Annotated in this window: 42 protein-coding genes and 1 pseudogene; 12 read left to right on the top strand and 31 right to left on the bottom strand. The window is 59.8% G+C overall.

What is annotated here, in order from left to right:
• The 3 genes from nirB to CYJ07_RS18820 form a co-directional block, all read left to right on the top strand.
• Positions 1 to 1,454: nitrite reductase large subunit NirB (gene nirB, locus CYJ07_RS18810; protein ID WP_197038431.1), on the top strand; the 1,454-nt coding region annotated here is incomplete at its 5' end.
• An 83-nt stretch (positions 1,455 to 1,537) separates the two neighbouring features.
• A complete protein-coding gene (gene nirD, locus CYJ07_RS18815; RefSeq protein WP_104205237.1) occupies positions 1,538 to 1,909 on the top strand; it encodes a nitrite reductase small subunit NirD in 372 nt (123 codons plus the stop codon).
• Positions 1,910 to 2,130: 221 nt separating this feature from the next.
• Positions 2,131 to 4,011 (top strand): monovalent cation:proton antiporter-2 (CPA2) family protein, encoded by a 1,881-nt coding sequence (locus CYJ07_RS18820; protein ID WP_104205238.1) that lies wholly within the window; start codon positions 2,131 to 2,133, stop codon positions 4,009 to 4,011.
• Between the two features lie 54 nt (positions 4,012 to 4,065).
• Here CYJ07_RS18820 and CYJ07_RS18825 read toward each other — a convergent pair whose 3' ends face one another.
• From CYJ07_RS18825 to CYJ07_RS20930, 7 genes and pseudogenes are all read right to left on the bottom strand, one after another.
• A complete protein-coding gene (locus tag CYJ07_RS18825; protein WP_104205239.1) occupies positions 4,066 to 4,551 on the bottom strand; it encodes a VOC family protein in 486 nt (161 codons plus the stop codon).
• An 85-nt stretch (positions 4,552 to 4,636) separates the two neighbouring features.
• On the bottom strand, positions 4,637 to 5,143 hold the full coding sequence (locus CYJ07_RS20920) for an AAC(3) family N-acetyltransferase (RefSeq protein WP_104205240.1): 507 nt from the start codon (positions 5,141 to 5,143) through the stop codon (positions 4,637 to 4,639).
• Positions 5,029 to 5,448 carry an AAC(3) family N-acetyltransferase gene (locus tag CYJ07_RS20925; protein WP_104205241.1) on the bottom strand — a complete coding sequence of 140 codons (420 nt, stop codon included), beginning with the start codon at positions 5,446 to 5,448 and terminating at the stop codon, positions 5,029 to 5,031. The genes CYJ07_RS20920 and CYJ07_RS20925 overlap by 115 nt, the downstream gene beginning before the upstream one ends.
• Before the next feature lie 18 nt (positions 5,449 to 5,466).
• Positions 5,467 to 7,479, bottom strand: a complete 2,013-nt coding sequence (locus tag CYJ07_RS18840; protein WP_104205242.1) for a DUF3732 domain-containing protein — start codon at positions 7,477 to 7,479, stop codon at positions 5,467 to 5,469.
• Positions 7,476 to 7,928 carry a three component ABC system middle component gene (locus tag CYJ07_RS18845; RefSeq protein WP_104205243.1) on the bottom strand — a complete coding sequence of 151 codons (453 nt, stop codon included), beginning with the start codon at positions 7,926 to 7,928 and terminating at the stop codon, positions 7,476 to 7,478. The genes CYJ07_RS18840 and CYJ07_RS18845 overlap by 4 nt, the downstream gene beginning before the upstream one ends.
• Positions 7,925 to 9,061: an adenylate cyclase gene (locus CYJ07_RS18850; protein WP_104205244.1), complete on the bottom strand. Its 1,137-nt coding sequence runs from the start codon at positions 9,059 to 9,061 to the stop codon at positions 7,925 to 7,927. Before CYJ07_RS18850 ends, CYJ07_RS18845 begins: the two co-directional genes overlap by 4 nt.
• A 161-nt stretch (positions 9,062 to 9,222) precedes the next feature.
• Positions 9,223 to 10,217, bottom strand: a pseudogene (locus CYJ07_RS20930) (DUF4917 family protein).
• A gap of 202 nt (positions 10,218 to 10,419) precedes the next feature.
• On the opposite strand from CYJ07_RS20930, the gene CYJ07_RS20380 reads away from it, so the two are divergent.
• The 3 genes from CYJ07_RS20380 (at position 10,420) to CYJ07_RS20860 (ending at position 11,483) form a co-directional block, all read left to right on the top strand.
• Positions 10,420 to 10,767 (top strand): site-specific integrase, encoded by a 348-nt coding sequence (locus tag CYJ07_RS20380; protein ID WP_156085526.1) that lies wholly within the window; start codon positions 10,420 to 10,422, stop codon positions 10,765 to 10,767.
• Positions 10,767 to 11,090: a tyrosine-type recombinase/integrase gene (locus CYJ07_RS20855; RefSeq protein WP_156085527.1), complete on the top strand. Its 324-nt coding sequence runs from the start codon at positions 10,767 to 10,769 to the stop codon at positions 11,088 to 11,090. The genes CYJ07_RS20380 and CYJ07_RS20855 overlap by 1 nt, the downstream gene beginning before the upstream one ends.
• A 99-nt stretch (positions 11,091 to 11,189) precedes the next feature.
• A complete protein-coding gene (locus CYJ07_RS20860; RefSeq protein ID WP_331280943.1) occupies positions 11,190 to 11,483 on the top strand; it encodes a tyrosine-type recombinase/integrase in 294 nt (97 codons plus the stop codon).
• Positions 11,484 to 11,588: 105 nt separating this feature from the next.
• On the opposite strand, the gene CYJ07_RS18870 is transcribed toward CYJ07_RS20860, so the two are convergent.
• The 6 genes from CYJ07_RS18870 to CYJ07_RS18895 all read right to left on the bottom strand — a co-directional run bounded on the left by CYJ07_RS18870 (position 11,589) and on the right by CYJ07_RS18895 (position 15,744).
• Positions 11,589 to 12,362 (bottom strand): nuclease-related domain-containing protein, encoded by a 774-nt coding sequence (locus tag CYJ07_RS18870; protein ID WP_197038434.1) that lies wholly within the window; start codon positions 12,360 to 12,362, stop codon positions 11,589 to 11,591.
• Positions 12,363 to 12,861: 499 nt separating this feature from the next.
• A complete protein-coding gene (locus tag CYJ07_RS18875; RefSeq protein WP_104205272.1) occupies positions 12,862 to 13,401 on the bottom strand; it encodes an MOSC domain-containing protein in 540 nt (179 codons plus the stop codon).
• A gap of 154 nt (positions 13,402 to 13,555) precedes the next feature.
• A complete protein-coding gene (locus tag CYJ07_RS18880; protein ID WP_104205246.1) occupies positions 13,556 to 14,041 on the bottom strand; it encodes a VOC family protein in 486 nt (161 codons plus the stop codon).
• Positions 14,042 to 14,073: 32 nt separating this feature from the next.
• Positions 14,074 to 14,487: an SRPBCC family protein gene (locus tag CYJ07_RS18885; RefSeq protein WP_104205247.1), complete on the bottom strand. Its 414-nt coding sequence runs from the start codon at positions 14,485 to 14,487 to the stop codon at positions 14,074 to 14,076.
• 82 nt (positions 14,488 to 14,569) lie between these two features.
• On the bottom strand, positions 14,570 to 15,028 hold the full coding sequence (locus CYJ07_RS18890) for a GNAT family N-acetyltransferase (RefSeq protein WP_104205248.1): 459 nt from the start codon (positions 15,026 to 15,028) through the stop codon (positions 14,570 to 14,572).
• 95 nt (positions 15,029 to 15,123) lie between these two features.
• Positions 15,124 to 15,744, bottom strand: coding sequence for a class I SAM-dependent methyltransferase (locus tag CYJ07_RS18895; protein WP_104205249.1), 621 nt, complete (start codon positions 15,742 to 15,744; stop codon positions 15,124 to 15,126).
• Positions 15,745 to 16,337: 593 nt separating this feature from the next.
• Here CYJ07_RS18895 and CYJ07_RS18905 point away from each other — a divergent pair.
• The gene (locus CYJ07_RS18905) at positions 16,338 to 16,775 is read left to right on the top strand and encodes a nuclear transport factor 2 family protein (RefSeq protein WP_197038435.1); all 438 of its coding nucleotides are present in this window, start codon (positions 16,338 to 16,340) and stop codon (positions 16,773 to 16,775) included.
• Between the two features lie 34 nt (positions 16,776 to 16,809).
• On the opposite strand, the gene CYJ07_RS18910 is transcribed toward CYJ07_RS18905, so the two are convergent.
• Positions 16,810 to 17,967, bottom strand: coding sequence for an MFS transporter (locus tag CYJ07_RS18910; RefSeq protein WP_104205251.1), 1,158 nt, complete (start codon positions 17,965 to 17,967; stop codon positions 16,810 to 16,812).
• 159 nt (positions 17,968 to 18,126) lie between these two features.
• Here CYJ07_RS18910 and CYJ07_RS18915 point away from each other — a divergent pair, with 159 nt between their 5' ends.
• Entirely contained in the window at positions 18,127 to 19,587 is a 1,461-nt protein-coding gene (locus tag CYJ07_RS18915) for an aminotransferase-like domain-containing protein (protein ID WP_104205252.1), read from the top strand.
• 43 nt (positions 19,588 to 19,630) lie between these two features.
• Here CYJ07_RS18915 and CYJ07_RS18920 read toward each other — a convergent pair whose 3' ends face one another.
• From CYJ07_RS18920 to CYJ07_RS18955, 8 genes are all read right to left on the bottom strand, one after another.
• Positions 19,631 to 22,987: a cellulose binding domain-containing protein gene (locus tag CYJ07_RS18920; RefSeq protein WP_104205253.1), complete on the bottom strand. Its 3,357-nt coding sequence runs from the start codon at positions 22,985 to 22,987 to the stop codon at positions 19,631 to 19,633.
• Positions 22,988 to 23,156: 169 nt separating this feature from the next.
• Positions 23,157 to 23,714 (bottom strand): dihydrofolate reductase family protein, encoded by a 558-nt coding sequence (locus tag CYJ07_RS18925; protein WP_104205254.1) that lies wholly within the window; start codon positions 23,712 to 23,714, stop codon positions 23,157 to 23,159.
• Between the two features lie 40 nt (positions 23,715 to 23,754).
• The gene (locus CYJ07_RS18930) at positions 23,755 to 24,309 is read right to left on the bottom strand and encodes a YdeI/OmpD-associated family protein (RefSeq protein WP_231489695.1); all 555 of its coding nucleotides are present in this window, start codon (positions 24,307 to 24,309) and stop codon (positions 23,755 to 23,757) included.
• A 103-nt stretch (positions 24,310 to 24,412) separates the two neighbouring features.
• Complete coding sequence (locus CYJ07_RS18935) at positions 24,413 to 24,823, bottom strand: fosfomycin resistance glutathione transferase (RefSeq protein ID WP_104205256.1); 411 nt, start codon at positions 24,821 to 24,823, stop codon at positions 24,413 to 24,415.
• A 13-nt stretch (positions 24,824 to 24,836) separates the two neighbouring features.
• A complete protein-coding gene (locus CYJ07_RS18940) occupies positions 24,837 to 25,409 on the bottom strand; it encodes a sugar O-acetyltransferase (protein ID WP_104205257.1) in 573 nt (190 codons plus the stop codon).
• 127 nt (positions 25,410 to 25,536) lie between these two features.
• Positions 25,537 to 26,247, bottom strand: a complete 711-nt coding sequence (locus CYJ07_RS18945; protein ID WP_104205258.1) for an LrgB family protein — start codon at positions 26,245 to 26,247, stop codon at positions 25,537 to 25,539.
• Positions 26,244 to 26,621, bottom strand: a complete 378-nt coding sequence (locus CYJ07_RS18950; protein ID WP_104205259.1) for a CidA/LrgA family protein — start codon at positions 26,619 to 26,621, stop codon at positions 26,244 to 26,246. Before CYJ07_RS18950 ends, CYJ07_RS18945 begins: the two co-directional genes overlap by 4 nt.
• Before the next feature lie 241 nt (positions 26,622 to 26,862).
• On the bottom strand, positions 26,863 to 27,678 hold the full coding sequence (locus CYJ07_RS18955) for an aminotransferase class IV family protein (RefSeq protein WP_104205260.1): 816 nt from the start codon (positions 27,676 to 27,678) through the stop codon (positions 26,863 to 26,865).
• 103 nt (positions 27,679 to 27,781) lie between these two features.
• On the opposite strand from CYJ07_RS18955, the gene gcvA reads away from it, so the two are divergent.
• Entirely contained in the window at positions 27,782 to 28,759 is a 978-nt protein-coding gene (gcvA, locus tag CYJ07_RS18960; RefSeq protein WP_104205261.1) for a transcriptional regulator GcvA, read from the top strand.
• On the opposite strand, the gene CYJ07_RS18965 is transcribed toward gcvA, so the two are convergent.
• Both CYJ07_RS18965 and CYJ07_RS18970 read right to left on the bottom strand, forming a co-directional pair.
• Complete coding sequence (locus tag CYJ07_RS18965) at positions 28,702 to 29,112, bottom strand: VOC family protein (RefSeq protein WP_104205262.1); 411 nt, start codon at positions 29,110 to 29,112, stop codon at positions 28,702 to 28,704. The two genes, gcvA and CYJ07_RS18965, sit on opposite strands and share 58 nt — an antisense overlap.
• Positions 29,113 to 29,215: 103 nt before the next feature.
• Positions 29,216 to 30,214, bottom strand: a complete 999-nt coding sequence (locus CYJ07_RS18970) for a nucleoside recognition domain-containing protein (protein ID WP_156085528.1) — start codon at positions 30,212 to 30,214, stop codon at positions 29,216 to 29,218.
• Between the two features lie 128 nt (positions 30,215 to 30,342).
• Here CYJ07_RS18970 and CYJ07_RS18975 point away from each other — a divergent pair, with 128 nt between their 5' ends.
• A complete protein-coding gene (locus CYJ07_RS18975; protein ID WP_104205263.1) occupies positions 30,343 to 30,801 on the top strand; it encodes an Lrp/AsnC family transcriptional regulator in 459 nt (152 codons plus the stop codon).
• A 61-nt stretch (positions 30,802 to 30,862) separates the two neighbouring features.
• Here the strand turns inward: CYJ07_RS18975 and CYJ07_RS18980 are convergent, their stop codons facing one another.
• Positions 30,863 to 32,563, bottom strand: coding sequence for a methyl-accepting chemotaxis protein (locus tag CYJ07_RS18980; RefSeq protein WP_104205264.1), 1,701 nt, complete (start codon positions 32,561 to 32,563; stop codon positions 30,863 to 30,865).
• 304 nt (positions 32,564 to 32,867) lie between these two features.
• On the opposite strand from CYJ07_RS18980, the gene CYJ07_RS18985 reads away from it, so the two are divergent.
• Complete coding sequence (locus CYJ07_RS18985) at positions 32,868 to 33,458, top strand: YqaA family protein (protein ID WP_104205265.1); 591 nt, start codon at positions 32,868 to 32,870, stop codon at positions 33,456 to 33,458.
• A 64-nt stretch (positions 33,459 to 33,522) separates the two neighbouring features.
• Here the strand turns inward: CYJ07_RS18985 and CYJ07_RS18990 are convergent, their stop codons facing one another.
• The 3 genes from CYJ07_RS18990 to CYJ07_RS20390 form a co-directional block, all read right to left on the bottom strand.
• Positions 33,523 to 33,987, bottom strand: coding sequence for an AAC(3)-I family aminoglycoside N-acetyltransferase (locus tag CYJ07_RS18990; protein WP_104205266.1), 465 nt, complete (start codon positions 33,985 to 33,987; stop codon positions 33,523 to 33,525).
• A gap of 78 nt (positions 33,988 to 34,065) precedes the next feature.
• Positions 34,066 to 35,082, bottom strand: coding sequence for a phosphotransferase enzyme family protein (locus tag CYJ07_RS18995; RefSeq protein ID WP_104205267.1), 1,017 nt, complete (start codon positions 35,080 to 35,082; stop codon positions 34,066 to 34,068).
• A 39-nt stretch (positions 35,083 to 35,121) separates the two neighbouring features.
• Positions 35,122 to 35,784: a cell division protein ZipA C-terminal FtsZ-binding domain-containing protein gene (locus tag CYJ07_RS20390; RefSeq protein ID WP_156085529.1), complete on the bottom strand. Its 663-nt coding sequence runs from the start codon at positions 35,782 to 35,784 to the stop codon at positions 35,122 to 35,124.
• 475 nt (positions 35,785 to 36,259) lie between these two features.
• Between CYJ07_RS20390 and CYJ07_RS19005 the strand changes: the two genes are divergently transcribed.
• Complete coding sequence (locus tag CYJ07_RS19005; RefSeq protein ID WP_104205268.1) at positions 36,260 to 37,675, top strand: PhoH family protein; 1,416 nt, start codon at positions 36,260 to 36,262, stop codon at positions 37,673 to 37,675.
• 22 nt (positions 37,676 to 37,697) lie between these two features.
• Here the strand turns inward: CYJ07_RS19005 and CYJ07_RS19010 are convergent, their stop codons facing one another.
• From CYJ07_RS19010 to CYJ07_RS19020, 3 genes are all read right to left on the bottom strand, one after another.
• Positions 37,698 to 39,524 carry a complex I subunit 5 family protein gene (locus tag CYJ07_RS19010; protein WP_104205269.1) on the bottom strand — a complete coding sequence of 609 codons (1,827 nt, stop codon included), beginning with the start codon at positions 39,522 to 39,524 and terminating at the stop codon, positions 37,698 to 37,700.
• The gene (locus CYJ07_RS19015; protein WP_104205270.1) at positions 39,521 to 41,026 is read right to left on the bottom strand and encodes a proton-conducting transporter transmembrane domain-containing protein; all 1,506 of its coding nucleotides are present in this window, start codon (positions 41,024 to 41,026) and stop codon (positions 39,521 to 39,523) included. Before CYJ07_RS19015 ends, CYJ07_RS19010 begins: the two co-directional genes overlap by 4 nt.
• Positions 41,023 to 42,187: complex I subunit 5 family protein (locus CYJ07_RS19020; protein ID WP_104205271.1), on the bottom strand; the 1,165-nt coding region annotated here is incomplete at its 5' end. The genes CYJ07_RS19020 and CYJ07_RS19015, both read right to left, overlap by 4 nt.

The raw sequence follows: 42,187 nt of genomic DNA on the forward strand, positions 1-42,187 counted from the left end.
TCCTCGATCCCATCAAGCAGCAGTACCGCAAGCTGGTGGTCTCCAGCGACGGCAAGCGCGTGGTGGGCGCCATGCTGGTGGGCGACAACAGCTACTACGACACCCTGCACCAGTACTACGCCAACCGCATCGACCTGCCCGAGGACCCGGCCGCGCTGATCCTGCCCGCCGGTGGCGAAGCCGCCCCCGCGCTGGGGCCGGACGCCCTGCCGGAAACCGCCACCATCTGCTCGTGCCACAACGTCACTAAAGGCGACGTGTGCGCCTCGATCGACGCCGGCGCCGTGGACCTCGGCGCGGTGAAAGGCGCCACCAAGGCCAGCACCGGCTGCGGCGGTTGCGCCGCCCTACTCAAGAACCTGGTGGACTTTGAGCTCGAGAGCCGTGGCGTGGAGGTCGACAAGTCGATCTGCGAGCACTTCCACTACACCCGCCAGGAGCTCTACGACATCGTGCGGGTGGAGGGCATCAAGACCTTCAGCGAGCTGATGGAGAAGCATGGATCGGGATTGGGTTGCGACATCTGCAAGCCGGCGGTGGCCTCGATCCTCGCCTCCTGCTTCAACGAGCCGATCACCGACGCGGCCCACATCCCGCTGCAGGACACCAACGACACCTTCATGGCCAACATGCAGAAGAACGGCACCTACTCCGTCGTTCCCCGCGTGCCGGGCGGCGAGATCACCCCCGACAAGCTGGTGGTGCTGGGCCAGGTGGCGCAGAAGTACCAGCTCTACACCAAGGTGACCGGCGGCCAACGCATCGACCTGTTCGGCGCCCGCCTGGAAGACCTGCCAGCGATCTGGGGCGAACTGATCGAAGCCGGTTTCGAGACCGGCCACGCCTACGGCAAATCGCTGCGTACGGTGAAGTCCTGCGTGGGCAGCACCTGGTGCCGCTACGGCGTGCAGGACAGCGTGGGCATGGCGATCCAGCTGGAGCACCGCTACAAGGGCCTGCGCGCCCCGCATAAGATCAAGTTCGGCGTTTCCGGCTGCACTCGCGAGTGCGCCGAGGCCCAGAGCAAGGACATCGGCGTGATCGCCACCGAGAACGGATGGAACTTATATGTCTGCGGCAACGGCGGCATGCGCCCGCGCCACGCCGAACTGTTCGCCACCGACCTCGACGACGAACAGCTCTATCGCATCATCGACCGCTTCCTGATGTTCTACATCCGCACCGCCGACCGCCTGCAGCGCACCTCGGTGTGGCGCGAGAACCTGGAAGGCGGCCTGGACTACCTCAAGCAGGTGATCCTCGAGGACAGCCTCGGCATCGGCGAAGAACTCGACCGGCAGATGCAGGCCGTAATCGACACCTACGAGTGCGAATGGGCCAACGCCATCAGCGACCCGGAGAAGCTCAAGCGCTTCCGCAGCTTCGTCAACGACGCGCGCCCCGATCCGGACATCATCTACACCACCGAGCGCGGGCAATTAAGGCCTGCGTGATGGAAATCGCTGCGCGTGCGAATCGCATTGTTGCGCGATACCCGCTCGCCGATTTCCCGAAACGTATCTGGAGATTAAAAGAAATGAGTTCAGCAATTGCGGCCAAGACCATGACCCAGACCTGGCAAACCCTCTGCACCCGCGCCGATCTGGTGCCCTACTCCGGCGTCGCCGCCTGGGTGGAAACCCCGGAAGGCCCGGCCCAAGTGGCAGTCTTCTACCTGCCCGGCCAGGCGCAGGAACTCTACGCCCTGGACCACCACGACCCCTTCTCCAACGCCAACGTCATCGCCCGCGGCATCGTCGGCGATCTCAAGGGCCAGCTCGTGGTCGCCTCGCCGATCTACAAGCAGCACTTCCGCCTGGAAGACGGCCAGTGCCTGGAAGACGACAGCGTAGTGCTACGCACCTGGAAGATGAGCTTCAAGGGCGATGAGGTGTGGATCGAGGCCTGAGGTTTCCGCCATTGGAAAAGAAAAAGCCGCCGACGCTGGGGAAGCGTCGGCGGCTTTTGCTCATGTCAGTGGCGGACCCACGCCAGGGAGAATTGTTAGCGGAGCCAAACCAGGGGGAGGGTCACCCCGTTTTCGGAACCGGAAGCGGAAAACAGCCGTAGGGCTAAGGTTGGATGAACGAATATCTTATATTCGGCCCACGGACATGATTGACTACTCTGATGACAGACTACTTTGTTCAGGCGTTTATTTACCTGGTGGCGGCGGTGATCGCGGTGCCACTGGCCAAGCGGTTCGGGCTGGGGTCGGTACTCGGTTACCTGGTGGCCGGTGTGGTCATAGGGCCAGTGACCGGACTGGTGGGCCAGGAGACCACCACCGTTCAGCATTTTGCCGAGTTCGGCGTGGTAATGATGCTGTTCCTGGTGGGGATGGAGCTTGACCCCAAATCCCTCTGGGCCATGCGGGTCCGCCTGCTCGGTCTCGGCGGCCTGCAGGTCACACTGACCGCAGCCGCCGCCACCGGTTTTGCCTGGTCCCTGGGCCTCCCCTGGCAAACAGCCGTGGCGGTGGGGTTTCTCTTCTCCCTCTCCTCAACCGCGATCGTCCTGCAAACATTGAACGAAAAGGGTCTGGTCAAGACCGAAGGCGGCCGAAGTGCCTTCTCAGTGCTGCTGTTCCAGGACATCGCGGTGATTCCCATGCTGGCCATCATCCCGCTGCTGGCCGTGCCGGGAATTTCCGGCACCGACGCAGAACATGGACACAGCAGCCTCAGCCTGGTTGAGAACCTGCCGGGCTGGGCGCATGGGCTAGTGGTTGTCGGTGTGATCGTGCTGGTGATTGTCTGCGGCCATTACCTGAGCCGGCCGCTGTTCCGCTACGTGGTGCAGTCCGGCATGCGGGAGGTGTTCACCGCCACGTCCCTGATGCTGATTATCGGCATCGCGGCACTGATGAGCCTGGTGAACCTGTCGCCGGCACTCGGCGCCTTCCTGGCCGGTGTGGTACTGGCCAACAGCGAATTCCGGCACGAGCTGGAAGCCAATATCGAACCGTTCAAGGGGCTGCTGCTGGGGCTGTTCTTCATTACCGTGGGCGCGGGGATCAATTTCGGGGTGCTGGCGGATGCCTGGGATACGGTCCTTCTTCTCGCCCTGGCGGTTATCGTGGGCAAGGCGCTGATTCTGGTTGGCCTGGCCTTCGCATTCGGCATCCGCGACAGCGAAGGCTGGCTGTTCACCCTCGGGCTGGCCCAGGCCGGTGAGTTCGGGTTTGTCCTGCTGACCTACAGCACCCAGAGCCGGGTGATTCCGGCGGACACCGCCCAGGTGCTGTCATTGGTAGTGGCCCTGTCCATGTTCCTGACGCCGCTGTTGTTCATTGTCTATGACCGGGTGGTGCTGCCGCGCTATCAAAAGGCAACCAATGAAGAAGCGGAGCCGGATCAGATAGAAGAGCGGGCCCCGGTGATCGTGGCTGGGGTCGGCCGCTTCGGGCAGATCGTCTGTCGTTTGCTTCGAGCCAACAACATTCCCAGCGTCGCCCTGGACCATGCCCTGGATCAGATCGAAAATCTGCGCCGCATCCAACTGAAAAGCTACTTTGGCGACGCCACCCGCGTCGAACTGCTGGAAACCGCCGGCATTGCCGAGGCGCGCCTGCTGGTCGTCGCCATCGACGACCGCGACCGGGCCGTGAGCCTGGTGCGCCATGTCAAACAGCTTTACCCGGAGGTCTGGATACTGGCCCGCGCCTTCGACCGCGGCCATGGTTATGAATTGCGCGAAGCCGGTGCCGACGACGTGGTGAGCGAAACCTATTACTCCGCCCTGGAACTCGGTGGCGAGGCCCTCACCGCCCTGGGGGTCCACCCACAACGCGCCCGCCGGATGACCGACTCCTTTATTGCCAGTGAAAAAGCCCACGAAGACCAACTGTTCGACGCCTGGCGCAATATCGAAGAAGGCATCCACTTCAGCCCGCGCTACGGGGAGTTGTTCATGAAGCTCGAAGAGTCGTTGGGGCACGCCATGCGGGAGGACGCACGGCGAACCGTGGACGAAGCACCGGCTTGGACACCACCGAGAGACAATGACTGATCACCCCCCGACGCTGGGGTAGCGTCGGCGGCTTTGGCTAAGCCCTTTCTCATCTCAACCGCGAAAGGCAGCCTCGATCTTGGCGATGTCGATTTTCCTCATCGTCATCATGGCATCGAACGCCCGCTTGGCAGCGGCGCGGTCAGGGCTAGTGAACGCTTTCGTCAGCGCGATCGGCGTAATCTGCCAAGAGATGCCCCACTTGTCCTTGCACCACCCGCATTCGCTCTCCTCGCCGCCATTGCCGACGATGGCATTCCAGTAGCGATCCGTCTCCTCCTGGTCTTCGGTCGCCACCTGGAAGGAGAACGCCTCGCTGTGCTTGAACATAGGCCCGCCGTTCAGCCCGAGGCACGCCACGCCCAACACGGTGAACTCGACCGTCAACACGCTTCCCTCCTTGCCCGCTGGGTAATCCCCAGGGGCCCGGTGCACCGCATCGAGCGATGAGTCGGGGAAGGTCTCGGCATAAAATCGGGCGGCTTCCTCAGCGGCGCCATCGTACCAAAGGCAGATCGTATTCTTCGCCATGTGCTTCATGATCAGCTCCGTTCAGTGGGTGATTGCTGTGGGTGGCTATCTAGTGTCGAACGGAGCTGACCGAAATCGACAGTGGTGGTGTCCATCAGAACCTGGTTTCCAGCCACTCAACTGCAAACGTCACGAATGAAGCTGCTGGAAAGAGCTCAGCGGTGCAATGGCCGACACGCCCCGTGCGCACCTGGCCGCTTCGGAGAAAATCCCACCAGATCTGAGAGAAGTAGTCCCCTTCGTCCCAGTCAACAATGCCCTCCGAGTCGTCCAGGCTTTCGATCCACTGTTCCCCGCTATCGCAGCGGACGTAGCGCCGCCGCACACGGCGCTTGCCCGGGACCTTTGCCAAGTACTCTGCCCAATGAGTCAGGGTAACGGTGTCAGCGTCGGCGCCTAGCCTTAATACCGTTCCTATATCGGTAAATCTCGCCAACACAGATCCGGGGCCGTAGTAGTCGTGAAGTGGAACCGGTTCGAGCAGCTCTATCGCTCGGGCGCCGCACTCTCCGAAGCGAGCTGCTGCATGGTCGTTGACTCGGGTGGCAGTGCGGCGGCGGAACACTTCGGCAAGTACGCCATGCCCGCTTCCGCGGGAGATTCTTGCGCATCGAACGGGACGTCGGCATCTGCCCCAAGGACCATTAACAAGGTCCCCTCAGAACCCACTACTTCAAGCAGTGCGTCGAGAAGCGCATCCGCGCCACCCTCTACTGGCCCAACTTTCCGCAGGCCCGCATGCACCATGAGCGTCTCATTCGTCTGTACGCCAAGGCTTTTCAGTTCGTGGGTAAGGGTTGCTCGGGTGATCACGGCTGTTGTCCGCCTAACGCCGCGCTCTGCGGCAAATTTGGAGCAAAGCGGAAAATTTGTCCGACAGCAGCGCCTTGTTATAAGCAGCACCATCCCATTCTTAGCCTCTATTTATTCTTGAATAGGATGAATCAAGCCGCGCGTTCGCCACCTATTACCATTTACCAAAGACTCGAACAACACTCCATTGGACAGTTTCAAATTATCCGCATGGTCTGTCACGATAATTTGTGGGCTAAATCCGTTATCCAACTCAAGTTCATTACAGTAGATCGAAAGCCTGCTAAATAAATTTTCAACAGCTTTTATATCTTCATCGATGGGTCTTTCTATCTTTGTTCGCTGCTTTTCTTCCTGACTCTTTTGCTCATCAAAGCTCTCAGCAGTATCACGGTTAAAGTTGGGGAAATACACTTGCGTCGGCTGATCTAAAAACAGTATCGATGGAATGGCACATTCATCAGCGTGCTCAGCAAAATACTTATGCAATGCTAAAAACAACGTAATATGGCAGTATAGCCAATTTGCGCCGCTGCCCATTGACCTCAGAAAGATTTTCTCTTCTCCCTGCAAGTGATATAAATCAAATGTTTCAAAAGAGAAACGTAGATTAATAGGCAGATAGCTTTTTTCAAATTCAAAGTGCTTGCCAATCTCAGCCATATATTCATTTACTTTAGCCGATGCCTCTTCTAAGCCTTTTTGTACATTGTATGCTTTAAGGTCTTTACTAATGCCATTGAGTTGTTTTTTTGTGTCTTTAATATTCTTCTCAAGCTCCGCATCGTCAGCCATATTAAGGGTATCAAGAAGCGCAAACAGTTTTGCCTTCTGCATAACAATGCTTTCATACAGGCTCTTTTGTTCTGTTAGGTGCTTCTCTGTTTTTTCAATCTCTGCTATTTGCTGGTTTAGCTCTGTAAGTTCTTTACTTACAACCTCAACAGAACGCTTTACATCGACTAAAGACGACTCAAACCTTGCTTTCATCGGGCGAGCTTGAGCAAGATTTCCAGATACTTTAGTGATAGCTTGGTGAAGGTTTTCAGCGCTTTGGCGCAAACTGTCTTTTTCAGTATGACAAAAGGGGCAAACAGCAGCAGAGATACGCACATCCTTTGGTGATTTAAACTGCTTTACGTTATCAACGAACCGTTCTTCTTCCTGAATATGATTTTTAATCGACGAAGCTTGCCGCTGCAGCTTCCTTAACTCTGCCGCTTGTTGATTACGCGCCAGTTTCAACTGATCGTAGCGGCGTGTCATAGCATCAGAATTATAGTCAATTTTCTCAGAAACTATGATGCCATCGAGTTGCTCTTTAGCATCTTGAGGATGGCGAAGCACCTTATCCAGTGATAACGGGTCATCTTTAAACCCCATCAAGGCGTAGAGTTGGCTTAAAACTGGGCCCACTTTTTGTTTGTAACTTTCGGATGTACGTTTGTTAGTTTCCTTTTGGCGCTCTAAGCGTCGCATTTCTGCATTAAGTCGTTCTTGATCTTGTTTTAGATGAAAAAACTTTTGATCCACAAGCCCTAAAAAGATCTTAGTATGCTCAATAGCCTGGTCTCGCTTCTCTTTCTCGTCAAACCGATAAAATAATGCATGCTTATTGGCCACAAGATTTTGATGTTGAAGCATAAACGATGAAAAGCTACGGACAGAGGGTGTAGGTGCTTTCTGGTTAAATCTACGATTGGCTCTCGCTGCCAAAGATTCATCAACATCATCTATATCTAAGAAAAAGCCCCGTAAGTGCTTTTTAAATTCGTCCAATGGACGAAAATAGCTGGAATTGAAGTAGTCGCGGTCAATTTCTGAAGTGTTGAATGCCTCAACACGACGAAAAAAAGCTTTTGTCGCAATATCAGGATCACGAGCAATCACCATATCTTGCTCATTAACAGCAAGCGCCACATAGTAAATGGCGGCACTGTTGGTAATAACGCCTTTAGGGATGGTGTTTTCACCACTACCAAAGCAATAATCAAAAATTTCAATTAAGGCACTTTTACCTGTCGATGACTTACCGGTAACAACATTAAGTCCAGCCTTAAAATTAACAGGGTGCTTATTCCCTTTTTTATCAATCACACCAATTTCATGTATAAGTGTTTTCATCGTGGCTTCACTCCTAAAAACGCATATATCTCAACCACTGAGTGACCACTAAATAATCGACCTAATTTTTCTGCGCTTTTTTTATGGACAAAGACAGAATCAGCCCCATCACGTTTACCAAGGGATAGCTGTTGCTCATTAACCGATAGCCAGTCATTGATTAAGCAATATTGAATACATTGCTCTGTTAAGGCTTGAAACCCGTCAATTCGCTCTTGAAGATCATAAAGTTTTGCACGGTCGTCAAAAACTGTCCAAATTGAGCTTCGCTTGTTTGAGTTCAAGAGCTTATGACTGTAAACAGGGTGACTACACAGCGGGATTACCAACTGAGCTAGCAACAAGCTATTTTCAGAATCATCCAAATGTGTATAAAACGAGGCCAGATATGGACCATACTCAAACGGGTTGTACTTTAATTCGTATAGGGCGTCGACAATACTGCTCATGGCTCTACCTTCCACTTCAAATCTTGCTCGTCATCGTCCATAGCGTCGTGAATCAAGCCATTTCTAAAAACAGGATCTGGGTTTGGGTAACCTTCAATTCCGAATGGTGTTTCGCTGGTTACTTGGTCATATAAATCTTGCGCTAGCGCCACTGGGCTACCTGTTTTCCGGCAAGCGCTACGGTATTTTGCGGAAAATATTCTAATCCACCTTTCTCGATATTGGCCAACCGCTTCCCTGAATTGCGGGTAGCCATTCAATTCTTCGATTAACGCATTTCTTAACTCTAACCAGTTACCTGTTGCCTCGGGCAGCACATTCTCATACTCAATTTCAAGAATTTTTTGAGCGAATAGCTCGGTAATATATGCATCAATTTCGTCTTCAGTTGCATCTCTTGCGTCGAAATCTGGAATAGTAAATAACGTAGGCCCCCATTTTGCTGTTAGGGCTTCTCGCTTTTGGTCAAAAGCTGTCTTATCGATAACCCATCTTGCGTAATTTGCTTGCTCGTAGATAAAGCCAATTAAACCTTCAGCAAAAGCCTGTCTATTTGAATGCGGAATATAACCACTGAGCTTATTGAAGTAAGATTTTTTCAATTCATCTAAATCTTCCGATTCAACATGCAGTACAGTTTTTTCCAGTACAGCTATCAAATTTTCATCATCAGCGTTTAACATCACGGCTTTCTGAAGTTTTATGATTTCCGATGGTGGTTCTGCGTTAAGCTGCGTATCACTACGATCGGAAAAAATATCCTTAAGCACTGCCAAACGTTGCTCGGCTGTTTGTGTGTTCCATTCCTTTAGCCGGGTGGTTGCCCCAAAAGGCTGAGTTGTATGCAGCACTAGAACGCCATATTGAGTATGATCAAACTCTGGAGCCAACCAGTTTTTGAGTGTTTTCCAAAGATTCTCGTGGTGGTCGGTAAGCGGTGCGGCATAATCTTTCACTTCAGTTTGAGTCGATGCCAAAGCATCTGGCGAAATCAGACTAACGTCACCGTCTTTTTCAAACCAAACCGACTGGCCTTCGTCAAGCGAGAAGCATTTATCCAAGCCGATTAGCACCTGGTAATGAAAGGCTAAGGCAGTTGTTAGCGCGGCATTTTTGCTTTTTCCTCCGCTCATACCTTTCAGCTCCTTATATCCTTTTATGAAAACTCATGGGTGATAAAACCATCATAATTCGTTTCGACACATATTTGTACAATAGGCTCATCGACTTATAACGCCTTGGGTAAGCTGCCGGTACGGAGCGCAGCGCAGTGCCGGTCAGCTTCACCCACTTGTTACGCATTATTCCAACAGCCTGCACTCTCACTGTCGTAGAAGAAAATGTTACAGCCTTCGCCACAAACTTGTTTAACCAGTTCATTAATTCGGTTGCAGTACCCTTGGTCGTTATCGCGAACCGAAAACGCCAACTTTTGCGGCTTTGACCGAGCAATCTGATCTAAGATGTGGTGGTCTTGGTCGCCGGCTCCCCATCCATAAAAAACAACGGTGCTTGAGAAAGATGGCAGAACTTCTCTGTAGACTGTATTCAAGTAGAAACTAGTTTTGATGGATTTCTTTTTTTGATCCATTGTCCCTTCACTTACAAAAAGCGGCACATAGCTACCGGCCGCCCATTTCTCTAATATGCTCTCCAACAAGCCATTCCCAGCAGACGCGATTTTCCTCTCGTTCTCTAGCTTGTCCCTCGCCAGGATTAAGTTTCCGTGGGGATAGAAAACTAGTGAGCTATCTTTATCGTCCCCAAACGGCTCTCTGAATCTACTCCAGTCATCATCAAAGCTTCGGCCAGGGAACAGTCCTTAAAGCGGTGTCGGTTTTTTAACTCATTGCCGTGCATCATCGCCCAATAAACGATTAGGTCATAATTTAACGAAACGACAGTTTTAAACCCTTTCATAAACTTGGCTACAGTTGGAAAATGATCTTCCACTTCTCCGTACTCAGGATGAATATCTCGCACTGCATCAATCAGACAATCTCGAACATGGCGGTAGGCTTGCTCCGTCTTATCATCTTCTATATCAAGCGCTGCGTTGACATTCGTTGATTGCCAAACGATTCTCAAAACCAATTCGAAATCATCGGTGCGAAAAAAATCAAAGAGACTTCGTACATCCTTGGTGAAAAGACCATTTTCGATTGCGTGCTCCTTTAAAGACCGATATCTGAATCGATCATCGACCGCAATACTTGCACCGTTTCCCAGCAAAAGGTTATCGGTGAACTGATCAGCAATTTCTGACCAAGGCTGGATCTCAAACGACAAACCATGAACTCCTTGCTTTTATGCGTAACAGTGATTGGACTGCGCGTTCAACAATATTATCTGGCGCACTTCCTTTCTCCTAACGCATTGATTTTCTTCAACCTAAGTATAGCTAGGCCACCTATGCAGAATTCGCGCGCTTGCGCGTTTTGCCAGAACCAATAACACTGTATGCATATCCATATAATGAGGGAGCTGCTCTATGGATACACACATCAGACCGCCGAAGCTGATGGACCGGGTGAAGGCTACCATGCGAGTGAAGCGCTACAGCCCGCGTACCGAGAAAACCTACTGCTATTGGATACGCTACTTCATTCGCTTCCATGGCGTGCGCCACCCTGCCAGCATGGGTGGTTCCGAGGTGCGTGCCTTTCTGGAGCACCTTGCGGTGGAACGCCAAGTGGCAGCTGCCACTCAGAACCAGGCTCTGAATGCTATCGTCTTCCTCTATCGCCATGTTCTTGAGCAGCCCTTGGAGAGATCGGTGAATTCTCACGCGCCAAGCGCCCACGGCGGTTGCCAGTGGTGCTATCCCACGAGGAAGTGATGCGCGTACTGGGCCATCTTTGTGGCGCCATGTATCTGATGGGGACTTTGATGTACGGCTCAGGGCTGCGGCTTATCGAAGCCTGTCGCCTACGTGTTCGAGATATCGATTTCGAGCGCCAGGTTGTAACAGTGAGAGCTGGCAAGGGCGACAAGGACAGAACCACTTTGCTGCCTGCGGCCTGTATTCCTGCCTTGCAGCATCAAATCTCCACAGCCAAACAGCAACTTGACTATCGCCTGCATCATGGCCGCGTACCGGTGACGCTACCTCACAAGCTGGATCGCAAGTATCCAAATGCGGGCATCTCGTTGGCTTGGTAGTGGCTTTTTCCTGCCACCCGGCCCTGCTGCGATATGGATGGCAAGGTGGTTCTCCACCATATTCACCCATCGGCAGTGCAAAGAGCCGTCAGACACGCCATGCGAGCCGCATCGCTACCACGCCCCGGCTCCTGCCATACTCTGCGGCATAGCTTTGCCACTCAGTTGCTGAGCCAGGGAACCGATATCCGCACCGTTCAGGAATTGCTGGGGCACAAGAGCGTGGAAAACCACTCAGATCTATACGCATGTACTGGGCAAGGGCTTTGCCGGCGTGCGCAGCCCTCTGGGATAAGAGATACCGAGTCATTCAACCACGCTACCGCCAGGGGATGCTGCTCACCAGCCCCCGCCCTGGCGGTTATAGGCCGCCGTCATGCTTTCATCGGATGACATTGGAATCCGATTTGAGCCATTTATTTACTTTGGCTTGCTATATGAGTCATCGGCTTGCGTAGCCGAATCTTGAGCAACAACCGCACGATGCAGTTACTCATCCTACGCCACATCCTGCACCTCCCGGCACTGGGGATAGGCCGAGCATCCCCAGAATCGGTTGCCGGCGTTTGCGCCTCTTTTGGATGTGCGCAGCACCATGAAGCTTCCGCACTTCGAGCAGGTTCGGTCGGAGCTGGATTCGAAGCGGGCCTTAAGCTGCTTGACGTGCTGACGGTGCGTTTCCCGGTTGGGTGCAAGCCGGCCGGTTTCGATTCTTTCCAGCGCTTCCCGGACCTGAAAATCGTTCAATACGGGCTCGCGGAACGACTTAATGTAGCGCACATAGCCGCCACCGATGGTGACGTTGTCCGGCATCTTGGTCTTGAACACGGCACTGCCCGAGAAGACCACCACTGAGTGGATGGCTTCCATGGGCACGTCTAGCAGGGCTTCCAGCGCTTTCACGTGCTTGTAGTTCTGGCGCAGCGGGTTCTGGAATTTGAAGGTCTTGCGGTAGAGCTTCTGGGTCCACTGCGCCTGCTTCTCGCTGCCGAAGATCCAGCCCGTCATGTGCTTGGTCTCGATGACGAAGATGCCGTAGCGGGAGACCAGGATATGATCGATCTGGGTGGTGCCGTCGGGCGAGGCAAGCGTGACGTTGTGAATGCCACGGTACTCATCCGCGGGCAGCCGCACCCAGGCGATCAGCTTGACGAAGGCTTCGCCGAACAGGCCCTTGACCCAGCGAGACTTGAGGATGCCGAGCGCCAGCGCGACGAGGAGGAGCCACCACAGCGGGCGTACGGCTTCAAATATGGTCGAAGAATAATCCAAGACTACATCTCGCTCAGAAGATCCGGCTAACGCTCTTTGCTTCATCCCGCTTAGTCCAACGCTAACGTTTTTGTGTGTGTAAATCTACGTAACTATACTAAATTTTGACTTTGGCCATGTCTGTGTGGAAAAAAGCTTACGTTATGTCAGCGATATCTTACGCGAAGCGGGCTAAGAGGCAGTGCTCCAAAACGGCCGGTGCCTGGAAAACGAATCACAACGCTGCGCACCTGAAGGTGGGCTTCAAGGACGATGAGGTGTGGATCGAGGCGTGAGGGGTACTGGCGAGGGATGAGGAAGCGGCCGGTGCTTTGTGGCCCGGCGGTTTCTCATGTAGGTGGCGGACCTAAGCCAGGGGGGAGGACAACTGTACAGATGGGGCGAAGAAATGATTCGACGACAGCTATCGCGAAACGTTTTAGTTCAATACCGCACTCTGCAGCGATTTGGAGGCGCAGAATGAGTCGGAAAAATCGTCCGCAGCAGTGCTTCGTTAGCCCTATACAGGCAGAAGCGGACGATGCGGCTCTTTAGGGTACTGGATCTTAACCTGATCGCCCGGCCGGACAACACCACTGCTAATCACGATGCACATTATGCCAGCACGCCGCACTAAGTTTCCCTCTTCGTCTCGACCAAGGACTGCAGCCGTGAGACCCTGCTGATAATTGTCCAGTTGAGCGCAGGGATTGCGTAGCCCCGTTACTTCAAGTTTTGCCTCATTTCCCATAGAGAGAATAGTGCCGGTCGGCAAGGACAGCACGTCAATGCCAGACGTTGTGATGTTTTCTCCCATCGTGGCTGGCCCGACCCTGAAACCGGCCTCTTGCAGCTCTTCGATTAGTTCAAGATGGATGATATGGATCTGCCTGAGGTTTGGCTGGCTTGGGTCCTTCTTTACTCTAGACCGATGCTTCACCGTTTTACCTTTGTGAGCATCCCCATCAACACCTTCACCTTCTATGAGCATGATTTTGTCAACAGGCTCCTTCGAGAAATGATGGCATGATGATCTGCTTACCGATACAACTTTAGCCATAGCTAGGGCCCTCCCGGCTAACGCTGTGAACAATGCGAGCGACTCAGGAGCGAGTCCGGCGAAGGCCGCTGATTGGATGTCTTTTGCCGGGCCCGAGGCGGAATGAAGGCGGACGAAGCGCCATCGCTGCATGTTGTTGCTCGACCCCTGGCTTCTAACCACGAACAGCCGTTTCGATCGCGGCGACGTCTATTTTTTTCATCGTCATCATGGCATCAAACGCCCGCTTGGCGGCGGAACGGTCGGAGCTGGTATACGCCTTGGTCAACGCGATTGGCGTAATTTGCCAAGAGATGCCCCACTTATCTTTGCACCAACCGCACTCGCTTTCCTGGCCGCCGTTACCGACGATCGCATCCCAATACCGATCAGTCTCGGCCTGGTCTTCCGTGGCGACTTGAAAAGAGAACGCTTCATTGTGCTTGAACGCGGGCCCACCGTTCAGCCCCAAGCAGGGAATACCCATCACTGTAAACTCGACCGTCAATACGTCCCCTTGCTTGCCCGACGGGTAATCGCCCGGTGCGCGATGCACCGCTCCAACGGACGAATCGGGAAAGGTCTTGGCGTAAAAACGCGCCGCCTCTTCTGCGTCGTCATCGTACCAAAGGCAAATCGTGTTCTTTGCTTTTTTCATCATGTCACTTCTCCATCTCGCCTGCGGATAGCGAATCACGAATCCATCCAAGAACGACCTTCGAGAACTTCTTTTAGCGTTCTCAAGTCCTTCTCAACCGCTCCCGCATCTTCTGCGAATTGCTCCTCAGGCATGCCGGGTTGCCGCACTAGGGTAAATATGAATTCGCTTCCATTCCCGTTGGACACAACACGCATGGGATTGTGAACGACCACACCTGAATCAAGTTCAACATCATGATCCATGACACCAAACGTATTTTTTTCCGCAAATCTAATCTTTACTTTTCCAAATGGGGCTTCAGCCACCCACAAACCTCCTTCTCTCTTAACCGCGGAACTGGCTAACCCCGCTGCCCAGCGTGGCAGGTTTTCGGGATTGGAAGCGAATTCATAAACGTCGCTTGGGACGCAATCGATATAGATGCTTAAATGTTTCACCTCGTGCATCGGTAAAGTTTCCCTTTCTGTGATGAGAGCTGGATAGCCTGCCAGTCGTCAAAATGATTTTTCAGTATAAATTGACTATCACTTATATTTGCTTTCGGAAGAACACACGGTTGAAGCCTGCTTCGCGCCTACGGCCGACCTCGACGTACCCCATCTTCAGGTACATGGCTAAATTTTCCGTCATTGCTTCATTCGTATAGAGCTCAACGGCCTCATACCCGGCCTCACTGGAGGTGCGTTCAACGTGCTCGATCAAGCGCTTCCCAATACCACGACCGCTGTACTCCGGCAGTACTGCAACGTTCTCAAGATGAATGTAGTCGCCCTCGGGATAGAACACCACGTAGCCAGCGATCCGCGACTCGCAGATTGCTACATCTATCCGACCACTTTCGATCTGGCTTGCGAAGTCGGCATGCATCGGAGCAGGTTCTCTGCCAATACGCATGACGTACTTGGCATAGGCCTTGTATGCACAGGACCGAATAGCGGCCAAGTCGGTCTCGAGCGCGGTGCGAATATGGGCCTCGAGGGTTTTCATGGGCGTACGCTCACTTTTCACAGCAACTCGTGGAAGTAGCGCTTGATGTCCTCTTCGCCAGACACGAGGTCTGCATCAGAATAGCCCCCTCGCGGTCAAGCGCTCTTCCTGGAAACGATGAATACTGTCGCTTTTCCAGGTTGCCACTCCCGCTCAATGGAGAAGCCCGCCCCGATCAGCTTATCGACCAGGGCCTGCTTGCCGAAGCGATTCACATAGGGAGCGAGCCCCAGCATCTGCATCGGCGGAATCACTAGGCGCAACAGCAAGTTGATATCGCCGATCAGGACGGTGCTGGAAACGAACACGCCACCTGGCTTAAGCAAGCCTTGCACCCTGGCCAACGTCGCGTCCAGATCTTCGAGCAGGTGCAGGATATTGAGCCCCAGGACGGCATCGAAACTCGCCTCCGCCAGCTCCACCTCTTCCAAGGTGCCTCGTCGGAAGGAGATGTTCTCGATGGCGGCATCCCGTGCCTTCTGCTCGGCGATCTCCAGCATCTTGTCGGAGATATCGATAGCGACCATCTCCCTGACATGGGGGGCATGGAGGATTGCGGTACTCCCCGTACCGCAGCCGAACTCCAGCACGCTGCTATCCGGCCGCAGGTACTCCTGGGTGATGGCCAGCTTCTTCTGGTACGCGCTCTCGTTGCGAATGGGGCTCTTGGCATAGCGCTCAGCACTCTTGTTCCAGAACGCTCTGGCGTTTTTCATCGATTCCATCCTAGGTCAGCGAATCCGGAAACAGGAGAGCATCGGTCCATCACGAGACGACTTGTCCAGCATGATGCGCTGGAAAGCACTCCCGTCGCACCGGTTCGGGGAGCCCGAGTGCACGCGCCGCTGGTAAAAGCGTTCCATCCACAAACCTGTCGTAACGACTGCCATGCGCTGCCCCGTTGAATTTAGCCTTCGATAGTTGTTAGCGCTTACGTGCGAAGTCTGTTGGAATCGGTAGCCAGTGACGTGCAGCACGATGAAGAGCAGGAATACCCAGCGCGGTGTGTTTCTTATTATCTCGATCAACATGGCCGATTCCCTGGCGTCGATTTCGCCTCAGCATAGCGAAGCGAGCCCAACCCCTCCAGTCAGTGCTTACTAACCTGCCGCGGGCTGGATAGCGCCGCTTGGCTCAGGCTCGGAACACGAGAGGCCACCTGAGCGTCATGATCGCAGCCCAAAACAGTAACCAGCCAATATTACCAAGCCGTGCTGCCCGATTAACAATTTGGGGACAATAAACGGATAGTCGCCCCTCGGCAGGGCCAGTATCTTCTTACCGTCATCCATATACAGCCGAGGGCGCTATGAAAACCAGCCAAGAAGAGTCGCTTTCTACAATGCAGATGCTCGAAAGAATGTTCCAGGCGGAGATGGCTTTTATGGAATCGGAGTCAAAAGACATTCGCCTATTAGCGGATGCTTTTCACCCCGATGTTGTCGTCCACGAGCCGACATCACTCCCGTACTCAGGCGACTGGATAGGTTTGGAAGGTATCGCCGGGTTGATGCAACGAATGAGCAGAGCATTCAGCAAGGTGGCAGTGGAGGATCTGAACCACGCCGGTTCCCCAGCCAAGCTGTACGTCTCATGCACTTTGCATATGACAGCCCGAGCGACCGGAATATCAGTCACACAGCCATTTTCACAGATATTGAGATTTGAGAACGGATTACTGGTTGAAGGCACGCCCTTCTATTTCGATACAGCGGAAATCGACGCCATTTTGAATCAGCGTCCTTGAGAGTGGAAGTCTGTGCTTACTTACTTGGTGCACGCTACTGGAGCGTCCGGTGGCTAAAGATTCTTCCGCGCTGGAGAATGCCGAGCGTCACGGCTACACCGCAAAGTAGCGCCAAGCCAAAGATCCCCAGCGCAGCGGCGTGTCCGAAAGCATCGACCAGGATTCCTGTCGTGATAACGGGAATGCTGAAGCCGAGGTAAGCCATCAGGAAGTAGCCGGCGCTCGCTCGCGAGGGGTGCTCCGCCGCCAAGTCGAGTACGCCACTCAGCCCACCCAGGTAGATAAAACCATAACAGGCGCTACTTGCCGCGACGGTACCCAGCAGTACGGCCAGCAGATCGCCCTGCAAGGCGCCCCAGGCGATCAAAGCGTATGCCAAAGGCAAGATGATCAGACCCACTTGAGTGGCCATCTGCGGTGCCAGCTTCCTTGCCCATGGCTGGAAGAGCACGCCACAGCTGCAGACACCGAAAGTGGCGAAGCCGGCCCAGCCCGATAGGCCATGCTGGGCCAGGGTGGAAGGCAGAATCGCGATGACCAGCCCTACGGTTGCCCATGCCAACATAATGGCGAGCCCATAGCCGAGGGCTCCGGGGGGAAAGGTTGGCAAACGCAACATCTCGGCCCCAGCCCGCCGTGGGCAATCGTCCTTGAGTGTCAGCACCAGCAGAAGGGCCAACGTAGCGGCTACTAGATAGAGCCACAGGCTAGGTGGCGTCAGGCTCGGCGTGTGAAGCACGAACAAGCTGGTGAGGGCCGCACCGAGCCCGAATCCCAGCGCCGTACTGGCCGTCACCCAGTTGGCCGGAGCCCGACTATCCTTTCCCTCGAACAGCATGGCCATGTAGGCGGGTGCCACTGCCGATGTCAGCGCTGTGCCGATACCCATCATGAAGCGGGCGATACCCAGGGTAACCAACCCAGGCATAGCGAGCGTCAATACCGTGGCAGCCAGGCACAGCATCAGCGCGGCATTTATCAAGGGCTTACGCCCTACCCGCTCGGCAAGCCCATTGAGCCCCAGCAGCACTGGCAGGATGCCGACTACATAGCAGGCAAAGGCCACGGTCGTGGCCCCCGCGCCAGCACCGCTACGCGCTGCCAAGGCATCGTAAAGGGGCGCTTGCAGATTGACCGCCGTAGTAATCATGCAGAGTGCGAAGGCGAGTCGAATGGGTTGGGTTCGGCGCATGGACAAGGGCTCGTGATACATGTGTAAAAAGTGCGGGCTTCGAGGTCGTCCGCGTGAAAGACAATTGCATCTTCGGGACACGCATGGAAAGGTACGATCTCGCTGCTTTTCGAGAAGCTGTTCCAGGATTTTCTTGTACGGTTACCGTAGGGCGTACCGATGACGAAGTTGGAATTGGACAAACAGTCGAGCAAGCCCCTTGTAGAACAGCTGGTCGAAAGCTTGACGGGATGGATCGGACGCAACGGCGGCGGTGGAGGAAGCCGCTTACCTTCGATAAGACGCTTGGCCGCGGAGCATGGCATCAGTCGAAATGTCGTCATCGAAGCTTATGAACGTCTGGTGGCGCATGGGCTGGTACGTTCAAGGCCGGGATCGGGGTTTTATGTAGCAGCTACGGCGCCGACGGCCCTGGCCAAGATGGATTCGGCACCGAGCCAACTGGAAGATTTCACGAACGATATGTGGAATCTCTTCCAGGCTGACGAAGGTCACCTGAAACTTGGCTGCGGCTGGTTACCCAACCACTGGCGTGAAGGCGATGATCTCACCTATGCCATTCGTCAAGTGGCGCGACAAAGCCGCTCGGGTATCTTCGATTACAGTACGCCACTGGGCCCGCTGGATCTGCGCGGCTTGATCCAGGAGCGCGTACGGCTGTTGGGCATCGGGGCCGACGCCAATCAAATATTAATGACAGGCGGTGGTAGCCACTCGCTGGATCTTCTGGTGCGTTTTCTACTAGAACCCGGCGATGTGGTATTCGTCGAATCGCCGGGTTATTACAATCTCATCGGCTTACTACGCTTGCAGCGTATTCATGTCATCGGCGTGCCACGTCTGGCCAATGGCCCCAATATCGAGCGCATGGAAGCATTGCTGACCCAGCACAAGCCGAAGCTGTTTTTCATCAATAGCGTATACCATAACCCCACAGGCTCTACTCTGGCGCCTGCCATCGCCCACCGCATCCTGCAACTGGCCGAAGCCCATGATTTTCAGATCATGGAAGACGACATTTACGCCGATTTCCAGCAGGAACCCAGCACCCGCCTTGCAGCATTGGATGGCCTGGATCGGGTCATTTATCTGGGCAGTTTTTCCAAAAGCCTTTCCTCATCGTTGCGAGTCGGCTTCATCATTGCCAAGCAGCCTCTGCTCAAGCCTCTTGTCGATATCAAGATGCTGACCAGCATTTCCGCCTCACGCTTTGCCGAACAGGTCGTAACTACCATGCTCCAGAACGGCAGCTACAGAAAATTGACGGAACGCCTCAGGACCAAACTCTCGGAGCAGATGGCCGCGGCAATCACCATGTTGAAGCGCGCCGGCTGGGAGATCTTTGTCGAGCCGGCAGGCGGTATGTTCGTCTGGGCACGCCACCCATCAGCCGCCTCCTCGGCCCAGCTCGTCCACCAAGCCCGCCGAATGGGCATTACGCTGTCGCCAGGGCACTTGTTCCTGCCTGAGGATGGTGACTCACCCTGGATCCGGCTCAATGTGGCCCACATGAATGATGCAAGAGCACGGTCGTTCATCGGTGAGCCTGTCGGGGGGCGGCCTGCGCCGCCCTGTCCTTCGAAACTTTCTTCCTTGCCTTCATCCTGGCGGCCCGCATGAAGGCTCTCCGGGCGGTACGGGTCAGATTCTGCATGGCGCTTCTTCAGCTCTGAAAAACGACATCGCTCTGCTCGAGCGAATTTACGCCCAGCACGGCAAGCTGCAGGTCGACGACGCCGTCGCCGTTGACGTCCGCTTGCAGGTGACTACCGGAGGTACGTAGCTCGCCGCCATTACCGCTGAAGCCTTCGTCGCCCAGCCAAGCGAACTCCTGCAGGCCATCCAGTTCGCTATTGGCATCGATAGCGGAGAGATCGATCCGGTCGTCCTCGAGGCGGTTGAAATCTAGCAAGGTGTCCTGGCGCTGCGGCGTCGAATCCCTCGTGGAGTGGTACGCGAAGGTGTCGGCGCCCGTCCCGCCGGTCAGCGTATCGGCGCCGCTGCCGCCCACCAGGCGGTCGTTGCCCGTGCCGCCGGTGAGGTAGTCGTCGCCGCGCAGGCCGTTCAGGGTGTCGTCACCGTCGGTGCCGGTCAGGGTGCTGCCGGGTTCGCCTGTGACGGGGTTGCCGTCGCTATCCACCACTTGCTCGATCTCCGATGGGTCGAGCTTGGCCGGCTCGGCCTGGCCTTCTACCACGAGATCGTCCGGCAGGTGCTGCTGGTCGTCATAGACACGGTAGCTGAAGCGCCACACCTCGCCGGGCTGGAGCACGGTGGCATCGTCATTGGAGACGCGGTAGCGCTCGCCGTCCCGCTCCAGCACGCCGTTCCACAGCGTGTCGATGTCGGCAGGCAGCGCGAAATCGACGGTGGGATCGGCGATGGCATCGGTAGATGTGTTCTCGACCAGAACCTCCGTGGTATAGCCGCCCGACCACTCACTGATGATGTTGCTGGTCACTGCGGTCGGCTCGTTCGCCGGCACTTGCGGCGTGCCCTCCACCACGGCATCCGCCGGCAGCGCCTGGCTGGTGTCATAGGCCTTGTAGGAAAAGCGCCAGCTCTCGCCGGGCTGCAGTGTGGTCGGGTTGTCGTCGGTGACGGTGTAGCGATTGCCGTCGCGTGTCGCTGTGCCGTTCCATAGCGTGTCGATCTCGCCCGGCAGGTCGAAGCTGACCGAAGGATTATCGATGGCCAGGTTGGATGTGTTCTCGACGATCACCTCGGCGGTGTAGCCGTTAGACCAGGTACTGGTGAGGTTGCTGGTGATACTGGTCTGAGTTCCGAGTTCGGACTCGCTCTCGCTGCCGGCGACGAGCTGATCCATGTCCACCTCGAGTTCGTGCCCGTCGAGGCGCAGCCCCTGGGGCAGGTGGCTCTCGGGTGCATAGGCCTTGAAGGAGAAGCGCTGGGTCTCGCCCGGCGTCAGCGTATCGTCGCCGGCCAGCGCCAGGGAGTAAGTGTCGCCCTCCCGCGCGAGCAGGTTTGCCCCATAGAACTGGGTGATCTCGGCGGGCAGTTCGAAGTCGATGCGCGGGTCCTCGATGTTCGAGTCGGTTTCGTTGGTGATCTCGACGGCCATCACGTAGCCGCTCGCCCAGCGGCTGACGCTCTCGAAGCGAACCGCTGCGGCGACGTCGTCCGCCGGCGGTTCGTCCGGCGCTTCCGGCGGCGCCTCGTCGTCGGGAAAACGAATGATATCGTCGGCGAGGATTTCATCGGCGGTGGGTATCTCCGGCGCCGCTCCGGTCATGACTGTGCGCGATTCGACGTCAAGCACAGTGCCGTCGGCGAACACTGCACGCTCGACGTCGAGCAGTAGGTCATCGTCGCCCCAGCCATCCAGGAACAGGCCGCCGCCCGGCATGGGCTGCAGGCCGTAGGTCGCGTAGTCGCCCATCAACAGCGCCGTGTCGTTGCCTGGCCCGCCCTCTAGCCGGTCGTTGCCCGGGCCGCCGCGCAGTATGTCGTCGTCGGCGCCGCCGAGCAGGGTGTCGTGGCCCCTGGCCCCGTCCAGGTAGACCCCATCGTCGGAGCCCGGTACCACGTCGTTGCGCCGAGACCCGACCACGTAGTCGAACATTACCTGGTTGGCGGTGGGATCGGTCGGCGCACCGAAGCTCTCCCCGCCCTGGTTGATCCACAGCGTGGGCGAGAGGTTGTCGGTCGCCGGGTCGCGCTCGGATTGTGAAACGCGCACCGTGTTGTCATGATCCTGGCCGCCGTGGAAGTTGATGTCGCGATCGGTGAACTCGACGTGGATGTCGTTGCCCACGGAAGAGCGCCAGGAGGCGAATAGCACGCTGTGGCGCATGCCGCTGTCGTTGAGGTCGGTGAAGGTGCCGTCGTAGCTTTCGAACAGCTCGTAGGCATAGCCATTGCCGCCGCTACCCTTGTTGAAGGCACCCTCGGCATGGAGGTTCTCGGCCTGAATGTCGACGGAGCGATTGGCGACGAAAGCGACCGAGGGTCCGTCATTCACCTCGACGTCGGCGACACGCGCCCCGACCGTGCCGTTGAACTCGACGGCGTGATAGCCCAGGTGCGACGACAGCGTGTTGTTGAAGGAGCCCGAATCGGGCGTGCCGAGCTGATAGCCGATGGAGACGCCCTCCAGAGCGACATTCTCCAAGGCATCGACGCGCTGGATCCTGGCCTCGCCGCCTTTGAAATCGAAGTGCACGCCCCGGTCGAGGGTGACCGTACTGCCGTCGCGCTCGACGACTCGCGCCATGCTGGTGCGCAGCGGCGCGTACTGGCTCCCTTGCCAGGAGGTGTTGCCGATCTCGTCGAAGTACTCGGCATCGTTGTCCTGCCAGATGCGCACCATGTCGCCGGTGGCCAGGCCATGGCCGCTCTCAAGGGACAGCGTGTCGTTGCCCTCCGCGGCATCTGCCTGCAGCCGGCCGGCGCTGGCCGTGCCCCTCCCCTCGAACAGCAGGCCATGAGCGTTGTCGCGCTCCAGCGCCGTGTCGCTGAAGGTGATGGTCGTCTTGCCGCTGCCGGCACCGATCAGCGAGATATCCGAGCGTGTGACGCTCACTGAGTCGTCGAAGACGTACTCGCCCTCGGTCAGGCGCACGGTGGCCCCCTTCGGGGCACCATTGAGCAGGGTTTCCAGCTCCTCCGCGGAGACGCCGGGCTCGACCTTGGCCACACCGTCGACGAACGCCTCGTCGACGCTGTCGGGCTCGCCGACGTCAGGCGATTCGACGATCACCGGCTGATCGTTGACGCTGAAGCGGGTCGGCATCTGCGAACTGCCGTCGACGTTCTTGACCTTGAAGCTGACCGTTTGCCCCGGCGCGATGTCGTTGTCTGCGTCATCGTCCATGATCTCGTAGCGCTGGCCTTCGTGAGCGCTCATACGGCCGCCCCAGACATCCGTCACCGAGCCCGGCAGGTCGAACCCCACCCGATAATCGTCGATGGGCAGCGTACCCTCGTTGGTAACCGCAACTTCAAAGACAAAACCTGAGTCCCACTGACTCGTGACTTGGTAAGCAATACGCGCTGACATGGACACGCTCCCTGTGCGCAAGGATGAGCTCTAATGTAGAAGTACTAGATGTACTCATACTCCAGGCTAGACACGGAACAAAGCCCCTCGCAAGCGAGACGAGACGGCTAAAGAAAAGCCAAGTAGGAGGGCGAGCAAGAGGAGCCTGGATCAGACGCTCGGCGGCCGGTTAACGGTTTCCCGGTATTTGGTAGCGCAGCTCCGCGAAGCCCGTCCCCACTTGGCGGACGGAGACCAGCTCCAGCGGCGGGTTGGTGATGCGGCGTGGAAACAGCGGCTTGCCGTTGCCCAGGGTGACCGAGCCCACTTGCACGAGGATTTCATCCAGCAAGCCAGTGTCATGGAATTGGCCCGCCAGATCGCCACCGCCCACGACCCAGATATTCTTTCCGCCTGCCGCTCTCGCCATCTCGGCATGGGCGGGTTTGACGTCTCCTTGCACGAAGCGGATGTCCGCGCCTTCGATGCCCGGCAGCTTACGGGTCGAAAAGACCCAGGTGGGCTGTGTGTACGGCCATGCCGAGCCAGTTTCCTCGGCGACTTTCTCCAAATGGCGCAGCATCCACTCATAGGTAGTGGAGCCCATGGCCAGCGCCCCGACCTCCGCAAAGAAGGCGGAATAGCTCGTATCGTTGATGTCCCCCAGCGGGAAGAGCCAGTCCAGGGAATCGTCTTCGGTGGCGATGAATCCATCTAGGCTCGTGGCAGTGTAGTACTGCGTTTTCATAACCCCTCCAGTCAGCGCTTACTTACCTACCATGCCATGCTCAGCGGTCGTTAAAGCCCTTGCCCTGGAGAATGCCCGGCACGCACTTTTCGATTCGCGAGGTCCGTGTACTGGATTGCTTGGCCCCGGAGAAGTGCAGGATGTAGCCTCGCTGCCGCCCCGGCGTGAGCGCTTCAAAGGCGGCCTTCAAGGCGGCGTTTCCCTCCAGCGCCTGCTGGAATTCTTCGGGATATTGGAGTTCGTGCTTCTCCTTGAAATCCACGACCAGGCCGGCCTTCTCCACTTCTATAGCTTTATGGAGATAGGCTTTCAGAGTTTCCTGCATCGCATCGATCTCGTGCGCCCCGGTGAAGCGAATCTGACGCATCGCCTGCGAGTGTTCACCCGGTGCCACGAGAATGCCTTCGGGGTCCTTCAATAGGCTGCCCTTGAAAAAGCCGAGCGCGCAGTACGCTTTCATTCCGAAGATCAGAGCGACGTTGTTATTCTGGAACGAATAGCAGAGCTTTCCCCATTTCACTTCTTCATCGAGTCGGCAATCGAGAAGTAACGCTCGCAGCTTCTTCCTTTCTTCCTGCCACTCGGGCTTGCTCAAGAGTGCATCCACCTTGGGATTTATTCTTTTCATTGTGAGTACTCTTCTTGGCTGGTTGAAATGGTGGACTCCACCCGTCAGTGCTTACTTACTTGCCGTCCCGCTAGGCGAACCATTCCAGTTCTTCATAGGGTTTTTTTCGCAGTTCCGCTAGCCGACTTTCGAGGTTGCCGGAGTGGACCTCCAACTTGTGGTTGTCCGGATCGAGAAAATAGAGCGAATCGCCTTCGCTGCGGTTCTCCTTCCAGATCGTGACGCCCTGCTCGCGGATGGCTTGAGCACACGACCCAAAGGCCTCCGAGTCGACACCGAAAGCGATGTGGGTATATTCAGGCAGCGGACTGGAGCGCGTCTCGTCATCGAGCGATAGGCAGATCCAGTCGCCACCTGCCAGGAGGTAGGCGCCCCGAGCCCATTTCACGACCGGCTCGAGGCCCACCACTTGGGTATAAAAGGTGAACGAGCGATCGAGATCGCTGACCGCAAGCGTCAGGTGGTTGATGCCGGTGACCATGGCTCTCCCCTTTTCAACGTGATGCTTCGTTCTCGAGCGAACGTACCACCCGGCAAGGATTGCCCGCGGCGAACACACCCTCGGGAATATTCTTGGTGACCACGCTGCCGGCGCCGATAACGGAGCGGGCACCGATAGTGACACCGGGGCTGAGGATCGCCCCGCCACCGATCCAGACATCATCGCCGATGGTGATGGGCTTGGCGGCTTCCAGGCCGCTGCGGCGCTGCTCGGCGTCGAGCGGATGGGTGGCGGTATAGACCTGTACGCTGGGGCCGAACATCACGTGGTTGCCGATGGTGACGGCGGCCACGTCGAGGATCACGCAGTTGAAGTTGAAGAAGACACGCTCGCCCAGGGTGATATTGCCGCCGTAGTCGCAGTAGAAAGGGGGCTCGATGAAGGTGCCCTTGCCCATGGCGCCGAACAGTTCGATCAACAGCCGCTTGCGCTCCTTCCCCTGGTCGTCGCTGGAGTCGTTGAACGCCTTGGCCAGCAGGCGAGCGCGATGCCGCTCTTCGGCCAACTGCGGATCGAGCGGGTTGTAGAGCTCTCCGCTCAGCATCTTCTCTTTTTCCGTGCGCATCGTTCCCTCGTTCCTATCGCGGTAGGCAGCCCAGCCGCCCCTGCAGCTCGAACTTACTCACTCTAGACCAAGCGATGGCAACGCTCCTGCACTCGGGCCGAACAATTCCCGCTATGGCAGCGCCCCCTCAAAGTCCCAGCAGCCGCCACACCAACGGCAGGAATATTGCGGTAAACACGCCCGTCAGGCTCATGCCGAGCGAGGCGAAGGCACCGGCCGTGGGGCCGAGCTCGAAGGCGCGAACGATGCCGATGGCATGGCCGTTCACGCCGAGGGCGAAGCCGAGAATGCGTTTGTCGGTAATCTTGAGCAGGCGGGCGAAGAGCGAGACGAAGATGGTGGTCAGCACACCGGTGATCAGCAGGCCACCCAGCATCAGCGACAGCGAGCCCCCGATCTGTTCGTATATGCCGATGGCGATGGGCGCGGTAACCGACTTGGGTGCCAGCGACGCCAGCACGACGGGCGACGCCCCCAGCAACCAGGCGATCACAACCGAATAGAAGGCTGCCAGCACGGCAGCAAGCGGCAGGCAGCACAGGATGGGCTTCCATAGCGTGTAGATGTGCTGCCGCTGCTGGTAGAGCGGCACCGCCAGCGCCACGGTGGCGGGGCCCAGCAACAGCGTTATCCAGGCGACGTTGCGCCGATAGTCGGCATACTCATAGCCCAGCAGCCACAGGCTGGCCGCCGTCATCAACGCGCCGATCAGCACCGCCGGGCACCAGCTCGGCCGGCCGAGCTTTTCGAACAGGGCCACGCCGCCGAGGTAGGCGGCGAGAGTCAGGGCGATGGCGAGAATCGGGGAGCCCAGCAGCGAGGCGTGGAGTTCGCTCATGCCTGACGCCCCCGCTCGTCGCAGCTCGAGGTTTCCCTGGGCATGAAGCGCCGCATCAGCCAGAGCGTAGTCAGCACGCTGAGACAGGTACCCACGGCCAGCGCGACCATCACTGCCGTCCAATGGCCGGCGAACTCCTCGATGATAAAGAACACCCCCACCACCCCGGGCATGATCAGCATGGCGAGCAGCGGGATCAGCGCCTGGCTCGCCGTGGCCACGCTCTCGTTCAGGCGCCTGGCCGCCACCAGCCAGGCCAGCAGCAGCAAGAGCCCGGCCATGGCATGGGAGATCGGAAGCGAGAGCAGCTCGACCACGGCATGGCCGAGCAGTTGGAAGCCGAGCAGCCACAGGAACCCACGCAACAGCTTCATGCCATCTCCATGCAGGCCGGGAAAGTGTCCGCTTGCGGCTGCGCGAAACGAACGGCAGCCGGCGAGGCCGGGAACGGGTACAGCGTGAGAAAGATTATCACGCTACCGTTCGTGCGTGGATGGCCTCGGCTCCGTTCCTGCGCTCCCGCCGCCCCAGTAAGCGTTCACCCACCCGCAAACACCCATGGCATGGTGCGCTCGGCTCGAGCGGCTGCCCGACGCATGGAGACGGTCACGCCGCTCACAGCGTTTCGAGTGGCTCGGCCCGGTAGGCCTTATGCAGCAGTTCGACAAACGCAGCCGCCTGAGGCACCGGCACGTCGCCGATCCGACTGACGGCGATGCCCGGCGTCCAGGAATTCATCACGACGGCTCCCGCCAGGGTCGGGAGGTCGGCCGACGTCACGATTCGATCGCGCTGCGGGATACCGAGGCGATCCAACTGCCGGCGCAGGATGCCCATGGTGGTGCCGTACAGCATCTCCGCCTTTGGCCATATCACCGCATCGCCGTCCCAGAAGGCGAGATTCCAGATCGTTCCTTCACTGAACCGGCCCATACGGTCGACGAAGGCCGCATCATCGAAGCCCTGCTCCGCAGCACGGCGAAGAAAGTAGGTCTTGGCCACCTCGCCGACATGCTTCACCGCGGGCAGCGTTCGCTCGTACTCGTACGTCGCGAGCCTCAGCGGGCCCTGCGGACCGGACGAAGGAGGGCTTGTTCGTACCAGCACCTCAGGCGTTACCTCGGGGCCGGCCACCGTGAATTCCCCCGCAGGCGAGTACACCGTGGCCACCAGGGAAAGATCGTCGGGGCCCGCCGCTATCGCCGTGCGCAGGTAGCGCCGGATCTCATCATCGGGCAGTGCCTGGCCAAACATTTTCTGCGACGCCAGGCGAAGCCGCTCCAGGTGGAGGTCCAGCCCACGCACCCGGCCTCCGCGTACCTGCATGGCCGTGAAGTGGGCATAGCCGGCGAACGCCAGCGGTGAGAGCCGTTCCACCGTCGCTTCCCGACCGTTGCACTGCGTGACATGGGCTTCCGGACTTGCGGTCATTTCGTTGACTCCTGGGTTCAAGGTTCGGCCCATGGTCTTGCGTTGACGCCTCCTTGAGAAACGAGTATTTCTCGATACATCGTCAAACTTGGCTTGAAGATCGATGAGCAGTCGACTTTTACCCGGTACCCGCGCATTGAGAACGTTCGAAGCCGCCGGCCGGCACTTGAACTTCACCCGTGCGGCCGAAGAGTTGGGATTGACGCCGGCGGCGGTCAGTTACCAGATAAAGGAGATGGAAGAGCAGCTGGGCATCACGCTGTTCACCCGCACCAGCCGGAGTATTCGACTCACGCCGGCCGGGGCGGTGGTCTTCGAGGCGGCAAGCGAGGCCCTGGAAAGCCTGCGGCACGCCGTCGGCCGCGCGAGGCGCATGACGCGGGAATCGGCGCCTCTACGCCTGACGCTAGGAGCCCGCTTCGCGACGAACTGGCTGCTGCCCCGACTTGCCCGGCTGCGAGAAACGGTCCCTTCTCTCGAATTGTCGTTCGACACCACTGACGAAGTGCGCGACTTCGATCTCGACGAAGTGGACGTCGCCATTCGATTCGGCACCGGCCACTACGCGAAAACCCGGTCGGATCGCCTGTTCGAAACGTTTGTGGTGCCGGTCTGCAGCCCGACGCTACTCGCAGCCGACCCCGACCTGAAGACACCACGGGACTTGCTGCGTCATACGCTCTGCTACGTGGACTGTCGCGTGGGAGGCAAGGCTTGGCCGAACTGGCCGATGTGGATGGCGGCCGCGGGAATCGATGATTTCGACGGCAGCCGCTGCGTGGGCTTCTCCGACGCCAGCCATGTCGTGCAGGCGGTGCTCGACGGCGGTGCCGTGGGGCTCGCCGAGCCGGCCATGATCGCCGGCGAACTCTCCCAAGGTCGGCTGGTTCGGCTATTCGATGTCAGTCTCGAGGTGGCGCCGGAGTACGCCTATTACTTGGTCTACCCCGAAAGTAGCGCCCAGGACCCTCGCATCCAGGCGTTTCGCGAATGGTTGCTCGAGGAGACGGGCCATACGGCCCCCTACTCGTCCTTCGGCCCGATCCAGACGAAGGGGTTGTGCGCCACCTCCCAGAGATAGCCGTCCGGGTCGGCGAAGTAGCCGGAGTAACCGCCCCAGAAGACCTTCTGGCCGGACTTGATCAGCGTGGCGCCGGCGGCCACGGCCTGATCCAGCAGCTCGTCGACTTCTTCATCGGAGGCCAGGTTGTGCGCCAGGGCGATGCCGGCGAATCCGCTCCCTTCGGCGGGAATTCCCGCATCCTCCGCCAGCGAGTCACGGCCGTAGAGCGCCAGCCAGGTGCCGTTCAGGGTGAAGAAGGCCACTTCCGGCGGCGACTCCATCCTGGGAAGCCCCAGCCCCTGTTCATAGAACCGGATCGATGCCTGCAGATCGCGGACGCCGAGCGTGATCATGCTGATCCTGGGCTTCATGTCCCCTCCCCTTGCTGAGTTGGATAACTGGAATCGCCTTGCCGCTTCATCGCTAACCGTAATGCGCCCTGCCGGTTTCCGCCATGCCAATCCACGGGTTTTGTCACGGGCGAGGCGTCGCGTCGGGCAAGGCCCGCGCGGCGAACATCCAGGCCGGCAACTGGGTCCGTTGCAGCCAGGGCAGCCTGGCCAGCAGCGCGATGACCACCAGCGCGAAGCCGAGCCGCGCCCACAGCAGGCCGGAAAGATCGGCGCCCAGCAGCATGATCAGCAGGGTATCCTCGATCAGGCTGTGGCAGAGCCCGAGGAAACTCAGCGTGAGCAGAATGTCGCGGGGCGTGAGCCGGCCGGAATGCGCCTCGCGCAGCAGCAGGCCGGCACCGAAGCTCAAGCCCAGCGTAATGCCGATGACGGTGATGTTCGCTCCCGCCGGGCCGATCCCCAGCAGGCGCAGCAGCGGAAACAGCAGCTTGTGGATCAGCCGCTCGACCCTGAGCCAGCGCAGCAGTTGAAGGAATGCCATCAGCCCCAGGATCACCACGAAGATGGTGGCCAGGGTGATAGCCTGATCCTGTAGCCAGGCCACCAGCGAGGCGTCCCGCGGCGCCGGTTCCCAGGCCACGCGGTTGGCGTGCTGCAGCCAGCCCCTCAGCGAATAGCTCAGGTGCAGCAGCCAGCCCAGCAGCCAGGCGCCGCCCACCCGCAGCAGCAGCGTCAGCCACCAGGGCACGCCGGCCTTGCGTGCGACGGCCCCTTCCACCGGCAGCGAGTGGCCCACCGCCATCAGCGCTCCCAGTACCGTTACCTGCGCGACCGTCAGCGGCGTGTCCCGCGTGACTTCGAAAAAGATGACCAGCCCGGTATAGATGTTGGTCAACAGCGTGGCGGCCCACACCATGCTGAGCGGCTCGGGCAGGCCGAGGGGCGACATCAGCGGCGAGAGCCAGTGCCCCAGTCGCTCGGTCATGCCCAGCATCTCAAGCGCCTTCACGATCACCAACGCCGGCACCATGACCTTGAGCAATGTCAGGTAGACCGCCCAGGACTCGCGGAGCAGTTGCCGAGCCGAGTGCACGCAGAGGGAGAGTCGTCGCTGTGTCATGGTCCTGATTCCGAAAGTGAGCGCCAGGTGGCTTACTTTACGCATGTACCGAACAAGGCGATGGCTTTTTCGGACGCGAGCGAGAAGAATGTGCTTTTTTGAGCGAGGCGGGGGACATTTTCTGCACCATGGACAGACTCGACCTGAGAATCCTCGACCAGTTGCAGCAGGACGCCAGCCTGACCAACCAGGCATTGGCGGAACGCGTCGGGCTTTCGCCTTCGGCGTGTCTCAAGCGCGTGCGACGCCTGCGTGAGAGCGGGGTCATTCAGCGCGAGGTGGCGATTCTCGCCCCCGAAGCGCTCGGCGCCAGCCTGCACATGGTGGTGGAGGTCACCATGGTGCGAGACGACAGGACGCTCTACCGCCGGTTCACACAGCGGATGGAAGCGGCCCCCGAAGTGATGCAGTGCTACCAGGTGACGGGCGAGGTGGATTTCGTTCTGATCGTCAGCGTGGCCGATATGGAGAGCTACGACCGGTTCTGCGATAACGTGCTCGATGCCGGCCAGGACGTGCACAAGTTCCGCACGTTGATCTCGCGCAAACGGACCAAGTTCCAGACTCGGCTGCCGCTGGGAATCTAGCCTCACTGCATGAAAAAGCCGGGGCACCATGCCCCGGCCAGCGGTAGAGAACGAAAGAGCCTCAGAACGCGGCCCACTCCTCTTCGACTTGCCTGGCGGGTGCCGCCAGTTTCCTGACCAGCTTGGTCACGTCGTTCGATGCCGTGGCGGCGCCCGGCAGGGCCGGGACGTGGGAAGGCGCCAGTGCCCGAGCCGCTTCGCCTTCCGCGAGACGGAAGATGGCAACAGCCGACTCCAGCTGGGCGGCCTGCGCCTCGAGCGATGCCGCCGCCGCCGAGGCCTGCTCGACCAGCGCGGCGTTCTGCTGGGTCACCTCGTCCATCTGCGATACGGCCATGTTGACCTGCTCGATGCCGGAGCTCTGCTCCTGCGACGCCGCCGAGATCTCGTCCATGATGTCGGTCACGCGGCGTACCGAGGTGAGGATCTCCTGCATCGTGCTACCGGCGCTCTCGACCAGCGACGATCCCTTGTTTACCTGCTCGGCGGACGCTTCGATCAGGCGCTTGATCTCGCCGGCGGCCTCCGCGCTGCGGCTCGCCAGGTTGCGCACTTCGCTTGCCACCACCGCGAAGCCGCGCCCCTGCTCGCCGGCACGCGCCGCTTCCACCGAAGCGTTCAGCGCCAGGATGTTGGTCTGGAAGGCGATCGAGTCGATCACACCGATGATGTCCGCCACCTTGCGCGAGCTTTCTGTGATGCCGTGCATGGTGCCGACGACCTCCTCCACGACTTCTCCACCGCGGCTCGCGGTGCTCGAAGCCTCCTTGGCCAGCGTGCTGGCCTGGCGGGCGTTCTCGGCGTTCTGGCGCACGGTGGCGGTCAACTGTTCCATGCTGGCGGCGGTTTCCTGGAGCGAAGCCGCCTGCTCCTCGGTGCGCGAGGAAAGATCGGCATTGCCGCTGGCGATCTCGCGGGCGCCGACATGGATCGAACCGCTGCTGTCGCGCACCGTGGAAACGGTCTGCTTCAACCCCGTTTGCATGTGCTGCATAGCGGCAAAGAGTTGCCCGATCTCGTTGCGCCCGCGGTCGGCGATCGCATGCGACAGATCGCCCTTGGCGATCCGCTCGAAATGCTGCACCGCCTCTTCCAGCGGCCGGATGATGACCCGCACCATGCCCAGGCGTACGGCGATCACGCAGCTGACCACCAGCAGCAGAGCCGCCAGCCCGATGATCCCGTAAAATTCCATGGTAGCAATAAAGCTCTCCATCAGGCTGCCCCCCCGCTCGCCGGCGAAAGTCATAAAATCCCGATTGGCTTCGATATAATCCAGGTTGATAGCGTCGCCCTCACGCTTGGCAGCCCGGTAGGCGCGTTCGTCGCCCTGCTGCAGCGCCGCCAATTGCGGATGCAACCCGCGCTCGACCAATCGAGCGAACACTTCCTCGAGGCGTTCCGCATAGGGGCGCCCCTGTTCGGTCTTGGGCGCATTGACGAAGGCGGTAAAGCGCTCCTCGGCACTGTTCAGGAAGCGCTCACCCATGTCCAGATAGCGCTCGGCCAGTGCCCTGTCGCCTTCGTTCAAGGCGTCCAGATGATTGAGAAAGCTCAGTTGGGTATCGGCGACGTTCACCTGCGCCCGGTTGAGTTCGTTCAACTGCTGAACGTTGATGGTGTTGAGTTCCTGAATGGATGCGCTTCCCAGGCTGCCGGTCTGGTAGCCAAGAAAGGACACCACAGCGATCAACATGACAAAAAGGCCCAGTACGCCGGTCAGGCTGGCTTTGACCGACAGGTTCTGCAAGGTACGTCTCATCGCTAGTTTTCCTTTGCTCTATCACGGTTAAGCCTTCCGGCTCGTGGTCGTTCCTGGCCTTCATGACGGCTCATACCGTCGCGTAACTGCCAGGTAGAGCCTTATCGGCCGGCCTCCGGCCAACCGTGAGCGCATTCGGGGCGTGCAGAGCAAAGCCTTGTCCCACATCAAGCCTTACAAGTGTTTAAGAAATCGACTAATTGACGGCAAGCGCCACCCGCTGACCTGGCGCGCCTTTGCTGACAGAGTGCCTTCGTGCTCCTATGCTCAGGTCATCATTCGCACGGACGCTTGGCGTAGTCTCATGTCACGATTCCACCCGACCTCGGCCAGGGAGTGGCTCGATCGCCTGGATCGCTCCCGTCATGCCCTGCCGCTGCTGTTCGTGGCTTCGATGCTGGAGACGTTGCTGATCCCCATCCCCATCGAGGTCATCCTCATTCCCTGGATGCTGTGCCATCCCCACCGTAAGTGGACGATTGCCGGCGTCGCCCTCGCCGGCAATCTCACGGCCGCGTCATTGGGGTATGCCCTGGGCGTCTTTGCCATGGATCAGTGGGGGCAGCATTTGGTTGGGCTTTTCGGTAGTCAGGAAGCCTTCGATTCCTTTCGGGACCGGCTGCAATCGGAGGGGTTCATGGCCGTGGCGACCATCGGCATCGTGCCGATTCCTTTCCAGATCGCCATGCTGGCCGCCGGTGCCAGCGGCTATCCTTTTCCGCTTTTCCTGCTGGCCGCCATGCTGGGGCGTGGCATTCGTTACTTCGGGCTTGCCACGCTGGTCGCCCTGGCGGGCGATGCCGCCATGCGCCTGTGGCAGCGCCACGCCCGGACCGTGGGTGTGGTCGGCGTGATGCTGTGCGTTATCTGGGTGTGGTACGAGATGATGGCCTGACGGCTCGCGAACGCGGCGGCTCGCACCGGTCATGCAGCGTTAATGTGCTGGCCTACCCCGAGCCCTACGGCACCTCGATATCGAAGTGCAGTACGTCCTCGCGCATGCCGAGTTTCGAATAGAGCGCGATGGCTGGCGCATCGCCCAGGTCCGCCTGCACGTAGATGACATAAGCGCCCCGCTGAGCCGCTATCGTCTTGAGATGTTCGATCAAGGCGGTGGCGATGCCCTCGCGCCGGTGCGCTTCCGCCACCGCCAGGTCGTAAATATAGATTTCGCTGCGCTCCTGCTCGAACTTAATGAGTTCGTAGGCCGCCAGCCCGCCCACCACCTCGCTACCTTTCAACGCCGCCAGGGCAATGAAGGTGTCGCTGTCGAGCAGGCGCTGCATGTAGGCCCTGCCGGGGCGGGCCCTGGAATAGGTGTCCACCTCGTCGAAGGCCTCACCCAACATGGACAGAAGGCCATTCATCAACGCCATGTCCTGGGATGAAACAGCCTTGATCTCGAACTCGGCTGCATGCTTCATCGTCGACCTTCTGCGCCAACTTTCGGCGCAATCGCCGCGAGCGCCATCATGCCATCGTCACCTGGCCACCATGCGATACTACCGCTCCGCACGCAGGCTTCCATCGGTTGCCAGGGCGATCTCCACCACGTTGCCGGGTTCGAACTGCATGGCGAACATGTCGTACAGTTCGTGTGGGTCGCTGGCGGCAGGATCTTCGTCCAGGCAGGCCGCGCAGAACTCATCGATATCCTGCACGATTCGCTCCAACCGATAATAAGACACTGCGGTCGGGTTTGGCGCGTACTCTCCATATCCTGACTGGAACCAGGCTTTCTCCTCTTCCCGGTTCCAGTTGCCACCGACACCGCCACCGATAAACATCAAGTCGCGTTCGCGAGGCGCGAGCCACAGGGTATCCCAGTCGATGAGGGCAAGGCGTTCATTGCTCACCAGCACATTGCCCGCGTGCAGGTCGCCGTGGCACAGGCAACAGGGTAAATCTTGTCGGCGCAATTCGCCGGCAAGCGCCGTCGCACGGTCGACGATGTGACGAATCACGCTCTGCTGTCGTTTCAGCAATCCGATCATCCTGCGGCCCGGCTCGCTACCACTGGTCACCGCGGGCAGGCGCGCCAGCCATGCTGCCACGCGCTGCCGCCAAACCGGCGAGTAGGTTTCGCGCGGCAACCGCTGCAGCAGGGTATGGGGCAAGGTCGCTTCGTGCACCGATCGCAGCGTCTTGCCCAGCGTTCTCCATTGCCCCGGCGTGAGTTCGACTTGCCAGCCCGAGTGTCCCTCCACGAAGGGATAAAGCACGGCGTGCAGCGAGCCGAACTTCGCCCAGAGCTCCCCTGTGCGAGTCGCGAGCGGAGCAACCACATGGGCCAGGCCCTGGTTCGCCAACCACTGGGGCACGCTCAGCGTGGCGGGGTCGGGCCTGCCTCGGCGAAGCTTGAGAAAGAACTCCGTGCCCTTGCGGTCGACGAGGCGATAGGTGCGAGCGTCGAGGTCGGCTCCCAGGCCGAGCGGCTCGATGTCGCCAAGCGACAGGTCATATTCGATGGAAAGCCACTGATCGATTCGCATGGGGTCGATAGGCAGCGGATCTCGCATGGTCCGATTTCCAGCCTCGGGCGCGATGGTCGTGGTGCGTCAGTTCATCGAGCCGGCGCGCTGCGCCTGTTGGCGAAGCAGTTCGAATTCCTCGTTGCTCACCGCATTGCGCTCGGCGTCGAGGATATGCCCGCCGATGGCGGCGATCGATTGGGTAATCTGTATCAGGGTATCGGGATTGCGCGCAACGCTGCGCTTGTTGATGAAGTGGATCAGGATGGAGACGCCATGGACGATGGGCTGGTCGTCGCCCTCGTGGATGGGTGGCAGCGTGCCGGGAGGTGACGAATTGGCGATGGTCAGCTTGTAGCCGGCCAACGGGTCGCGAATCTTGTAGACACCGAATTTGGCATCGTAGTCCGCGTTGTACTCCTTGAGCAGCCGGGCGAGACGGCGATTCGTGTCCAGCCCCGGCCAGTCGAGGATAACGAACAGGCACTGCTTGATCTCGGAGCCCGAACTTACTTCGAACCGGTGCCGTGGCGCCGGCGTCTCCTCCGTGGCCGCAGGCACCGCTTCCGGTGCGGGCGGAGTGGGTGGAACGGGCGTCGCCGGCCTGGCTGGCGTGCGTGCCGCAGCCGGCGGTGCCGTAGGCGCCAGTGGCTCCCGTGCCCGGCGGCTGCGTAGGAGCGCCACCAGGCATATCAGCGCCAACAACAGCGCCACCCCCGCTATGATCAATACTCCAATGACCGGATCCATCCTGGCTCTCCCCCTCGCCAACCCCGTGACATGCCGCTTCTTCGCCCTCAGCCTGCTTGCCTGAACGAAGGGCGTACCCGCGGGCCATCTGGTTCTGTGCGGCTTCGAATATTGTGCCGAACGAACGCATCCAGATTACTCCTTGGCGTCATGTGTCACCAGACTGTTTCTCAACGTTAACTCAGCGTCAACACCCGCACCACACCTAGGCTGCAGCCTATTGCCATGCGCCGTCTCGGACCTCGCCGCACAGGCCACGGCCGGGCGCGCTCGCCGCGCAACCGGCTTCGACGGCTAGCGTTGAAGCATTTCAATGGCGGCTCGCGCCGACAGGCTCCATGCTAGGGATGTCCAGAGCGAAAAGGAGGTGTCTCCGTTTTACGTGACACTGGCCATCGACAAGCCGGCCTACTTGCCACGGAACGATGTGAAGGCCAGTGTCGTCAGGTGCCGTCTACTCAGGAGCGATGCCCCGATGGTACGACTCGACAAGAAAGCCAAGCGGCTCTATGTGCTGGACACCAACGTCCTGCTGCACGACCCCGCTGCCCTGTATCAGTTCGAGGAGCACGAAGTGGTCATTCCGATGACCGTGCTCGAGGAGCTCGACAAGCTAAAGAACGGCCTGCGCGAGATTGCACGCACCGCCCGCCAGGTCAGCCGTACCCTCTCCGATCTCACCAATCAGGTCACTTTCGACGAGATTCAACAAGGCATTCCGATCCCGCGCGCCGGCGGCCATACCCTCGGCAAGCTGCGCTTTCTCTGCTACCCCGAACTGAAACCGCTGGAACACCTGGAGGACAGCCCCGACAACGTTCTGCTGGCCGAGACCTGCCGTCTACGCGACGAGCGAACGGACGCCTCGGTGATCCTGGTCACCAAGGACATCAACCTGCGGGTCAAGGCCACCGCACTGCACGTGCCGGTAGAGGATTATCTGACCGACCGTGCCTTCAGCGACAGCGACGCCATGCCGGAGGGCGTACGCATCTACCCCGATGCCGAAGGTGGCAGCGGCCCTTGGGGCCAGCTCGACGTCAACGTCGAGGTGGAACGGGTCGACCACCATCACACCTTCTACCGGTTGGAAGGCCGCGTGCCGAGCGACTGGCATCTGGGCATGCTGGTGTCCGACAGCGAGAACGGCGCCAGCTTCGAGGCGATCGTTCGCGAGATGTCGCCCAGCCAGGCACGTCTCCAACTCCTGACCAACTACCGCCACAAGGACGGCGTGTGGGGCGTGCATGCCCACGATAGTCGCCAGAACTTCGCTCTAAACCTGCTGATGGACGACGACATCGACCTGGTCACCATCGCCGGCAGCGCCGGCACCGGCAAGACCTACATGACGCTCGCGGCGGCCTTCCAGCAGACGCTGGACGCCAAGCGTTTCGAGCGTATCGTCTTTACCCGGGCACCGATCTCGATGAGCGAGGACATCGGTTTCCTGCCCGGCACCGAGGAGGAAAAGATGTCGCCGTGGATGGGCGCCTTCCACGACAACATGGACAACCTGCTGCGCGACGAGCACGACGGCAGCACCAGCTGGAGCCAGGACGCCACGCGCAGCCTGATCGGCTCACGCGTGCAGATACGCGCCCCGGGCTTCATGCGCGGGCGTACCCTGAACGACACCTTCCTGATCATCGACGAGGCCCAGAACTTCACTCCCAAGCAGCTCAAGGCCCTGCTCACCCGTGCCGGGCGCAACACCAAGATCGTCTGCCTGGGCAACGTCGGGCAGATCGACACCCCCTACCTCACCGCCAACACCTGCGGCATGGCGGCGGTGGTGGAGCGCTTCAGCAACTGGGCGCATGCAGGCCACGTGACCCTGCGCAGCGTGGAACGTTCACGCCTGGCCCTGGCCGGCGAAGAACTTCTTTGAACTGAACGCGCCGGGCCTGGAGCTACCCAGGCCCGGCCAACCCCGGCCAGACCAGGCTCCCCAGCCAGAAGCCCAGCAGCAAGAGCCCCCCCACGCCCACCATCAACGGAATCGCCAACCGCCGGAAGTGAGGCTCGAAGTGGGTCAGATCGTCCAGGGCGGCTATCATGCGTCGCTCCCTTTTGCCGAAGGCGCTGCGTACCCTCGAGTTCCAAGCTTCCAGCGAGGCGCTGAGCGTCGCCAGCCCCGCCAGAATCCAGCGTGCCAACGCCGCGTAGCCCCACCACAGGTCGCCCGCATGCAGGCGAGACAGGGCACCCGGCTCCCCGCGCCTCAGCAAAGCCGCCAACAGCACCAGCCCGGCCAGCCCCAGCCCCAGTGCCGCCGGCCACAGCAGCCCCGGCAGATCGGCCAGCGGCGGCCAATGCACATGCTTGCCCAAGGGCAGCCACAGCGGTACGCCGGCCGCCAGCAGCACGCCGACCAGCCAGGCCAGCGCCATGGGCGAGCGCCATGCGATGGCATGCTCTCCGCGCTCCCGCCACTGCCGCCACAGCGCCCTCGCCATCAGCACGGTGGTACCCACCGCGGCTGCACTGAGCCAGGTCGAGAGGGCCGCATGATCGCTGTCATGCAGCGCCTTTTTCAAGAATTCCTTGGTCATGAGCCCCGATCCGAAGGCACCGGCCAGCGACAGGGCCGGAAGCAACAGCAGCGACCCGATCAACCAGGCCGGCAGTCGCGGCGGATGTTCGCTGATGCCAACGCCAAGAAACAGGACGCCCTTGGTCATGCCGTGATGAGCCGCGAACAAGGCTACCGCCGGTGCTAGCGCGGGCCAGAGCACCGGTGCACTCAGCCCTGCCCCGACCAGCGAGGCGATCATGCCCAACTGACTGACGCTGGAGTAGGCCAGCACGGCCTTGGGATGACGCTGGGCCACGCCCAGCAGCGCGGCCGCGAAGGCTCCCACCAGGCCCACTACGATGATGACCTCTCCCAGGGGGGCGAGCCCCGCCTCGGCACTCCCCAGTGGCAGCGTACTCAGCCAGCCCAGCAGCCCTGCCTTGACCATGACCCCGCTGAGCACCGCACTGGCCGGCGTGGGCGCCACCGGATGCGCCAGCGGCAGCCAAACGTGCAGGCCCGCCACACCGGCCTTGACCCCGAAGCCCAGCCACAGCAGGGTCGCCATCCACAGGCCCTGTTCGGCCTCGGTCACGGACACGCGCAGCTCGGTCAACGTCAGCGCTTCTCCGCTTCCCGCCGCCCACAGCAGGCCAGCGAGAATCATCGCCTCGCCCAGCAGTGCCATGACGAGGTAGGCGAAGCCGCCGTGGCGGGCTTCACGCTCACCGGTGTGCACCACCAAGCCGTAGGCCGCCAGCGTCATCGTCACGAAGCCGAGATAGAAGCTGGGAATGTCCTCGGCCACGATCAGCAGCAGGTTGCCGGCCAGTGTCAGTGGCCACAGCAGGGCGAATCTCAGCAGGCGGCGGAACTCGCCATCGTCGTGCGCCGTGCCGTGCCGTTCGTCGGCCAGATAGCCGCGCGCGTACCAGCCGGCCAGCCCCCACAGCAGCGCGGCAAACAGCAACCAGGGGCGACGCGCCTCGTCGATCTGCCAGAGCCCACCCAGCATCCAGCCCTCCACGGCCAGTTCCGCCTCGCCGGGCCAGAGCGCCAATGCGATGGCAGGCAAGGGCGCCGAGGCCCACCAGGGATCGAGCACGTGCGGTCGCGGGCCGAGCCGATGCGGATCGCCCTGCTGCACGGCGAACCATAGCGAGCTGCGCAGCATCAGCAGCAGCGGCCAGATCGGCACTAGGGCAAGCAAGATCTCTCTCATGGCCGATACTCCCCATTGGCCATGAAGATGGCGAGGTCCAGCGGGCTGAAGGCGATACCCGCCAGCAGTCCCGTCATCAGGCTGAACATTGCCGTGGCGGCCGTGGGCAGCAGCAGCCAGGCGCTGGTTTCGAAGCGCCCCAGGTTACGCTCTTCAGGCCAACGCCCCTGGCCATGCGCCGGCCCCTGCCGGAACCACAGCCGATGCACGATCGGCAGGAAATAGGCGGAATTGAGCAGGCTACTGACGACCAGCACGGCGATCACCCAGGGCATGCCGGCCTGCAGCGCCCCCATGCCCAGGTACCACTTGGTGATGAAGCCGGCCACCGGCGGCATGCCGATCATCCCCAGCGCCGCCACGGTGAACGCCACGCTGGTTAGCGGCATGCGCCGCCCCGCGCCGTTCAGATCGTCGATGCGATGAATGCCGAGTTCCTCGGCATAGTTGCCCGCGCAGTAGAACAGCGTGACCTTCATTAGCCCTTGGTGTAGCAAATGCGACAGGCCGGCGATCGTGCCGTAGGGGCCGAACAGGCTGATGCCGAGAATGATGTAGGAGACCTGGCTCACCGTGGAGTAGGCCAGTCGAGGCTTGAGCTCCTGCTGCGACAGGGCGCGCACGGAGCCGTAGAGGATCGTGACGACGGCAATTCCTGTGAGCAGCGAGAGCAGGCCCAGCTCGTGGCTCAGGCCGATACCGTAGATGTCATAGATCAGGCGCACGATACCGAACGCCCCCGCCTTTACCACCGCCACTGCGTGCAGCAGCGCGCTCACCGGCGCGGGGGCCACCATGGCGCGTGGCAGCCAGCCGTGCAGCGGTACCAGCGCCGCCTTTACCCCAAGCCCCGCCAGCAACACCACGAACAGCACAGTCAGCATCGGACGAGCGTCCGGCCCCAGGTCGGCCAGCATCTCCCGCTGTCCGAAGGACACATCACCCACCAGCACGTGCATGGCGACCACACCAAGCAGCAGCACCAAGCCACCGGCCAAGGTATAGCGGAGATAGATCGTTCCCGCTCTCAGAGCCTCGGGGTGGCCGCGATGGGCTACCAGCGGATAGGTGGAGAGCGTCAGCATTTCGTAGAACAGCAGGAAGGTAAACAGGTTGCCGGCCAGGGCGATGCCTACAGTGCTGGCGATACATAGGGTGAAGAAGCCGAAGAAGCGCTTGCGGTTGGGCGAGTCCTCGAGATAGCCGATGGCATAGACCGTGGTGGCCAGCCACAGCAGCGCCGACAGGCCGGCGAACATCAGGCCCATGGCATCAACCTGAAGCAGGAAACTGGCGCCCTGCACCACGGTGAAGCTGAAGTTGTAGTCGCGGCCCTGGTAGAGCCCGTACACCATCAGCATCACCATCAATAGCTTGAACAGTGCCGCGCCCAGGTTGACTACCGCCCGCGCCCGCCAGGCGCGCTCCGGCAAGGCGAAGATCACCGGCACCACCAGCAACGAAGCGGCCAACGCGACGACCGGCAGCCAAGCCTCGCTCATGACGTCCCCCCCGCCGCCCTCAGCAGCGACAGCGGCCACTCCGCCACCAGCCCCAGCAGCAGCGAGGCCAGCGCCAGCGTCAGCGCGATGGCATCCATCCCCCAGGGCACCGGCCGGTAGTCGAGCGAGGGAGCATCCTCGACGAAGGAGTAGCGGAACATACGGAAGACATAGGCGGCGCTGAGCAACGTGCCCACGGCCAGCACCGCCAACCAGATCCACTGGCCGGCCATGAGGGCGGCATTCAGCAGCAGCCACTTGGCAGAGAACCCCAGGCTCGGTGGCAGCCCGACCAGGCTGACCGCGGCGATACCGAAGCTGAGCAGCGCGAGCGGAAAGCGGCGGCTGGCGCCCGCCAGTTCACGCAGCTGCGCCTTGCCGGTGGCCAGCACCAGGTTACCGGCGGCGAGGAACAGGGCCACCTTGGCCACGCCATGGGCGACCAACTGCAGCCAGGTGCCCTCCCAGGCCACGGCGGCGACCGTCGAATCGGTACCCACCAGCAGCGGAAAACCCAACAGCAGGTAGCCCAGCTGCGAGACGGTGGACCACGCCAGCAACTCCTTGAGCCTTGCCGCGCGCCAGGCCATCACCCCACCCCATACCACGGCGGCGGCGGCCAGGCCGCCGACCAGCCAGGCCGCCGGCGCGGCTTGCGGCGTCAGTACCAACCACAGTTGTAGCGCGATGAAGAAGGACGCCTTGATCACCAGACCGGCATGGACCGCGCTGATCGGAGTCCACGCCGCCGCATGCACCGGTGCCAGCCAGGCATGCAGCGGGAACGCCGCCGCCTTGAGCAGCAGGCCCGCACTGAGCAGCGCCACCGACACCCACAGTAGCGGCCCCGGCTCGGCGGCTTCCGCCAACCCCGCCAGGTCCAGCCGCCCCCAGGCGCCCAACAGCAACGCGATGCCGAGCAAGAAGGACAACGATCCAATGAGCGCCAGCAGCAGGTAGCGCAGCCCCGCCACCAGCGCTTCGGCCTTGCCGGGAAGCAACATCAACCCGACGGCGACCAGCCCCATCATCTCCAGGCCGAAGTAGAGCAGCAGCAGATCGGCGGCGAGCCAGATCAGCGAGAGGCTGGTGCCGAGCAGTCCCAACAGCGCCCAGAACCAGGCCTGGCTGCGCGCGGAAGCCTGCGCATCTACCCGCAGA

Origin of the sequence: Billgrantia saliphila (assembly GCF_002930105.1) — a bacterium.
Lineage (GTDB): Bacteria > Pseudomonadota > Gammaproteobacteria > Pseudomonadales > Halomonadaceae > Halomonas > Halomonas saliphila.

Excerpts from the sequence above, each read along its gene's own strand:
- nirD (WP_104205237.1), top strand. The coding sequence starts at position 1,538 with ATGAGTTCAGCAATTGCGGCCAAGACCATGACCCAGACCTGGCAAACC.
- CYJ07_RS18820 (WP_104205238.1), top strand. The coding sequence starts at position 2,131 with ATGACAGACTACTTTGTTCAGGCGTTTATTTACCTGGTGGCGGCGGTG.
- CYJ07_RS18825 (WP_104205239.1), bottom strand. The coding sequence starts at position 4,551 with ATGAAGCACATGGCGAAGAATACGATCTGCCTTTGGTACGATGGCGCC.
- CYJ07_RS20925 (WP_104205241.1), bottom strand. The coding sequence starts at position 5,448 with ATGGTGCTGCTTATAACAAGGCGCTGCTGTCGGACAAATTTTCCGCTT.
- CYJ07_RS18840 (WP_104205242.1), bottom strand. The coding sequence starts at position 7,479 with ATGAAAACACTTATACATGAAATTGGTGTGATTGATAAAAAAGGGAAT.
- CYJ07_RS18845 (WP_104205243.1), bottom strand. The coding sequence starts at position 7,928 with ATGAGCAGTATTGTCGACGCCCTATACGAATTAAAGTACAACCCGTTT.
- CYJ07_RS18850 (WP_104205244.1), bottom strand. The coding sequence starts at position 9,061 with ATGAGCGGAGGAAAAAGCAAAAATGCCGCGCTAACAACTGCCTTAGCC.
- CYJ07_RS20380 (WP_156085526.1), top strand. The coding sequence starts at position 10,420 with ATGGATACACACATCAGACCGCCGAAGCTGATGGACCGGGTGAAGGCT.
- CYJ07_RS20855 (WP_156085527.1), top strand. The coding sequence starts at position 10,767 with ATGCGCGTACTGGGCCATCTTTGTGGCGCCATGTATCTGATGGGGACT.
- CYJ07_RS20860 (WP_331280943.1), top strand. The coding sequence starts at position 11,190 with ATGCGAGCCGCATCGCTACCACGCCCCGGCTCCTGCCATACTCTGCGG.
- CYJ07_RS18875 (WP_104205272.1), bottom strand. The coding sequence starts at position 13,401 with ATGGCTAAAGTTGTATCGGTAAGCAGATCATCATGCCATCATTTCTCG.
- CYJ07_RS18880 (WP_104205246.1), bottom strand. The coding sequence starts at position 14,041 with ATGATGAAAAAAGCAAAGAACACGATTTGCCTTTGGTACGATGACGAC.
- CYJ07_RS18885 (WP_104205247.1), bottom strand. The coding sequence starts at position 14,487 with ATGCACGAGGTGAAACATTTAAGCATCTATATCGATTGCGTCCCAAGC.
- CYJ07_RS18890 (WP_104205248.1), bottom strand. The coding sequence starts at position 15,028 with ATGAAAACCCTCGAGGCCCATATTCGCACCGCGCTCGAGACCGACTTG.
- CYJ07_RS18895 (WP_104205249.1), bottom strand. The coding sequence starts at position 15,744 with ATGAAAAACGCCAGAGCGTTCTGGAACAAGAGTGCTGAGCGCTATGCC.
- CYJ07_RS18905 (WP_197038435.1), top strand. The coding sequence starts at position 16,338 with ATGAAAACCAGCCAAGAAGAGTCGCTTTCTACAATGCAGATGCTCGAA.
- CYJ07_RS18910 (WP_104205251.1), bottom strand. The coding sequence starts at position 17,967 with ATGCGCCGAACCCAACCCATTCGACTCGCCTTCGCACTCTGCATGATT.
- CYJ07_RS18915 (WP_104205252.1), top strand. The coding sequence starts at position 18,127 with ATGACGAAGTTGGAATTGGACAAACAGTCGAGCAAGCCCCTTGTAGAA.
- CYJ07_RS18920 (WP_104205253.1), bottom strand. The coding sequence starts at position 22,987 with ATGTCAGCGCGTATTGCTTACCAAGTCACGAGTCAGTGGGACTCAGGT.
- CYJ07_RS18925 (WP_104205254.1), bottom strand. The coding sequence starts at position 23,714 with ATGAAAACGCAGTACTACACTGCCACGAGCCTAGATGGATTCATCGCC.
- CYJ07_RS18935 (WP_104205256.1), bottom strand. The coding sequence starts at position 24,823 with ATGGTCACCGGCATCAACCACCTGACGCTTGCGGTCAGCGATCTCGAT.
- CYJ07_RS18940 (WP_104205257.1), bottom strand. The coding sequence starts at position 25,409 with ATGCGCACGGAAAAAGAGAAGATGCTGAGCGGAGAGCTCTACAACCCG.
- CYJ07_RS18945 (WP_104205258.1), bottom strand. The coding sequence starts at position 26,247 with ATGAGCGAACTCCACGCCTCGCTGCTGGGCTCCCCGATTCTCGCCATC.
- CYJ07_RS18950 (WP_104205259.1), bottom strand. The coding sequence starts at position 26,621 with ATGAAGCTGTTGCGTGGGTTCCTGTGGCTGCTCGGCTTCCAACTGCTC.
- CYJ07_RS18955 (WP_104205260.1), bottom strand. The coding sequence starts at position 27,678 with ATGACCGCAAGTCCGGAAGCCCATGTCACGCAGTGCAACGGTCGGGAA.
- gcvA (WP_104205261.1), top strand. The coding sequence starts at position 27,782 with ATGAGCAGTCGACTTTTACCCGGTACCCGCGCATTGAGAACGTTCGAA.
- CYJ07_RS18965 (WP_104205262.1), bottom strand. The coding sequence starts at position 29,112 with ATGAAGCCCAGGATCAGCATGATCACGCTCGGCGTCCGCGATCTGCAG.
- CYJ07_RS18970 (WP_156085528.1), bottom strand. The coding sequence starts at position 30,214 with ATGACACAGCGACGACTCTCCCTCTGCGTGCACTCGGCTCGGCAACTG.
- CYJ07_RS18975 (WP_104205263.1), top strand. The coding sequence starts at position 30,343 with ATGGACAGACTCGACCTGAGAATCCTCGACCAGTTGCAGCAGGACGCC.
- CYJ07_RS18980 (WP_104205264.1), bottom strand. The coding sequence starts at position 32,563 with ATGAGACGTACCTTGCAGAACCTGTCGGTCAAAGCCAGCCTGACCGGC.
- CYJ07_RS18985 (WP_104205265.1), top strand. The coding sequence starts at position 32,868 with ATGTCACGATTCCACCCGACCTCGGCCAGGGAGTGGCTCGATCGCCTG.
- CYJ07_RS18990 (WP_104205266.1), bottom strand. The coding sequence starts at position 33,987 with ATGAAGCATGCAGCCGAGTTCGAGATCAAGGCTGTTTCATCCCAGGAC.
- CYJ07_RS18995 (WP_104205267.1), bottom strand. The coding sequence starts at position 35,082 with ATGCGAGATCCGCTGCCTATCGACCCCATGCGAATCGATCAGTGGCTT.
- CYJ07_RS20390 (WP_156085529.1), bottom strand. The coding sequence starts at position 35,784 with ATGGATCCGGTCATTGGAGTATTGATCATAGCGGGGGTGGCGCTGTTG.
- CYJ07_RS19005 (WP_104205268.1), top strand. The coding sequence starts at position 36,260 with ATGGTACGACTCGACAAGAAAGCCAAGCGGCTCTATGTGCTGGACACC.
- CYJ07_RS19010 (WP_104205269.1), bottom strand. The coding sequence starts at position 39,524 with ATGAGAGAGATCTTGCTTGCCCTAGTGCCGATCTGGCCGCTGCTGCTG.
- CYJ07_RS19015 (WP_104205270.1), bottom strand. The coding sequence starts at position 41,026 with ATGAGCGAGGCTTGGCTGCCGGTCGTCGCGTTGGCCGCTTCGTTGCTG.